Origin of the sequence: Bacillus timonensis, from assembly GCF_004799755.1 — a bacterium.
Lineage (GTDB): Bacteria > Bacillota > Bacilli > Bacillales > Bacillaceae_L > Ferdinandcohnia > Ferdinandcohnia timonensis_A.
Genome location: NZ_SLUB01000023.1, coordinates 1 through 57,671, shown reverse-complemented (window position 1 = coordinate 57,671; position 57,671 = coordinate 1). Strand labels below are relative to the sequence as shown.

General features: G+C 36.7%; 45 protein-coding genes, 16 tRNA genes, 2 rRNA genes and 1 pseudogene (1 of these 64 running past the window's edge). 9 read left to right on the top strand and 55 right to left on the bottom strand.

The genetic code is table 11. The annotated features are described in order from the left end of the window. Positions 1-1,326, bottom strand: the 5' end (the start) of a protein-coding gene (locus E1I69_RS13500; RefSeq protein WP_136380105.1) for a hypothetical protein. Its footprint begins 1,464 nt before the window's first position; 1,326 of the gene's 2,790 nt are visible here — the first part of the coding sequence; it begins with the start codon at positions 1,324-1,326; the stop codon falls past the left edge of the window. Between the two features lie 713 nt (positions 1,327-2,039). Between E1I69_RS13500 and E1I69_RS13495 the strand changes: the two genes are divergently transcribed. After that, on the top strand, positions 2,040-2,927 hold the full coding sequence (locus E1I69_RS13495; protein WP_278186164.1) for a DUF3427 domain-containing protein: 888 nt from the start codon (positions 2,040-2,042) through the stop codon (positions 2,925-2,927). 725 nt (positions 2,928-3,652) lie between these two features. Here E1I69_RS13495 and E1I69_RS13490 read toward each other — a convergent pair. Next, entirely contained in the window at positions 3,653-3,967 is a 315-nt protein-coding gene (locus tag E1I69_RS13490; protein ID WP_161974899.1) for a type I restriction endonuclease, read from the bottom strand. Between the two features lie 393 nt (positions 3,968-4,360). Between E1I69_RS13490 and E1I69_RS13485 the strand changes: the two genes are divergently transcribed. Then, positions 4,361-5,500 (top strand): DNA cytosine methyltransferase, encoded by a 1,140-nt coding sequence (locus E1I69_RS13485; protein WP_136380103.1) that lies wholly within the window; start codon positions 4,361-4,363, stop codon positions 5,498-5,500. Between the two features lie 45 nt (positions 5,501-5,545). Further along, positions 5,546-6,298, top strand: coding sequence for a PmeII family type II restriction endonuclease (locus E1I69_RS13480; protein WP_161974898.1), 753 nt, complete (start codon positions 5,546-5,548; stop codon positions 6,296-6,298). Between the two features lie 150 nt (positions 6,299-6,448). Here the strand turns inward: E1I69_RS13480 and istB are convergent, their stop codons facing one another. Together istB and istA are read right to left on the bottom strand one after the other, a co-directional pair. Then, complete coding sequence (gene istB / locus E1I69_RS13475; protein WP_136380101.1) at positions 6,449-7,174, bottom strand: IS21-like element helper ATPase IstB; 726 nt, start codon at positions 7,172-7,174, stop codon at positions 6,449-6,451. Further along, the gene (gene istA, locus E1I69_RS13470) at positions 7,174-8,583 is read right to left on the bottom strand and encodes an IS21 family transposase (RefSeq protein WP_136380100.1); all 1,410 of its coding nucleotides are present in this window, start codon (positions 8,581-8,583) and stop codon (positions 7,174-7,176) included. Before istA ends, istB begins: the two co-directional genes overlap by 1 nt. Positions 8,584-8,640: 57 nt before the next feature. On the opposite strand from istA, the gene E1I69_RS13465 reads away from it, so the two are divergent. Beyond that, a complete protein-coding gene (locus E1I69_RS13465; RefSeq protein WP_161974897.1) occupies positions 8,641-9,291 on the top strand; it encodes a hypothetical protein in 651 nt (216 codons plus the stop codon). Positions 9,292-10,719: 1,428 nt separating this feature from the next. Here E1I69_RS13465 and E1I69_RS13450 read toward each other — a convergent pair. The 7 genes from E1I69_RS13450 to E1I69_RS13420 all read right to left on the bottom strand — a co-directional run bounded on the left by E1I69_RS13450 (position 10,720) and on the right by E1I69_RS13420 (position 16,776). After that, positions 10,720-11,127: a hypothetical protein gene (locus tag E1I69_RS13450; RefSeq protein WP_136380098.1), complete on the bottom strand. Its 408-nt coding sequence runs from the start codon at positions 11,125-11,127 to the stop codon at positions 10,720-10,722. A 77-nt stretch (positions 11,128-11,204) separates the two neighbouring features. After that, complete coding sequence (locus tag E1I69_RS13445; protein ID WP_136380097.1) at positions 11,205-11,690, bottom strand: GyrI-like domain-containing protein; 486 nt, start codon at positions 11,688-11,690, stop codon at positions 11,205-11,207. A 299-nt stretch (positions 11,691-11,989) separates the two neighbouring features. Continuing rightward, entirely contained in the window at positions 11,990-12,361 is a 372-nt protein-coding gene (locus E1I69_RS13440) for a nucleotide excision repair endonuclease (RefSeq protein ID WP_136380096.1), read from the bottom strand. A 70-nt stretch (positions 12,362-12,431) separates the two neighbouring features. Next, positions 12,432-13,043 carry a branched-chain amino acid aminotransferase gene (locus tag E1I69_RS13435; RefSeq protein WP_136380095.1) on the bottom strand — a complete coding sequence of 204 codons (612 nt, stop codon included), beginning with the start codon at positions 13,041-13,043 and terminating at the stop codon, positions 12,432-12,434. An 89-nt stretch (positions 13,044-13,132) separates the two neighbouring features. After that, positions 13,133-14,410, bottom strand: a complete 1,278-nt coding sequence (locus E1I69_RS13430; protein ID WP_136380094.1) for a DEAD/DEAH box helicase — start codon at positions 14,408-14,410, stop codon at positions 13,133-13,135. 339 nt (positions 14,411-14,749) lie between these two features. Further along, positions 14,750-15,355, bottom strand: coding sequence for a YdcF family protein (locus E1I69_RS13425; protein ID WP_136380093.1), 606 nt, complete (start codon positions 15,353-15,355; stop codon positions 14,750-14,752). A gap of 224 nt (positions 15,356-15,579) precedes the next feature. Continuing rightward, on the bottom strand, positions 15,580-16,776 hold the full coding sequence (locus E1I69_RS13420) for an MFS transporter (protein ID WP_136380092.1): 1,197 nt from the start codon (positions 16,774-16,776) through the stop codon (positions 15,580-15,582). Positions 16,777-17,234: 458 nt separating this feature from the next. On the opposite strand from E1I69_RS13420, the gene E1I69_RS13415 reads away from it, so the two are divergent. Continuing rightward, positions 17,235-17,540, top strand: a complete 306-nt coding sequence (locus E1I69_RS13415; RefSeq protein WP_136380091.1) for a hypothetical protein — start codon at positions 17,235-17,237, stop codon at positions 17,538-17,540. Positions 17,541-17,822: 282 nt separating this feature from the next. Next, complete coding sequence (locus tag E1I69_RS13410) at positions 17,823-18,221, top strand: hypothetical protein (protein WP_242634597.1); 399 nt, start codon at positions 17,823-17,825, stop codon at positions 18,219-18,221. Positions 18,222-18,513: 292 nt separating this feature from the next. Here E1I69_RS13410 and E1I69_RS24980 read toward each other — a convergent pair whose 3' ends face one another. The 7 genes from E1I69_RS24980 to E1I69_RS13375 form a co-directional block, all read right to left on the bottom strand. After that, on the bottom strand, positions 18,514-19,623 hold the full coding sequence (locus E1I69_RS24980) for a DUF6946 family protein (RefSeq protein ID WP_242634596.1): 1,110 nt from the start codon (positions 19,621-19,623) through the stop codon (positions 18,514-18,516). Between the two features lie 156 nt (positions 19,624-19,779). Beyond that, on the bottom strand, positions 19,780-20,262 hold the full coding sequence (locus tag E1I69_RS13400) for a hypothetical protein (protein ID WP_136380090.1): 483 nt from the start codon (positions 20,260-20,262) through the stop codon (positions 19,780-19,782). Between the two features lie 60 nt (positions 20,263-20,322). Then, positions 20,323-21,360: a hypothetical protein gene (locus E1I69_RS13395; RefSeq protein ID WP_136380089.1), complete on the bottom strand. Its 1,038-nt coding sequence runs from the start codon at positions 21,358-21,360 to the stop codon at positions 20,323-20,325. A 16-nt stretch (positions 21,361-21,376) separates the two neighbouring features. Further along, entirely contained in the window at positions 21,377-21,664 is a 288-nt protein-coding gene (locus E1I69_RS13390; protein ID WP_136380088.1) for a hypothetical protein, read from the bottom strand. A gap of 74 nt (positions 21,665-21,738) precedes the next feature. Then, positions 21,739-23,223, bottom strand: a complete 1,485-nt coding sequence (locus E1I69_RS13385) for an amidase family protein (protein WP_136380087.1) — start codon at positions 23,221-23,223, stop codon at positions 21,739-21,741. Between the two features lie 295 nt (positions 23,224-23,518). Beyond that, a complete protein-coding gene (locus E1I69_RS13380; RefSeq protein WP_136380086.1) occupies positions 23,519-23,752 on the bottom strand; it encodes a hypothetical protein in 234 nt (77 codons plus the stop codon). A 347-nt stretch (positions 23,753-24,099) separates the two neighbouring features. Then, complete coding sequence (locus E1I69_RS13375; protein WP_136380085.1) at positions 24,100-24,567, bottom strand: hypothetical protein; 468 nt, start codon at positions 24,565-24,567, stop codon at positions 24,100-24,102. 472 nt (positions 24,568-25,039) lie between these two features. On the opposite strand from E1I69_RS13375, the gene E1I69_RS13370 reads away from it, so the two are divergent. Further along, positions 25,040-25,882: an aldo/keto reductase gene (locus E1I69_RS13370; RefSeq protein WP_136380084.1), complete on the top strand. Its 843-nt coding sequence runs from the start codon at positions 25,040-25,042 to the stop codon at positions 25,880-25,882. Positions 25,883-26,108: 226 nt separating this feature from the next. Here the strand turns inward: E1I69_RS13370 and E1I69_RS13365 are convergent, their stop codons facing one another. From E1I69_RS13365 to fdhA, 3 genes are all read right to left on the bottom strand, one after another. Next, positions 26,109-27,029 (bottom strand): hypothetical protein, encoded by a 921-nt coding sequence (locus E1I69_RS13365; RefSeq protein WP_136380083.1) that lies wholly within the window; start codon positions 27,027-27,029, stop codon positions 26,109-26,111. 153 nt (positions 27,030-27,182) lie between these two features. Then, positions 27,183-27,947, bottom strand: coding sequence for an MIP/aquaporin family protein (locus tag E1I69_RS13360; RefSeq protein ID WP_136380082.1), 765 nt, complete (start codon positions 27,945-27,947; stop codon positions 27,183-27,185). A 12-nt stretch (positions 27,948-27,959) separates the two neighbouring features. Beyond that, complete coding sequence (fdhA, locus tag E1I69_RS13355; RefSeq protein ID WP_136380081.1) at positions 27,960-29,174, bottom strand: formaldehyde dehydrogenase, glutathione-independent; 1,215 nt, start codon at positions 29,172-29,174, stop codon at positions 27,960-27,962. A 269-nt stretch (positions 29,175-29,443) separates the two neighbouring features. On the opposite strand from fdhA, the gene E1I69_RS13350 reads away from it, so the two are divergent. Continuing rightward, positions 29,444-31,213 carry a sigma-54-dependent Fis family transcriptional regulator gene (locus tag E1I69_RS13350; protein WP_136380080.1) on the top strand — a complete coding sequence of 590 codons (1,770 nt, stop codon included), beginning with the start codon at positions 29,444-29,446 and terminating at the stop codon, positions 31,211-31,213. A gap of 446 nt (positions 31,214-31,659) precedes the next feature. On the opposite strand, the gene E1I69_RS13340 is transcribed toward E1I69_RS13350, so the two are convergent. The 6 genes from E1I69_RS13340 to E1I69_RS13315 all read right to left on the bottom strand — a co-directional run bounded on the left by E1I69_RS13340 (position 31,660) and on the right by E1I69_RS13315 (position 38,109). Further along, positions 31,660-32,205, bottom strand: a complete 546-nt coding sequence (locus E1I69_RS13340; protein WP_161974896.1) for a hypothetical protein — start codon at positions 32,203-32,205, stop codon at positions 31,660-31,662. 889 nt (positions 32,206-33,094) lie between these two features. After that, a complete protein-coding gene (locus tag E1I69_RS13335) occupies positions 33,095-33,856 on the bottom strand; it encodes an aspartate/glutamate racemase family protein (protein WP_136380077.1) in 762 nt (253 codons plus the stop codon). A 93-nt stretch (positions 33,857-33,949) separates the two neighbouring features. Continuing rightward, positions 33,950-34,537 (bottom strand): hypothetical protein, encoded by a 588-nt coding sequence (locus E1I69_RS13330; protein WP_136380076.1) that lies wholly within the window; start codon positions 34,535-34,537, stop codon positions 33,950-33,952. Positions 34,538-34,541: 4 nt separating this feature from the next. Beyond that, a complete protein-coding gene (locus tag E1I69_RS13325) occupies positions 34,542-36,062 on the bottom strand; it encodes a sodium:solute symporter family transporter (RefSeq protein ID WP_136380075.1) in 1,521 nt (506 codons plus the stop codon). 18 nt (positions 36,063-36,080) lie between these two features. After that, positions 36,081-36,269, bottom strand: a complete 189-nt coding sequence (locus E1I69_RS13320; protein WP_136380074.1) for a hypothetical protein — start codon at positions 36,267-36,269, stop codon at positions 36,081-36,083. 79 nt (positions 36,270-36,348) lie between these two features. Then, complete coding sequence (locus tag E1I69_RS13315; protein ID WP_136380073.1) at positions 36,349-38,109, bottom strand: M28 family peptidase; 1,761 nt, start codon at positions 38,107-38,109, stop codon at positions 36,349-36,351. Positions 38,110-38,359: 250 nt separating this feature from the next. Here E1I69_RS13315 and E1I69_RS13310 point away from each other — a divergent pair, with 250 nt between their 5' ends. Then, the gene (locus tag E1I69_RS13310) at positions 38,360-39,124 is read left to right on the top strand and encodes an IclR family transcriptional regulator (protein ID WP_136380072.1); all 765 of its coding nucleotides are present in this window, start codon (positions 38,360-38,362) and stop codon (positions 39,122-39,124) included. Positions 39,125-39,520: 396 nt separating this feature from the next. On the opposite strand, the pseudogene E1I69_RS25500 reads toward E1I69_RS13310, so the two are convergent. The 28 genes and pseudogenes from E1I69_RS25500 to E1I69_RS13155 all read right to left on the bottom strand — a co-directional run. Then, positions 39,521-40,805: pseudogene (locus tag E1I69_RS25500) on the bottom strand (IS91 family transposase). 686 nt (positions 40,806-41,491) lie between these two features. Beyond that, positions 41,492-42,487, bottom strand: coding sequence for a LacI family DNA-binding transcriptional regulator (locus E1I69_RS13285; protein WP_136380068.1), 996 nt, complete (start codon positions 42,485-42,487; stop codon positions 41,492-41,494). A gap of 641 nt (positions 42,488-43,128) precedes the next feature. After that, positions 43,129-45,444 (bottom strand): hypothetical protein, encoded by a 2,316-nt coding sequence (locus E1I69_RS13280; protein WP_136380067.1) that lies wholly within the window; start codon positions 45,442-45,444, stop codon positions 43,129-43,131. A gap of 280 nt (positions 45,445-45,724) precedes the next feature. Beyond that, positions 45,725-47,221: a glycoside hydrolase family 43 protein gene (locus E1I69_RS13275; RefSeq protein WP_136380066.1), complete on the bottom strand. Its 1,497-nt coding sequence runs from the start codon at positions 47,219-47,221 to the stop codon at positions 45,725-45,727. Between the two features lie 146 nt (positions 47,222-47,367). Beyond that, a complete protein-coding gene (locus tag E1I69_RS13270; RefSeq protein WP_136380065.1) occupies positions 47,368-48,198 on the bottom strand; it encodes a carbohydrate ABC transporter permease in 831 nt (276 codons plus the stop codon). Then, positions 48,195-49,103, bottom strand: a complete 909-nt coding sequence (locus E1I69_RS13265; RefSeq protein ID WP_136380064.1) for a carbohydrate ABC transporter permease — start codon at positions 49,101-49,103, stop codon at positions 48,195-48,197. Before E1I69_RS13265 ends, E1I69_RS13270 begins: the two co-directional genes overlap by 4 nt. Positions 49,104-49,195: 92 nt before the next feature. After that, positions 49,196-50,512 (bottom strand): ABC transporter substrate-binding protein, encoded by a 1,317-nt coding sequence (locus tag E1I69_RS13260; protein WP_136380063.1) that lies wholly within the window; start codon positions 50,510-50,512, stop codon positions 49,196-49,198. Between the two features lie 81 nt (positions 50,513-50,593). After that, positions 50,594-52,909 (bottom strand): hypothetical protein, encoded by a 2,316-nt coding sequence (locus E1I69_RS13255; protein WP_136380062.1) that lies wholly within the window; start codon positions 52,907-52,909, stop codon positions 50,594-50,596. A gap of 83 nt (positions 52,910-52,992) precedes the next feature. Next, positions 52,993-54,312: a xylose isomerase gene (gene xylA / locus E1I69_RS13250; RefSeq protein ID WP_136380061.1), complete on the bottom strand. Its 1,320-nt coding sequence runs from the start codon at positions 54,310-54,312 to the stop codon at positions 52,993-52,995. Positions 54,313-54,978: 666 nt separating this feature from the next. Beyond that, on the bottom strand, positions 54,979-55,263 hold the full coding sequence (locus E1I69_RS25495; RefSeq protein WP_431731884.1) for a 5-methylcytosine restriction system specificity protein McrC: 285 nt from the start codon (positions 55,261-55,263) through the stop codon (positions 54,979-54,981). 310 nt (positions 55,264-55,573) lie between these two features. Next, positions 55,574-55,655: transfer RNA gene (locus E1I69_RS13240), tRNA-Leu, on the bottom strand. A gap of 30 nt (positions 55,656-55,685) precedes the next feature. Beyond that, positions 55,686-55,771: transfer RNA gene (locus tag E1I69_RS13235), tRNA-Leu, on the bottom strand. A gap of 37 nt (positions 55,772-55,808) precedes the next feature. After that, positions 55,809-55,882 (bottom strand) — tRNA-Cys (locus E1I69_RS13230). Positions 55,883-55,884: 2 nt separating this feature from the next. Further along, positions 55,885-55,959: transfer RNA gene (locus tag E1I69_RS13225), tRNA-Gly, on the bottom strand. 31 nt (positions 55,960-55,990) lie between these two features. Further along, positions 55,991-56,065: transfer RNA gene (locus E1I69_RS13220), tRNA-Gln, on the bottom strand. A 44-nt stretch (positions 56,066-56,109) separates the two neighbouring features. Next, positions 56,110-56,182: transfer RNA gene (locus tag E1I69_RS13215), tRNA-His, on the bottom strand. 11 nt (positions 56,183-56,193) lie between these two features. After that, positions 56,194-56,267, bottom strand: a tRNA-Trp gene (locus tag E1I69_RS13210). Positions 56,268-56,297: 30 nt separating this feature from the next. Further along, a tRNA-Tyr gene (locus E1I69_RS13205) sits at positions 56,298-56,382 on the bottom strand. A 14-nt stretch (positions 56,383-56,396) separates the two neighbouring features. Next, positions 56,397-56,472: transfer RNA gene (locus tag E1I69_RS13200), tRNA-Thr, on the bottom strand. Between the two features lie 7 nt (positions 56,473-56,479). After that, a tRNA-Phe gene (locus tag E1I69_RS13195) sits at positions 56,480-56,555 on the bottom strand. Between the two features lie 15 nt (positions 56,556-56,570). Beyond that, positions 56,571-56,646: transfer RNA gene (locus E1I69_RS13190), tRNA-Asp, on the bottom strand. A 90-nt stretch (positions 56,647-56,736) separates the two neighbouring features. Beyond that, a tRNA-Met gene (locus tag E1I69_RS13185) sits at positions 56,737-56,813 on the bottom strand. A 15-nt stretch (positions 56,814-56,828) separates the two neighbouring features. Further along, positions 56,829-56,904, bottom strand: a tRNA-Val gene (locus tag E1I69_RS13180). Positions 56,905-56,907: 3 nt separating this feature from the next. Beyond that, positions 56,908-56,982, bottom strand: a tRNA-Glu gene (locus tag E1I69_RS13175). A gap of 34 nt (positions 56,983-57,016) precedes the next feature. Next, positions 57,017-57,108, bottom strand: a tRNA-Ser gene (locus tag E1I69_RS13170). Positions 57,109-57,111: 3 nt separating this feature from the next. Continuing rightward, positions 57,112-57,186, bottom strand: a tRNA-Asn gene (locus tag E1I69_RS13165). Positions 57,187-57,196: 10 nt separating this feature from the next. Then, positions 57,197-57,312 (bottom strand): 5S ribosomal RNA (gene rrf / locus E1I69_RS13160). A 105-nt stretch (positions 57,313-57,417) separates the two neighbouring features. Continuing rightward, a 23S ribosomal RNA gene (locus E1I69_RS13155) occupies positions 57,418-57,671 on the bottom strand; the annotation flags it as partial.

The following is a 57,671-nucleotide window of genomic DNA, read 5'->3' as shown; positions in this document are numbered from 1 at the left end:
AATTTCCTTTTCATGGATTTTAATTATTAAACATTTCCAAAAAGAAGATAGGTTTGAAATTGAGATTTCCTTATTTAAGAATCCATTTAAATCAACCCAACTTCTTATTTCTTTTTCAACCTCAGAGCTAAATAATACAAGGTGATCTTTCCCCTTTACTACGCTCTCCCTGTTAATCCAGGCATTTATACCTATATCAGTTCCTCGATTAAAGAAAAACAGATTTCCTCCTTTAAAAACAAATTCAAGTTGGCTATTAAAAAGTGAATATGAATGCTTGTCAGCTATTATATGGTTCTGATTTGAATTAACCTCCTTATAAAAAGTGTTATTATTATACATAAATCCCTCTAGTTCTTTCTTTTCGATACTTTCTTCTAAAACAGTGTCCTCATCGACAATAGCAAAAAAGCCTAATTTTAACTTTGGATTAAAAAAGTTAGATTGCTTATCTTCATCTATACGTAAAAATAAATTATACTTTTTTGGTTTATTTTTTTCGTGTTTTTCGACTAAACTCCCTTGTGGCTCAACGTTATTATTAGTTCCATTCCAGTTTTGATATTCAAATAGTAATGCCTGTATTATTCCTTCTTGTATTCCTTTATTCTTGTTAAAAAATAGTCTTGAAAGTCGGTTGACTTTTGTTGAAAGGAATAATTCCAGTTGCTCTTTTATTGCATTAGCTTGTACTTTTAGTCCCGGTCTAAGCCCCGCCCAATAGAAAAACTCATAAAGTATTTGTCTATCAGCATCTTTAATCAAACACTGTGACATGGGGTAACCAATATATGCTTGGCCATATCGAAATACGTTTGTGAAACCAAATCTCCCTTTATTCTCTTTTTGCCATTGAGTAAGGTAAAACCATAAAGTCTTAGTTTTCTCAAAGTATAACGGTTTTCCCTCACCATTTAGTTCTAAGAGATTTCTTAATCTGAGATAATAATTTCCCGCGCCTATTCCAATTTTCCTATTCCCCTTCATTTTAGTTGCTGCTAATACAGTTAAGGCTAATACTCCTATAAATGGCGGAAAACCTATTTGACCTTGGTTATACCACTTTCTTCCCCATATAAAAGCCTTGTCGAATACCATATCAGGTTCATTTCTACCATATGAACGTACACTTTTACAAAACGAAGGCATCGCCTGATTTTCATTTAATCCTAATTTATATCCTAACCTTTTTACGAGATTCTCATTAACATATAAATAAACTATGTTATTCTCATTATTCTTTCCAAAGAAATGTTCGCATAAAACTTGATTCCAACTATCATAGTTGATTAGGGAATTCTCGTTAGTCGTTATTTTAGTTCCCACTTTACCCTCCCCTTCTCTATAATTTTATAACCCAATATGTAAATCTTTTATTTCTTTGAATTCGTTTACAATTAAATTCAATAAATATGAAAATTTCTTAAAAACAAGAGTTATTATTTCATCAGATTGTATAAAGTGTATAGGGAAAAATTACTATACCTAAATTTTATTTCTATTGTTAATGTATTACAAGCTATATTTCTAATTTAATCCGGTTTCTAACAATAAAATTCCAATTTCATAGCCTTATCTAATAAAAAATTATTTATTATTTGTCAGTTGAAATTATTTTATTAAAATAGTTTAAAAAAAGAGTAAAAACTGCACTTACTAATACTTTCAAAGAGTTTTTTGACCACAGTAGCGTCCAACCATTGCATCTTTATGATAAAACTCTCCACAATTATCACAACGAGCTTGGTAAAAAAATATCATCCATTTCTTTTTAACTCCTTTCTTTATTTATTTAGTAAATTCATGAGTTTTAAATTTAAATCTAAAATTTTTATTAATATTGAAAAATATACCTCCGCTGTAATTGGCATATGAAGTACTGAATCATCTTTTTCAATAATAACTGCCCACCATTTTGGATTATTTACATGTCTATAAATTTGTACCTGTCCTATTAATGCTATTTCTATAAAGTAAAATGCAAAAATCTTTCCACAAAACATATCACATCAATCGATAAAGAATGTTTTAATTAAAAAGTGAGCGACATTCCAGCGTTTACAGCAATAATATTTGTTTCTCAAAGAAATATAAGTAATAATATTAATGAAATTACCAGTAGGTTGCGTTACAAAAATAAATTAAACTATTTTATGGGGGTTATCATGAAGTATAAATTTGTAATAGGACAGAAATACAGCCGGAAGGATGTTAAATCATTCATAGGTCATCCAGAGCCAAATAGTGTAGGTGGTATATGGGGAACTGGTTATGCTTCATATGAAGGCTGTTACTTTATATTTGCCAATTTAGGCACAGCGGGTAGAACAGGACATAACTACCCTAACAATCTTACACCAGACAACTTATACTGGTTTAGCAAAGGGACAGAAACAATACATACTCCTTCCATGCAGCAAATGATGAACGGTGTGAATGAGGTATACATTTTTACTAGAGATGACAATACAAATGTTGATTTTGTATTTCAGGGTCTTGGCTATGTTAAGGATTTCGAGGATACTAAACCGGCACATGTGGTATGGGGCTTTACAACCGATTTGACAAATGTACCAGAAAAGTTCAGAGGTGAGAGACGCAGACGTTTTATAGAGGGTGCTAGAAAGGAGGTAACATTAAATAAGTACGAGCGCAACCCTTCTGCAAGACAAGCCTGTTTGGATTTCTATGGGTATGATTGCGTTATATGCAACATTAACTTTGAAAAGGTATATGGGGAAATCGGAATGAACTTTATACATGTTCACCATGAAATTGAAATCAGTACGATTGGAGAAGAATATGCTGTGAATCCAATTGAAGATCTTAAACCGGTCTGTCCAAATTGTCATGCAATGCTGCATAAACGTAAACCTGCATATAACATAGAAGAATTAAAAGAAATAATAAGGAACGATTCGTTATAAGGAGTTATGTTATCTTATATAGCATAAAAGGTTCTGTGTTTTAGATTGTAATAGAAGTAAGCCTAGGAACATCTCCTAGGCGTTTTACTATTTTGGTTCAGGAAATACTATTCTAATAGGAATTCTATCAATACCAGCAATTTCTTTCCTATCCGACGGTTTGACCAGCTTGATCAAGTAAATCCTTCGCTGCTTTAATCTTATCGCTATGGGCTTACTTCGGAAGCGTTCAATATGTCAATAAGAGAAAAATTGAAGCTAGGTGATTAGTGGGAAGTCGAAGATCGCCTTTTACTGTTTAGTGCTGAACCTGGCAAACCAATGCATCCATCTATTTAGAATCCTTAAATGCACTATCTGCTTGGCGACCAAGCGCAGACCTATCAACAATGAATAATACACGTGTAAAACGATTGTGTTTTATTAGACGATAAATTAATCCATTATAGCCATTCTGCTTTTACCAGCGCTGGTAGCCATCGCGAATAAAATTTCTTTTTCCCTTTGATAATGCATTCTCAACGGATTTAATTGCAGTTTCTTGGTATGGGCGTAAGTTTAAAAATCAAGCGCTTCATCTTATAATTGCTCCGTAGCTTTCTCTAAGTCCTGTTTTAATAATTCTTTCAAACCACTAGGTGAATACCATGCCTTTAAGGGACGTGGATATTTTGTAGGCTTTCTTGCGTCTAAAAACCATATGCCAGACTTCTCTTCCAGCTGTTTTAAAAAAGTCCTACCATTAGTAGCAAATAAGAACGGTACAAAATAATCACCATAAGTTTTACAAAAATCTCATCATCATGTTGAACAACTAACCGTGCATAATTTTCCGCTTGTTCAATATCTGATAATATGTTCTTACTTTTCCTTTTTGCTTCAATTATTGCTACTAATTCTAGCCCAATAAACAAAGCATAATCTGCAAATCCTTTCTTTAAAGGCCACTCAGGAATTGCAATATTTCTACCCTTTTCTAGTCTTATACCTTTACCATACCGAAGTTTCTTTGTATCGCTGAAAAGAGGATTATTATTCATCTCGTACAATTCGTCACTAATAAGCTCGTATTTTATTGTATCCAATTCATCATGACGTAATTGATAGTAATGAAGATTATTAGATAAATACTGCTTTTTCAAATCATAAGAATAGAATACCATAGGGTAATCTTTAAGGATATTCCAAGTAAAAATGGAAATGTGAAACCATTCCCTTTCTACAAGTTTTGAAAAGTCATTGTTTTCAAGTTTTCTTACTTGTACATTGTTCCTAATGCAATGTTACCAGAAAGAACGTCCTTGGATCCCCCAACAAGGAACCTAATTTGGAACCTATCCTTTTAGATGGAAAATTAAATTACTGGACCGACTTGGAGATAAATGATATAATAAACCTATGAAAATAGTACAAGCATTAGTAGGTGTAAAAAAATGAAGAAAAAAGCTATATCATTATTTGCAGGTGCAGGTGGATTAGATATTGGTATAAAAAAAGCTGGATTTGACGTGAAACTTGCTGTTGAGATTGAACCAACTTATTGTGAAACTCTCCAAACCAATTTTCCTTACCTTACAGTAAAACAAGGAAATGTCATGGATTATTGTCGTGAACGTTTATACGAAGAAGCTGGTCTATCAGAAGACGAAGAATTAGACTTATTTATTGGTGGAAGTCCTTGTCAATCATTCTCCACTGCTGGGAAAAGACAAGCATTTGAAGACCCTAGAGGACAAGCCATGATAAAGTTTGCCGATCTAGTTCAAGAAGTTCAGCCAAAAGTTTTCTTACTTGAAAATGTTAGAGGACTGCTTTCATCAGCATTAAAGCACGTTCCAATAAACGAAAGAGGAAAAAGGCCGCTAGAACCTGACGAGCAACAAGGGAGTGCATTTCGTCACATACTAGAACATTTCGGTAACTATAAAGTGAGTGTTGAATTGTTAAATGCTGCGAATTATGGAGTGGCTCAAACCCGTGAACGTGTGTTTATTGTTGGAGTAAGAAATGATTTAAATACTGAATTTAAGTTTCCAGAGCCGACACATGATAAAAATGGTTCTGACGGAAAAAAACTATGGAGAACTGTCGGTGACGTGTTAAGTGAATTACAAATTGAAAAACATACTCATGTAAATTATTCAGCTGATCGGTTAAAATGGATGAAAATGATACCACAAGGTGGAGGAAATTGGAGAGATCTTCGCCAATTTGGTGAAGAAATTGTAAAAGAAGCTATGGGCGGGGCTTACAAGTCTGGGGGAGGTAAAGTAGGGTTTTTTAGACGTATCGACGTAAAAAAACCTGCACCAACCCTCCTTACTTCTCCAGCTCAAAAGAGTACAAATCTGGGACATCCCTATGAAGACCGTCCATTAAGTATCCAAGAATATCTGGCAATTCAAGAATTCCCAGAGGACTACTATGTTGCCGGAACTCTTACTCAACAATATACACAAATAGGAAATGCAGTTCCAACTCGTTTGGCTCAAGTATTAGGAGAGTCCATTCACGAAATGTTAGATAACATTGAAACTTCTGAACGAGAAATTGTAAAAGATATGGTAATATAGGATATGGGACATTTTTCCCGTATCTTATTTTTTTTGGAGGAAGACATGTACGGCGATAGTAGTATTAGAAAAATAGACGGTACAGATATCACACCCGAAATCCATGATATCATGATAAAGTATTTAAACAACGTATTTAAAAATTTACGAAATCTACACTTGGACGACTTGACTCCAAATCCCATCTTAATGAAATTGGTGGGGACGGCTGCTGAATTAAATTCGGCAAGTGAATTAGTTGAATATATGCTAAATGCACGGATTGAACGTTCAACTAGCACTGGATTTGGAAATACCATGCAAAAAATAGCTACTGCTTTTTGTGAAACAACTGGGGTAGGTGGAGCCGACATTTCAATAGTGAAGGAAAATGAATTTGGAGTACCTGTGCGTTGGTACATACAAATGAAATCTGGCCCAAATACGGTTAATAAAGATATTTGTGTTCAAATTAGTAGTGAATTACAATCGGCAATAAGACGAGCACCTGGTTCAGCTGGACTTTTGGGCATTGGATATGGCAAACCTGGTCGTGTAAGTGGAATCACTCAACAATATTTAAGTTTTGATTTTGAAGCTGGTCGTGATTTTTGGGAGTTTATTTCCAATGACTCTGAATGTTACAGAAAACTTTGGTCTCTAACCATTTTCATTGCTAATAATTTCGAAGATCGTGGAGGCCTTACTTTAAAGGAATTAATAGAAAAGAAACGTGAAGAACTTACTGCCCAGTTCATTGCAAAATATGGTCAGTCTGGCGAAAGAATGTGGAGTAACTTTTTAGAAGAAAATATGTAATTTCACTTTAGAAAAAAAACTAAAAGGAGTGAATATATGGCAAAGGATCAGGGGCAAATGTTTGACATTCAGGGGCATTGTATTTTGCAAGAAAAAAGTGCATAGTTGCGCAATAAATTTTGCAGAGTTTTGCCACCCAATTTTTTCAACTTATCTTGCCCGTGATAAAGCGTTCGATAATCTATAACTTCCACCATTAAAAGTTAATACGTGGGCATGATGAATTAAACGATCCACTAATGCAGCCGTTAGTCTAGAATCAATAAAAATCCGATTCCATTGACTAAATTCAAGATTAGAAGTGATTATCAGGCTTTTCTGTTCATACCAGTCAGCGATAAGCTGAAATAGTAGTTCTGAGCCTTCCTTGCTAAAAGGTAGATAACCCATTTCATCAAGAATGATTAATTCTACCTTTTCAAATTTCTTCCTAAAGGAAGGCAATTTATCCTGTTTCAGTGCTTGTTCCAATTGCTCGATAAGTGTGGATACACGATAGAACCTAACCTCATATCCCAATTCACATGCTTTTCTTCCTAATCCGGTTGCTAAATGTGATTTCCCAGTCCCAGGAGCCCCAATTAAAACTACATTTTGTTTCAGTTTGATAAAATCAAGGCTCATTAAACCATCCTTATCAATCTGTGTTGGAAATCTAATCCTCTCAGTCCATTCGTAATTACTTAAACTCTTCGAGTCTAAAAACCTGGCATTTTTAATTAAGCGTTGCACCTTTGCTTTTTCACGTAGTCTAAACTCTTCCTTAAATAATGCCTCTAAAAATTGGGAAGGAGATTCGAAAGGAATCGAATCATAAATTTCAGACACATAAGCGAGTCTTAAAGACTTACACATAGAACGGATTTGATCGCTCATCATTGCTCACCTCCGGTAGGAGCCAATGCATCATACTCATTCCAATCTAACCCGAAGGGATTTTCGTTGTTACCGGAAATCAAATCATAAAATTCCTCATTTATTCTTTTTATATCATGTGTAACCAGTAAGTTTACTATTTCTATTAATCTTTCTTTCCTGACGACTAGATCTTCAACCATAAGATACTCATTAATGCGGCCTGGTAAGTATTTTTGATATCTTGAGTAAGAAACCGCTCTTGGTTTTCGAATCCAATCCTTGAAAATAGATAGCCATGGAATAGCTCTCTTCTTGTTCATATATGGCCTAAAATCTTCAAAAAGAATTTCTCCATCGGGTGATACAGCTTTATACTTATCCCAAGTCACTACAAAGTATATGAAAGGGTAATTTGATGCTTTCGGGATATGTATTAATGTATTATCTAGCTTTGCTTCATTATATTTATTAACTTTTGCTTCAATCTCTTTAAAAACTGGATAGTCCTCCTCAGGTAACTCAAGCAAATAGTTCCTCTCATCATTCCAAAGATCTTCGATCAAAACTTCTTTCTCATAGTGAAGTCTTTGGCGGTCTTTTTCCAATTGAACACGAAGTGTTTCTGTAAAATCCTCATAACTATTCATAACTGGTGATGTTGTAAAGAAGTTGTATCGAATATATCCTACCTTATTTTCAACGCTTCCTTTTTCATTACCTTTACGTGGATTACAAACTTGCACTTCAAATCCATAATGATTTTGGAATTGGATAAAGGCATCCGTTAGCTGAGCCTCTTCGGTTTTGGATCTGACCTTCTTAACGGCTGGAGTTAAATTGTCAATCCGAATTTTTCTAGGAACTCCTCCTGATTGCTTAAATAAAAGTTTCAACCCTTCAAGAAAGCATTCCTGATTCTCAGATGGCAATGGTACAGCAAATCCAGCATTACTGTAAGGATACGACATTACTAACACATGAGTATCCACAAACTCACCATCTTTAACAACTTCCATTACACCAAAATCTACTTGAGCTTCACTTGGGGGATGTTCTAATCGTTCATGTCCTTTATCGAGCTCCTCATTATGACTATTCTCCCAATCTGTTATGAAGTAACATACTGTTCTATATGAACCTTCAAATCCAAGCTCCTGAAGATCTTTAAATATCTGCTTTTTTGTTCTTCGTAATTTTTTCTTTAATTTACTATCTTCAAAAAGCCAATCTGAAACGATTTCCCCCCATTTTTCAGAATGCATCATACCTTTAGATTTCTTTATCTTTGATTTAGGTAATTGAACTTCGTCAGCATACTTCTTAGCTGTCCTCCAATTAATCCCTAAAGTTTCCTTGATTTTTGTTATTGATAATCCTTTTTTGTTACGTAAGTGTTTGATACAATTAATATCAGACATTGCTAGCATCCTTTCTACCTCCACTACAATAAATTGCTCGACACAATTAATGTAGTGTGACTTGGGGTGACTGGCAAGTCTTTTTTTATGCACTCATTAAATAAAGTGCAGCACTCTGCATTTTTCTGTTGCAAAGCTCTGCACTTTTATTTTGCAATAAACAGGCATTTAATAACAAAAATTGATTTACAGAATAAAGGTACTTGGTGTACTCATGGAGAAGATAAAGAAAAAGTTTTTGTTGATAAATATGGTCACCAGTTAGGGTTAATTATTAATCCTAAAAAGGAAACTAATAAATATGCTCCAGACCTATCTAATTTTTTAGAATCAGAATTAGCAGATTTAAAAACCCAAAACACACCTTTTTTTAGTGCTCAATGGAAATATGGATATAATCCGCAGTATACCGTAACTTTCAACAAGAATGATGCGGATAGATATAGGGAATATTATCCTGATTTAGTCATTTATTTTTGGGTTGATTGGGTAGCGATTAGATACTTTAAGAAAAGTAAATCACAGCGGTATCCTGATACCAATATAAAAGTTGTACCTATGACAGGAGTATGGAAAGTTGCCTTTAAAGATTTAGATGAAATCATTAAAAATTCTCCACTCCATGAGTATGAGGAAAGGGTGGGCGACGACCAAGGAAATGCAAAGGAAAGCTATTTAATAGACTTAAATAATAGCAAAATAACAAAAGTAATTTAATTCTTCTTTTGTATAATACAACTAAGGACGTTTTCAATTATGGTAACGTCCTTACTTTTTTTATAGAAGTTCACAAGGAATTCATTACTTTCTTAAAGGGTGTTAAATACATTTGTCCAATAGTTCAATGTAAAGGGGGGTACGTAAATGATAACAAAGAACGGTCGCCCTCATAAAAGAAGCTTACGGTATTTTTTATAAAATTGAAAACCGTATGAGGTTATTTGCAAGGAACCAAATAGAAAAAGAATATGGTGAACATTGGCAATTTATTATTTCAACTAAGATTAGAAGTTCTTATACTACAACTAAGTTTGAACAATTACACTATCACCAATTATTAAGTTTTTATAAGGTTTTCCTAACTTTGACCACTTCAATTCCCTCAAATCTATATCCTCGTCTTTTTCAATTAACCCCAACAAGAAATAATATAGCTCACAACCATTTAATTTTCGAAAAATAAACTACTGAAATGATTGAAAAGGTCTTAAAAATTACATAAGAAAATAACCGAAAAAAATCAATCTAATTCTGATCAATCTTCCTAACCTTATTTATCTTTTTACCGAAATCATAAGGTTGGCTGTATATAACTTTACCACATGAAAGACACACCACGTCACAAAGACGGTCGTAGTTGATTTTATCTTTCAGGTTTTCTGGGTATTTTTCAATTCTAATCACTGACAATACCCCACCACATTCACATAACATAATTATCACCTATCTTTAACGATTAATAGTTCCAAAAAGGAGCAGTTACTGATCTTGTTAAAGTATACCTATCCCCTTTAGATTTATTACATTTCACACACAATAATTGGAAAGCATCATTAGTTCTATATAAATTCAGTGGAATGATATGGTCAAAGTTTTTTGTGTTTTGTGTCTTTAAGATATTAGAAAGGTCACAACGGTAATCCTTATTTGACTGTCCCCATATCTCTATAAGTTATTGCATTTTTAGCCAAGTTGGAAAATAGTTCTTTTTATACGGTACTTTTTAGTCACATAACTAGGATAGGCTTCCTTTATTTCGTCCATGTACTCCTCAAAAAATTCAGCAAGTTCTAGGAATTTATGGTCTGAACCCATGCACAGTAATGATTTAATGCACTGAGGCTTAGGCCCTCATCTTTGTACTTATGTGTCACTGGTCTCATATGTATCTATTGTATATCAAACTGTTATGTTTCTCATCTCTCACTGGTTCAACCAGTAATTAAACTAAAAACCCGTTCATACGCATCATATATTTTATTTGCCTCTTCAGGTTGTTTGAACTCTTCTTGATATTGACCGACAAACAAATCTAATTCACGAAAATCAATAAGTATATTAACCAAAACTTTTGGAATTTCTTCCCACGAATAAATCTTATCGATAATATCGGATAATTCCTGATAGATTTTTTCAAATTGGTGTTCATCCAGTCCCTTGCCATTTTGAAATTTTTTCGAAAAAATTTCCGTTTTCGTTAATTTTCTCAATCAACCTGGCAATCACTATGGCTTTTTTGGGTTCTATTTCACCCTTCTCTTTCGTACATCTTTGAATCAGCTTTTTGGTATTTTCGGCTGCTTGCTTTATCCGGACTGATTCTTCATCACCATAAATCAATGAAAAGTTGTACAGTTCATCGTATAGTCCAACTAAAGTATGGACGACTTCTCCCGGAATACTTGTACGACTCTCCCATTCATCCGCACAGACGGTGAGTGCCTTCACTAACTTTTCATATTCTTTTTCTTGGAAACCTTTTCCCATTCGTAGCTCTACGAGTAAATTTATTTCTGACTGTTCAAAGACGTCTATGATCTCTTTGTCTTTCACAATCTCACTCTCCTCTGAAAAAGTCTTGGAAAAACGAGGGGGCGGTTACCGCGTTTCAAGGTGATCGTTGAGTCGATTTACTTTTTAACAATCGGTATAAAAATATCAAAGTGTGGATCACTAGGGTCGCGTTCCAATGGATAATGTTCATGTTTTATTGGCATATATGGATCATAGTAAACTACATCTGGTTCCCTATATGCGGTATAATCACTATCAAATAACCATTCATGTAGATCCGTATAAGTCTTTTGTATATCCTCCCCTTTGTGATGTGTTGTCTTCACATAAGTCAATTGAGGAACCTTTATTTCAACCATCCCATCAGGAATTTCCTGACTATCACTTACTTCATATACTGCATAATGCGCGAATCCATTTTCAATTACATGATAAGATAATCCTAATTGAACATGAGGGTTCAGCTTGTCATCTAACTCATCGGCACGTTCTTCCATTTTCCGAATCACGTTTTTTAAATTCGGTACAATCTCTGAGAATGTCCCCTCCCACTTTAATCCTACTGCCCGATAGCCAGGTAATGTAATAATTTCATAGCTCACATTATTTCCTCCATCTCATTAAAAGTGTCGTAGTTTCCTAGTTTGCAGTTTTCATTAACTTTGGTGCCCATCTACAAATTATTTTATCATCTTCCATAACCCAATACACATTGAAAAATGGGGGTACAATTCAGCATTTTAAGGTGAAACGTTGGAGCCATTCCTCTGTTCTTCAAAAGACTTAATTTCCGTCACAGCGACCACTCGAAGATTGTCGAATTTTAAATTTTTTACCTAACAAAAGAACCAGACCCCAAACGGTAAATGACTACCGCACTGGGGACTGGCACCTATATTTTTTAATAAAACACTTTATCCACGTTGTATTTGGATCGGAGTTTATTTATGATGTAAGTTTCATAAATTTCGCGTTCCATTGGGTCTTCTACGATGCAAATATCGATTTTATACACTTCGTCTCTGTGCATTTTAATCGGAGATACCGTATCTTCAAAATGCTTTTTAATTCTTTGACGCAGTTTCCGCGCTTTCCCAACAAAAAGAAGCTCATCATTTTTATTGAAAAATAAGAAAATACCACCTTTATCTCTCGGTATTAGATGGAAGTCAATAAATCCATGAATATCCTTGATTACTGGTTCATTTTCTTTTGGAATTTGTTTCCGTTCTGTAATTGTAAGATCTGGAGTAGGTATGCTAATTTTTATCATGTTCAATCACGTCCCTTTTCTGTATAGAGGTAAATGGTATCATATATAGGATGGAATTGCGATTTTACAGTTAACTTACGTCCATGCTTCTTTCTTCCGTTCTCTCTACCAATTTAAATAAGAATCGATAAATTAGCCGATATGCTTCCTCTAATGACATCTCCTCTTTGAACCCCTCCACATAATTCAAAGCGAAATTCAAGTCCCATAAGCCATCACCTTGATTAAACATCAATTCAAATTTTGCTTCATCTCCAAGTAACTCTTTTCTTAGGTTTTCTTTAAGAGTAGCCTCAAACTTTTTCTTTAGCTTCAATCCTACCATGACGTCGTATGTTCCAAATACATCATTCACTTCAAACGCAATTGCATCAACGCCGATTAGTTCCAACCAATTTGATTCCAAGTATAGAAATTCATTCTTGTGTTTTTGAAGGTAGTCAATCGGGTGTTCTAAAAATGAGAATGATTCTTTAGAGAGTGTTTCTTCTGTTTCTTTATCACATCTTTCAATGTAAGCTTCAAGGAAACGTGTAGTCGGATCTTTTTCTATTAAGGTAACGTCATCTGAGATCAATTTATATTTTTCAATGTACTCTTTTTCTTCTTGATATAATGCGATTTGTTGCTCTTTACTCATCAACTCTGATGAAATGAATTTTTTCATTTGTTTATGTAACATGGGTGTAGCCTCCTGAATTTGGTGCCTTTCCCCGGTAGACTAGAGCGTCATTCCAGAGGTAAGGAAGTCCATTATGTATCAATTCCTCTTTATCGAGAACGTCTTTTACCTTTTGTTGAAGTGATTGAATTTCTTTTTGTTTGACTATTTGACGACCCTTTGCTTTTGTCTTTTCGATTTCCTTCAGGGCGCTTTGTTTTTTTTATTTGCTCGCTTCTTTCTTTCTGATAGTCCTCCCGATCAGGGATACTTACTCCTTTAATCACTTGTATTTCGAATTTTTGATGGATCCCTTTTTCAATCATTCGGAGGAACTCCAGATCCTTAGGTGCCACTAACGTAATGGCAACCCCATCGCCACCTGCACGGCCAGTTCGTCCAATCCGGTGAACATAGCTTTCAACATCCTGTGGAATATCATAGTTATAGACATGTGTTACCCCTTCTACATCAAGTCCCCGTGCAGCAACGTCTGTTGCAACTAAGAACTGCGTTTTCGCTTCACGAAATCGTTTCATCGCTTTTTCACGTTTGGACTGTGGTAAATCACCATGCAGTTCATCTGATTCATACCCGTTGGCAACCAATGCATCATGAAGCTTTTTAGCTCGTATTTTTGTTCGACAGAAGATAATCGCTAAAAAGGGACGATGCTCTTCGATTAAATGCAATAAAGTGGCCTGTTTTCTGCGGTCCGTTGTTTCAATCACAACTTGTTTAATTTCTTCGACCGTGACTTTTTTTGCTTTCACTTCTATGAACTCTGGCTCTACCATATATCTTTTGGCAAGAGATTGAATTTCTTTCGGCATTGTTGCAGAGAACAGCATAGTTTGTCTAGAAGGGAATGTTTCATGAATGATGTCATCTACCTCTGGAAGAAACCCCATAAGTAACATTTGGTCAGCTTCATCTATTACAAGCCTCTCAATCGTTGAAAGATCAATTGTTCCACGGCGAATATGATCGAGTAACCGACCAGGTGTTGCAACGACAATATGTTGAGCTCCTTTTAATTTTTTTAATTGATGCTCCACATCCTGACCACCATATACAGCTAACACATTGACCCCTTCTAGGTTCTCCATCATTTTCTTAATCTCTTTTGTGATTTGCTGAGCCAATTCTCTTGTTGGTGTTAAAATCAGGGCTTGAACATCGGGTTTGTGCACATCAATTTTTTCAAGAATGGGAAGAACAAAAGCCAATGTCTTTCCTGTTCCAGTTTGTGCTTTTGCAATTACATCCTTCCCCTCAAGCACGGATGGTATCGTCCGTTCTTGTATGGGAGTCGGTTCCACAATACCTAATGACTTTAATGTATGGTTAATCTCTTTTCGAATACCGAGTTGTAAAAAATTTAGCAATGCTCATCACTTCTCTTTTCTTATCGGAATGCCAGTTTGTTTGTTCGTAGGCTTATTTACTATAGCATATTGGTTAGTATTTACAGAGTGATTTGGAATATGTCACAGTGACGCCCCGAATTTTGTCGATGGGTCAGAGGGACAGGTTCCTTTACCCACCATAAATACCACTAAACTTTTCAAATATCGCCTGCTCTAGCTCAATACTTCCTTTTCCCTACTTATGCATAATCCTTTTCGCTGTACTTATAAAGTTTGTGGTATTTCCTCATAATAAAGGGAACTTCCAATTATTAAAGTTCCCCTTGCTTCTATTCTATACCTTTTATGTGTGCGATTTTACAAATCTACTTTCATGTCACGCAATGCACCTTGTTTAACGTATTTTATTAGTTTTGCAGACTCATCTCGAACACGTTTTCTTCCTAATTCGGTTAAAAACCAGTTATCCTTACTGGTGAAAGTATCATCAGCAGGACATAACGTGTAGGTGATCCAACTAGGCATATATGTTTGTAATGTCAGATGTAATCGTTTCATATGGTAAGATGTCGTTACTACCAAAATTCGTTTTATCCTATATAGGTGAAATTCTCTGTTTAATACGAATAGAGAGGCTAATACATTTTCTAGTGTGTGCAATGACTGATCCTCTATAAGTATATCTTTTTCGGAAACACCTAACACTATGGCTTCTTTTTTCATCGAATCTGCTTCTGAGTCATCACTTCCCTTCCACTTCACACCACCTGAAAACAATATTTTACTGGCTCTGCCTTGCTTATAGAATTCTACTGCTTTTGGTACACGATATTTAACGGCCTTACTGCTACCTGCCACCAATATACAATCTCCGTTCGCGAGATCATCTTCAATATCCGAAAATAAAAGCTTGGTCAGTTGAGCGTCTGAGAGTTTTTCAACTTCTAACTCAGACAGATACATTTAAATGTTTCCCCCCTTTACATATTTATCCTTTCTAAAATATACCACATTTTGGAAGTTTGACAGTATGTACAAATGTATCAAAAAAAGCAATCCCATTAAATAGACTACTTCCATTTTTAAGTATCAAATAAAAAGTGCCTGACCCCCAACACAGTAAAGCATTACCGGGCTGAGGGTCAGGCACCAGAATTAGGTAGAACAGCCGAACCGTCCGTGTTTTACTAACTAGCCTTTGTATACGATTTTTGATTGGCCGCTTTATTCCCATGCAGAGAAAAATATAAAAAGATACACAAAAAAAGGATAATGGCTAATGCTAAATACAATCCACGAAAACCTAACATTGGAACAATGGCACCTAACAAGAATGGGCCAATGCCAACCCCAAAATCACAAAAAATTAGAAAAGTAGATGTTGCGAGTCCTACCCGGTGCTTTGGCGATTCTTTAATGGCAATGGCTTGAAAGCAAGACTGCATCGTTCCAAAGCCAAGTGCAATGAACACACTTGATACGAGAAAGGTGAAGCTATTGTTTGATTGACTTAGAATCAATAAACCCATTGCGTATGAAATGATGGATGGATATACTACTAAGTTATCTCCTTTTTTATCTAGTAATTTACCAGTGAGTGGCCTTGAGATCAAAAGAACGATTGAATAGACTAAAAAGAAGAAACTTGCTGCTTCTAGTAAGTTGATTTCAGTTGCATAAGGAGTCATAAAAGTTAAGATTCCTGAATAAACAAATCCCATAATTGCAATCATTAATGACATCGGGACGGCCTTTTTTTCAAAGAAATTTGATAGTTTAAACCCCTTCAAGGAATTACGCTGCTCCTCCGTCATGACTGACCGTGGGATCCTTAAAAATAATGGGATGACTAAGCTCACAATTGACATAAGGGTACATACAATAAAAATCATAGTGAAGCCTGCGTGTTGGTTAATAAATAGGCCAAGGAACGGGCCAATCGATGTGGCTAATGTATGGTTCAAGAAAAAGTAACCAATTCCTTCCCCTCGGCGTTCTTTTGGGATAATATCGATTACGATAGTGGCTAATGCTGTTGTAGATATTCCGAATGCCACTCCATGAATGAAGCGAACCAACAGTAATAGATACATATTTGTGATGTTAAAATAGAGCAGAGTGGGTACAAAAAACAAAAGAACCCCTACTAATAGTACTTTTTTTCGACCAATTGTATCGAGATACCTCCCCGTAAAAACCCGAGAAAGGACAGCTCCAATGACAAAGATACTAGCAGCAAGACCAGCCATACTTTCTGAAGCATTAAATTGTTGAATGGCATAAACAGCCATGGTTGTTACTAATAAGAAATAGACCAATGCAATGAAAAAGGACGTGAAAAACATAATGATAAAGTCTTTCGTCCAAAGTTTTGATTGTTTCAACCTTCCTGCCTCCGAATCTGCGATATGTTCATGATAGATGCAATAATGGTACCAGACTTCTTTCTCCTTTTTTAATTACTAATGTTCACATAAACGATCTACTATTTGCCTCTAAATAAACCTTTTAAAATAAGTATATATGAAAAAACCAAATTAGTAATCGTTTTATACTATCTCACAGCTTACTAAACTGTGGCGCAACCATTACGACTTCACTTTTTTGTAGTTTTTCAGACACAAGGAATTTCTGCTCCTTATCTCCCTGATGCACATAAATCTTGGGGCTAAGGTCACCCCCAATAAAATATCGTGAATTTTGGTATTTAAATAAAAAAACTTTCATTCTCCATATTGATAAGCATAATTTCGATGTTCGTGCCCAATAGTCCAACCCTAGATTTCACCTTCCATTATTCAATATTCTCGTTTATACTCTTTTTAAGAGGGAGGTGAGTAATATGGAACAAGAAACAATCCTTAAAGAAATATTACAAGCATTTAAATTTTATTCTGAGAAAATCGATAGTAAGTTGGATATGATGAAGAATGATTTAGAATCCAAGATGGACAATATGAAGATAGAGTTGGAGTCTAACACAGACTCAGGTTTTGCCCACGTGGAAGAACGACTAGATAGATTGGAAAAGAAGCAAGACGGAATGCGAGTCGAGTTAAAAGAAAACAAAGAAACAACAGACTTTCTATTAAACAAAACTGCTCAACATAAGAGAAAACTTCATCAACTAATTAATCAGCAACTATAAAGTCCTCACAAGTTGCTATACTCCCAATACAATTCTATTTCTATAAATTCAATAAATAAAAAGGGCCTGACCCCCAACAAAGTAAAGCATTACCGCGCTGGGGGTCTGGCACCAGGAGAATGCAGTGTATCAGGGTGAAACGTTGGAACCGTCCCTCTGTTCTTACTCTGTTCTTAGTTGCTTTTTAGGTAAATATCCCTTTTCATGGATAGTCGCCCAATAACTTTCATGGGTAGTTGCATATGCTGTAGGGACAAAGATTTCATGAAAAGAGGAAAAGATATGAATTATCTATGGTATCAAACGAATCCAATGCCTTTTCCGTACCAACAGGATTATGGATATACGGAAATTATGCGTGAGTATAAGCATGGACATGGCGGTGATCATCATGGGCATCACGGTAAACCTGGAAATGGCGGTGGCCACGGTAAGCCAGGACATGGTGGCGGCCACGGTACACCAGTGTATGGTTCACATGGAGGTTTTCAAGGTGGGCTCCCACTTTTAGGTGGATTGGCAGGTGGGTTACTAGCAGGGGCATTGCTCAATTCCCCTAACGCCTATCCGTTTTCCCCATATCCTAACTATGGATACTATCCGGCGTACCCGCCAACACCATACCCACCTTACCAAAATTACCCGGGTTACCAGTACCCTCCGTACGGTGGAATCTACTAAAATATCCTTAAATCATCAACTGCAACAGAAGCTATTACAAGAAGGAACTTGTAATGGCTTTTTCTGTTTGTCTTGAAAACTGAGGGCAGCCCCAAATAAAAAGAGCCTGACCCCCAACAAAGTAAAGCATTACCGCGCTGGGGTGCAGACACAAGTATTCCGAATCAAAGAAAAAAGGTGTTGATCAGTTAGAATCTCCTGAACAACACCATTAACCTTTATAGGTACACCTTACATTATAAAATTTGTTCCTATAAACTTCACAACGAACATTAGAACCATCTCTCTGTTTTTACTTTTGCAGTCTCAACGCATAGGCTGTATCTATAAATCTAGTTATCTGCTCTAAACAATCTACCCACTCTAACCTTATGTACACCTCACCAGGAGTCAATCTACTTGAATCAGTATTTTCATACACATGGCCAAGTAATTCATCGACTTCCTGCTGCATCTTCTTTGCTGTTTCAGTGTGAAGTTTTTTTCCTAGATGAAGGACAAAGCATACTTTACGTGCTTCGGTTAATGTTGCAAATTTATAGGAACCTTTTTTACTTACATAACCTATACAATCTGTCCGAACCCCATTTTTATATTGCTGATGATAATCTTCAACATCGTCTTTATATGGGCTATTTAGATAAATATAATCATCGATTTCCTTTGCTAACACTCTAGCTTTTTCTGTTTTGAACATGCTAAAGAAGTACTCTTTTGTCTTCAAAACAGCCTCACCAGTTACCCATCCAAAAAATAGATTTATTCCGCTTATTTGGACTGGTCCAACAACCAAGTCTTTCTTCGGTAATAAGTTAAACAGTCCTACAAACTCGGCGTAGTCTTCATACCATTTTCCGGTCTCACTAAACGAATGAACAAGCATAAGAGCATTTTTCGCATTCACATTTTTAGCTTCAAGTATTGCGGAAGCAGCCCTATGTATTAATTGGTATCTCATATTTAGTACACTATCTTCATGTAAATCTAAAGCAGTAAGTAGGTATTTCAATCTTTTTCTCTTACCGTTACTTGGATTGTCTCCCAACCAAGACTTCACTGTTTGTCCAAAGGGTTCTGAAACCTTTCCTTCCACCATAATTGGCAGAAGTTCATTTTCATTATTTGCCTTTGCAAGCACATAAAGATCATTTTGCGAACTTGTACCTCCTCCTGGTAAAGGTACCTTATACTCCGGAAACCCATACAACACTTCTACATTGTTAAAAAGAGGCAATTGACTTTGCATAAACACCTCTTTAACACTAGGTGGTAAATTGTTAGCATCCTCCCAACAATTCGCCAATTCGTATGCAGAATACCCTTTTTTCCACTGTTTCTCTGGATCAGCAAGCAATTCTTTCCACGAGATTGCACCCTTAGAAGGAACAAAATATCTTCCCATTACACCACTCCTATATAAACTCTTTATTTTTTTCAAGCTTGATTTGTTTTTGGAGTAAATATTTCCCCAAAGTAAGTTTCGGTGTCTTAAAGGTTGTGTTACTTTTGTATCTATAAAGCGTATGCCTAAAAAATAAGTGAATTTTTATAAACTATTTTAGCCCCTGTTTAAACATTGTTTTAAAAGGAAGTCTGTATCTGTATTCGATAGTCTTCTATGCGACCTAGTAGAATTAGATATAACCTGCAGTTCCGTAAGATTCCCTTTAAATCTATCCTCGGCTATTTTTAAAGAAGTTAACTGTCCTGCTAGTGTCCGGTCAAAAGGAAGTGGAGATGTAAGTATTTTTGAGCGCTCTCTGCTTCCAAGAATGATAACATCGTCTACTTTAGAATCAGTGTTAAGTGTTCTAATTTCTGCAGAATTATCATTCTTATTTAAAATTTTCTCTACATAAAAATATGCCGTTATATATGCTTTCCTGTCAAAGGATGTATGAAAAAACACATAAGAACCAGGCTCCACAGTGTTTGAAATCTGACTTGCTCTACTTCCGCTATCTCCATATGTAAGAAATGTAAAATTTGGATCTACGTGATTATCTCCTCTAGAAATATATTTTATCAGCAAATTCTTCATAGTTTTCCCTCCCTTAATATGGCTATAAATACTACGTACACATAAAATAGTTTGCATCTGTTAGTTACTCAAAAAATACCTCACAACCCTCGTGGAACTCTTGCCACTCGGTGTATCTTTTATAATAGAATATTGATAGATTCCTAATGATTCCATTGCACCACAAACTGAAGGTAATCTATCTTTCAAGCCCATTGCTTTATGGATGTCCCCAGAACGTAAATCTAAGTAGTCTGCACCATTTTCATGCGCTTTATTTAATATAGTAATAATGTACCTACGGATTTCATCCGTTAAGCCCTTTTTCATTATTTTTAGCTCAGTAATAGTTTGGTAGATTTTATTATCCATGTATTCGTTTTTTTCTACGGCTTTATATTCTGCTGCAAATTCAGTTATTTTCTTTAATTCATCAATATTTTTATCAAGATTGTCCCTCATAAAGCCAACCTGCCAAAAGAACATGTCTATCAGCTTCATTGGCGTATAATCAATTCCGTCATTGCTAAAAATTGCTTTACTTGCTTCAAATTCCTCGATATTGTGATTATAAAAATCGATTAGTTCTCGTAATCCCGATTGATTAAATTGTATTCTAATACCAAACATCGCTAATGCTTCTTTAAAATATCTGTCATAAGCAGGAACATTACCATATACTCCAAGTAATATTTTTGATGCTAAAGTGTCCGTTACATTAATTATTGTTCGTTCCCCATTTATTTCGTATATATTATCTTGATAAGCGTTTTTTGTATCTCTTATTAATTCATCTATACCTTCAACAAGTGTTTGGTCTAATAATTTTGGAGAATTCGTATCAAAGTAAGGAAGAGTGTCTGCATTCATAACTACATTTCTTAAAAAGTATGAGTGAACTTTGTAATCCTTTTGTAGTAAAAATGAACTTCCCCTTAACATTCCCCAGCTTGCTAGATAAAAAGCGAGGTGTAAACAAGCATGGTCAAACACCTTTTCATCTTTTAGATTTTGATAATTTTGTGAGAAAAAGCTATAACAGTGTTCCCAAGATTTAAATCTATGATTCTTATCATTTTTAGAGAGTTCATGATACTTAGCAAGTGTTTCATAAATCATTACTCTATCTCCTTTTTTAATTTTGCGCCCCAAATTCATACCCGTATTTCTTGTTAATCTTTTCTGCAATGGTCTTTAAGAATGCTTCTACCGTCATACTTTCTACATCCCTTGTATACCAAGCTAGTTTTGCATCTTTATGCTGTCCATCATAGTTGACCTCTAATGGCCAGAATGTTTTCGTGGCATGTGTGTAGTCAAAATGAATATAAAGTTCCTTGCCTTGTGGGCATTCCAGAATAACCTTATATACCGGGTTTTTACCTTCTGTGTTTAACTTAACTTTTCTGATTTTTGCTAGCATCCTACTGCCCTCCCTTATCACCTTTACTCTTGTAAATCTCATTCGCCTTTTCTATAAATCTAATGATTTGCTTTTTAAAAACCAGGATTCTCTTTCACCTGAACCCAAGAATCTGTCTGTTCAAGTTGTCCTGCAAGCTGTAACAGAAGATCTTCACAGCCTCGTCTTGCCATAACTTGAACACCGCATGGGAGACCATCCTTTGTAAGATGCATAGGTAGTGTCATTGCGGGTTGACCAGTTAAGTTCGCAAGCTGGGTAAATGGGGTTCTCTCAAGGCTTTTGTTTGCCAATTGTTCAACAAAACCCGACTTTTTCAACATTCCTCCTAACCTTAGACCTCCTACAATTTTGATCAGTCCTTTTTCAAATGAAGTTTGATCAAGCTCACCTATCCTTGACGGGGGGTGAGCCGTAGTTGGTGTCAGGTAAAGGTCATAGTCGTCGTGAAAGTTTTCCATTTGGATAGCTGCCTCGTCCCAAAACTTCAGGCTTGCTAAAAATTCTTCGACTGATACCGCTTTTCCAAGCAAATTCAGCATCCAAGTTGCTGGTTCTACATCATTAAATGTGACCTTCCGTCCAATCCTGTCCTCTAGCGCAGTTAAGGTTGTCGCCACTTCTGCAAAATACAACATGAAATAGCTATTCGCTACTCTTTTTCCGTCTACTGGCGCTGCTATTTCAACAACGCTATGACCCATCTCTTCTAAGAGCTTTATCGCTTTATGTACTGCCTCCTTACACTCCTGATCAACCGTGGTTCCTATTGGAGAGTCTGTCGTAAATGCTATTTTTAGCGGAGTTGTTATAGGAGTTATCGATGCTTCTAAATAAGAACCATTAAAAAGGGGCGCCATAAACGCATTGGCCCGGTCCATTTGATAGTGGTCTAACATGGCCGCACTATCCCTAACAGACCGACTTAAAATATGATCGACTGATGCGCCCTGCCAGACCCGGCCTCGACCAGGACCAACTGGTGTGCGACCACGAGTTGGTTTTAAACCAAATAATCCACAAAAAGCACCAGGAATCCGAATCGAACCGCCTCCGTCATTTGCACCTGCAATTGGAACCATACCCGATGCCACTGCTGCTGCTGAACCTCCACTTGACCCACCTGGTGTATAATCCGGATTCCACGGATTTCTCGAAGGTCCATAATAAGCAGGCTCTGTGATTCCCATTAACGCAAACTCCGGAACATTTGTCTGTCCTAAAATCGTGACACCCGTATTCCGAATTTGACGAACAAATTCACTATCTTGATCTGCAAGAATGTTTTCCAAGAGTTTAGTACCACTTTTGAGTGGACGACCTTTTACTTCCTGATTAATACTCTTCGTTAAGAAAGGAACACCCGCAAAATTTCCTGTTGATTCGGCTTGAGCAACGTCCTCTGGATCATTGTAAAATGTATCAATAACAGCATTAAGTACACCATTTTTATTTTCAATTTCACGAATCGCTGCCTCCCGTACTTCTTCGGCCTTCACTTCTTTCTTTTGAATTAACTCGGCTAACCCCAACCCGTCATATTGCTTGTAATCAAACACCAACCATCGCCCCCTTTTGTTTTGCAAACGTTTTATATTTTTCTCACAGGTGTCCTAAAATTTCGGTACAACACTACCAAGTTCCCACTATTTACCTATTATCTTATCATTTTATCGTCTACAATTTTACGAAATCTTTTATGGATGTTAAAAAGAGCCAAAATACGCAAGTGGTGGTTAACAACCTGCGTCATTTTGGCTCTTTTCGTATGGTTGGAAAACACGGGAACGGTTCTGAGTTTCAAGGCGTAATGTTGGAACCGTTCCTCTGTTCTTATTCTTTGAGTATCAATACTTATCTCCCTTGTTTATGTAAATCCGATAATGTACGGCCAAATGCACCATATACACCAATAGCATCTGAAATCTCAAGAGCACTACGCTTTTTCTTTTTCCTTTGGACCTCTACTTCAGATCTGACTCGTTTTACTTTTTTTTCTGAATTTGATTGTGGCAAAGTAATCAAATGTACCACCTCTTCAGTATTTTTTGTATTTCTATCGTATCGCTTATTTCTATACTTGTCCAAAATTCTCCTCCTTTTTATGGAAAATGTTTAGAATTGTATTCCCGCTTTTCTACACTTTAAAATTATGAATGATTTAGGTAAATATGATGATTATCATTCATTGTTACCGAAAGTCATGTTTTTTATAAGATTGGCATAGTCTTCTCACTTTGCTTTAGCAGTGTAGCAAGTCTAAAAACCATCCATAGAAATCAAATGGAGGAGAAAATGGATGTAAGAAATTCATCTGTTCCTAAAAAAGCAAATGAAAAAAGAAAAAAAAATTTTCTCCGTTTCGTTACAGATTAAAACTAAATTGCTCTTCACTCCACACTTAATTAGAGTGGAGTCATCCAATATGTTTGCGCTCAATAATATCTCTTTATTTTCTCGTACAAGTACTGAACTCCGTATAATAAGTATGCTTTATAGTGTATGTAGATAAAAAATTGAAATCGACTTAACCGATTGAGGCTTATAATTTTAAGCTTTTTAAGAATATCCATGCCAAGAAAGGCAAAGATTCCATCTGCAATAACATTAAGGAGCACAAACTTTTTAAAGTTACCGTACGAAAATTTCAGTAACCACATGGAAAGTGGCATATAAGGCCCCACACTAAAAGGAAGTTCATCCTTTATAAATGATTTTGGTTTATCGAAAAACTTCCACCATTTCTTCTTGTGTCCATACAGATGATTAAGAATCTCAAAAAGAACAATAAAAACACCTGATACAGAATAACGTTTAAAATTTTGTTTTCCGATGAACAACAATGTTAACCACGGAATCATTATGACTAAGAAATTAAAGATTCGATGCCTTCTTGATGCCATTAGCCCATCCACCTTTTCGTCTTTTTCTACTACTTCAGGTTCGGTTCGCCCTAAGTTTTTCGTTATCCGTTTCTTTTCTCCTCACCGCTATTCCTAGCGCTAATTATGGAAGTACATACACGTCGGAAGTAAAACTGACCCTAAAAATACCCCAAACAGCTGAAATTGCTGAAGATGGGGCACTATGGGGCACATCTCATAATTGATAAATTCAATTCGTTAGGAATAATATTCCTCAAATATCCAGAATTTATGATTTGCATTTTCTAAATTCAATTGTGTAATTCCATAAGGAGTATTAAAGACGTATAATTTTCCTGATTGCAATGCCCACTTACTTTGTTTTAAAAACAAAGGAGAAGATATCATAATGAAACATTAATAGTGGCCCCCCCTCTTTTCCCAACCTCCAAAATAGAGGAATTTTCAAGATTGTGATAAAATTGCGATATTAATGGAGGGAGAGTGTTTTATGGAGATTAGAATTCCTGAGGTTACGTTAAATGATGGCTTACGTATTCCTGCGATCGGCTTTGGTACATACCCGCTTAAAGGAAATGATGGAGTAAATGCCATCGTCAGTGCGATTCATAATGGCTATCGTCTGATTGACTCAGCTTATAATTACGAAAACGAAGGAGCGGTAGGAGAAGCTGTTCGCCGTAGTTCTGTACCGAGACAAGAATTGCTTATTACGTCCAAACTTCCTGGTCGATATCACAATTACGACAAAGCAAAGGCAACTATTCAAGAATCGCTTTATCGAGCGAATCTTGATTATTATGATCTATACCTCATTCATTGGCCGAACCCTAGCAAAGATACATATGTAGAAGCTTGGCAGGCTCTGATTGATGCTAAAAAATGGGGACTGATTCGTTCAATTGGGGTTTGTAATTTCTTACCTGAACACTTAGACCGACTGGAAAAAGAGACCGGAGTCAAACCAAGCATTAACCAAATTGAGTTACATCCATTCTTTAACCAAGCGGAACAAAGAAAATATCATGAAGAAAAAAATATTGCAACAGAATCTTGGAGCCCATTCACTCGTGGAATTAAAGACTTAGAAAACGAAACACTTCGAACGATTGCTGCACATCATAAGAAGACGATTCCACAAATCGTTTTACGTTGGCATTATCAACTTGGAGCGATTTCAATTCCTAAGTCAGCCTCACCAGTTCGCCAAGTAGAGAACCTTTCTATTTTTGACTTTTCACTGGATGATGCAGAAATGGCTATGATTTCATCCTTAAGCCAGCCAGATGGAAGGATTGCCAATCAAGATCCTGCGGTTTATGAGGAATTTTAATTCGATTTCTCCTTCCTTGATGGAGGGTACCGTAGTTGGAGTTAGGTAAAGGTCATAGGCATCGAGAAAGCTTTCCGTTTGGATAGCTGCCTTGTCCCAAACTTTGGCTGTTATAGATTTTTCAAGTATATTTAGGAGTCTGGCCACCGTTGATAGTCACCTGTCTAATAACGGTAGCCTTACCCTAAATGCATACCGTGATGTTACTTTTTATTAGCCTCCCGAATTAAGATTTACGAAGTTCTTCAATTTCGCGGAGTGATAATCCTGTTATATCCTCAACTGCTTCAGCATCCAAACCTTTTATTAGGAGTTTCTTTGCAATTGCTATCTTTTCTTCCTTTTTGCCTTCTTGCTTTCCTACTTGTCTTCCTTTTTCGATCCCTTTTTCAATTCCTTTTTCGATCCCTTTTTCAATTCCTTTTTCAAATCCTCGGTCCTCAAATTTTTTATAAAGTTCTTCGAATGGCCTTGCCATTTCCAACACCTCCAATATTCTTTTCTTTTCTAGCTCTTCAATTCCGTTATAATTGACCGCAACCATTCCAATCAAATAAAATGCTATGTATTCATCATGATATGTCTGTAGAGTATGTGTAAGTTCATATGCTCTTTTTGAGGTTGTTGACGTCCTCGTTTTCATCATTGGTAATAGAATGATTTGTAGTTTTTCAATGTTTGAAAATGCTTCGTTTTTAATTATACTTTCCTTTATTTTACTAAAAATTTCATCTCCATCAAAGTCGTGCTCAAGAAAAAGACATTCATGTTTTTGAATGACACTTCCAATATCAAGGTGTTGTTTCGTTGTTTCTGGTACTCCAGCTGAGAAAATGATGATGCGGCGAATTTTTTGTTGACGTTGGTGATAAAGTTGGAGATCGTAGTGGCCAAATCGTATGAGGTCATTAATGTTGAGGGTGTCTGATTCGAATTCTATATGAGCGATTGTGTTATCCTCAAGTAGAAAATTAAGGTCCATTCCTCTGTCTTTCATTTGAATGGTAGGAACATTGGTTTCAATAACATCCTTCACCTTTGGAAGTTGCATTCCTGTAAAGGGAAGAAATTCATCTTTGAACATGACAGCGAGCGAACGTAACCCAATGTCCTTATGGTTCCGAGGTATATTATAGTCTTTTGCCAAATAATATCTTCCTTTCTTTTTTCTTTTGCATGTAAATATATATTTCGACAAAAAACTAGATAATCCTTCATATTAATCTCTATAAAAACCAAAAAGGTGATAGTCCCCTCCCAAAAAGTGGATTACGTCAGAACCTATCACCTCTATACAACTCTATTTACCTACTTCATGTTGAGAAGCTTCATTTGATAACGGTAGCTTTTTCGAGCTTGTCATATACGTATAAGTGACCGCGGCCGCAATGGCACCAATGATTGGACCAATGACATAAACCGGGAATTGGATCCAGTTTATATTGCCACCTAATAGACTATCTACAAGATAGGGGCCGAAGGTTCGTGCAGGATTAAAGGATGCTCCCGTAGCACCGGCAGTCATCATGATAATCCCGCCGACCGTTAAGCCTATAACAAGTCCTCCCCAATCCTTCGGAGCCTTGGAGTCTACGGCAACTCCCATAATAACGAACATCAGAATAAACGCTGCAATGGCTTCGATAACAATTCCCTGTAAATACCCGGTAGTTGGGGCAAGTACAGTAGCCCCTAAATTACCTAACACTACTCCGTCCATACCTAAAACCGTTACAATCCCAAACGCCCCAATCGTACCGCCCACACATTGTGCAAGGAGATATGGTCCTACTTCTTTCCATGAGAAATGACTAGTCGAGGCTAATGCGATTGTTACAGCTGGGTTAATGTGACAACCAGTTAATCTTCCTATGGAATAGATCATTGCCATCACAATAATGGCAAAGGCAAAACTAATAACTCCAATATCTGCTAATGTTGTAGACTCGTTGTTATTCGCCGTAATAATTCCATTAAATGCAGCTGTTCCAGGACCAATAAGTACTAATAAAGCAGTCCCGATCCCTTCAGCAAAACACCGTTTGAACAGGCTGGGTGTCTCCATCAGCAGCCACCATTACTTCACAAGTCCATGAGGGTCAATTACATATTTTCTTGAAGCACCTTTATCAAATTCCGCATATCCCTGTGGCGCTTGGTCTAATGAAATAACAGTTGCATTAACCGCTTTTGCAATCTGTGCTCTACCACTTAAGATCGCTTGCATTAAGTCACGGTGGTATCTCATGACTGGTGTTTGTCCGGTTACGAACGTATGCGCTTTTGCCCATCCTAATCCTAGACGAACTCTCAATGTTCCAATTTTCGCATCTTCGTCAACTCCACCTGGATCTCCAGTTACATAAAGACCTGGAATCCCAAGACGTCCCCCAGCACGTGTGACTTGCATAATGCTATTTAAAACCGTTGCTGGTGCTTCGATCGCATTCGCACCATGAGCAGATGCTTCAAAGCCAACGCAATCGACCGCACAGTCAACTTCAGGAACACCTAAAATTTGGTCAATTTGTTCTCCTAAATCAGGGTGTTTACGCAGATTTACGGTTTCACATCCAAAGCTTCTTGCTTGGGCAAGTCTTTCTTCATTTAAGTCTCCTACAATAACGACGGAAGCCCCTAAAAGTTGTGCCGAATGTGCAGCAGCTAGCCCAACAGGACCTGCTCCAGCAATATAAACTGTTGAGCCTGGTTTAACACCTGCGCTCACTGCCCCATGATAACCTGTTGGAAAAATGTCAGAGAGCATCGTTAAATCTTTAATTTTTTCCATCGCTTGATCTTTATCAGGAAATTTCAATAATTGGAAGTCAGCATAAGGGACCATCACATATTCAGACTGACCTCCTACCCATCCCCCCATGTCTACATACCCATAGGCGGAACCAGGCCGATCAGGATTTACATTTTCACAAATATGTGTGTTTTGCTCTTTACAGCTCCGGCATCGTCCACACGCAATATTAAATGGGACTGACACTAGGTCACCTTTTTTAATAAATTCCACATCACGACCAACTTCAATGACTTCTCCCGTTATTTCATGCCCAAGCACTAGTCCTTCAGGAGCCGTTGTTCTCCCTCTCACCATATGCTGGTCACTTCCACAAATATTGGTTGTCACTACCTTCAAAATAACCCCGTGTTCACATTTACGTCCTACATTAAGAGGATTTACTCCAGGTCCATCTCTTAACACTAAATCTGGATAACCAATATCCATTACCTCTACTCTGCCAGGTCCCATATAAGCTACCGCTCTGTTTCCTACCATCTTTTTCCCCTCCATTAAATGAATATGAGTCAGACAACTATATACTTGCAAGTACTGTGCCAAGCATAATTCCTTTTAAAATGGACCTTTTTAAAGGATGGATAATAAAAAGAGTGTTCAAAATTTGAGCAGCATGTGTCCTATTTTAGTACACGTCGGACAAAATATTCATTACTTTCAAAAAAATGAAATAATAGTATAATAGATGTAAAATATGATTTTCTCACATAAATGGGCAAGGAAAGTAATTAAGGGGGATAGGTATATTCATGTCATCCGTCGATCTTTTCAATCAAAGAAACATTATTGATCTTTCTTGGAAACGATGTCAAAGGTTTGGGCTTTCACCCACTGGTCCAATCAAGGATATCAAATTTACCGGCAAGAAATTACAAGAGGTTCTATCAGAGAATGCGAATTTGATTAACCATACGACTGCCATTTTAGAAAAACTTTATCCTTCCATTCATTCAAGTGGAATAGTGACAGTAATCGCTGACGGTAATGGAACAATCATACATAAAATAGGTAATCTCGATATCGATGAATCTATTGACTATTTTTCAATTGGCTCAAACTGGTCAGAGGAAGTGAAAGGGACAAACGCCATTGGACTTGCCATTTATGAGAAAAAAAACATCATCACCCACGCCGAACATCATTTCCATGTGAAGAATCACTTTCTCACCTGTGCGGCAAGCCCCATTTTTTCTCCAAGCGGTCAATTTATCGGAGCAGTTAATATAAGTGCAAGGAAAGAATTATTTCATCCCTCGATGGTTTCTTTAGCGAGTATGATTGTAGAAGCTGTGCAAAATCGATTGCTCATGGATCATGTCAACCGTGAAAAGCTACTGGTCTTAAAAGAATTGGATGTTACTGCGAATTTATCCTCAACTCCAAACCTTACACTGGATCATGAAAGAAGAATTATTCGTGCAAACAAACCTGCTCAGCAATTATTAGGAAATAATTGTATTGGACAGGAGTTTCATATGAAATGGGGTTCATCAGTCGATATTTTAGACGATTATTCAAATACAGTATTTCGTTCTGTTGTTTCCTTACATGGAAATAGCACTAAATCCTCCCAGGACAAAAAGCTTTATACCATCTCTGATATAATTGGCTCCTGTGCAAAAATAGCAAATGTAAGGAAAATTGTTAAAAAAGCTGCCTTATTTGAGTACCCAATCATCATTTATGGAGAAAGTGGAACAGGAAAGGAATTAGTCGCGCAATCTTTACATACATCGGGTACAAGGAAAACAAAACCATTTATTGCGGTTAATTGCAGTGCCATCCCTGATAGTTTGATTGAGAGTGAATTATTTGGATACGAACGGGGTGCTTTTACAGGTGCTAGGCGAGAAGGAGCTCCTGGTAAATTTGAACTTGCTGACGGTGGAACAATCTTCTTAGATGAAATTGGGGATATGTCATTGAAGGCACAAGCGGCCTTACTACGCGTATTACAAGAAAAAACGGTAACCCGAATTGGCGGAGATGCTGTTAAAGTCATTGATACGAGAGTTATCGCTGCAACCAATAAAAATTTGCGCGAGGAAGTCCTAGCAGGGAGATTTAGAGAGGATTTATACTTTCGGTTGAGAGGGATTTTTATTACACTACCGCCTCTACGAAATCGAACTGATATTATCGAGATAGCCGAACATTTAATTACAAAACTAGATTCCCCCTCTATTACTTTATCGAAGGATGCGAAGCAAAAACTAGTTTCCTACCATTGGCCAGGTAATGTGCGGGAGCTCAAAAGTGTGCTTATGCAGGCCTCGTTTTTTGCAGAAGAACATATCATTCACGGTGAGGATTTACATTTTGAAGATGAATTTGAGCATCAACCTAGTCGTGAAAATTACGAAGCAAACACTTCCCTTTCACTGACAAACACTGAAAAAATGGCGATCCTACATACATTACATTCTGTAAATTGGAATATTACCAAAGCTGCAAGCATCCTACAAATCAGTCGAAATACACTGTATCTAAAAATAAAGAAGTATAAATTGGAGAGATAGATAGGTTTAGGGTCTGCCCCCAAGTAAGATAATGATTTCTTATACTGGGGGCGGGCTTGTTTATCTTTAGTACTTCCCACTGATTGATATGATGGTTTAGCGAATGATACTATCCTTGTTTCGTATAATCAATAAAATCTAACACATACTTTGCTTTTCGCACTGGTTTAGAGAATATGCAAACAAACTGGTAGATTGCCCTAGCTCTTTAGGTAATGGCTCATTGGCATTTGAGAAATTTTCCACAACTGAAATAAACAACTCATTAGCATATATATTTAGTAGATACAATCGATTAAACATGTCAGTGGTCCGCCATGGAATATAACTCGCTGAAAGGGTCTCTTCGGATTCATTAAGTACCTCTATTACTTTATGCTTGGCTTCTGTGAATTTAGTAGTTCCAACAGAATCCACCAGTTCCGCTAATTGCAAATAAACTCTTGTCACAACATCAGTTTCTGGACCGTGGGGGTTGAAAAACCCACGATCATGCCAATCATCCATGATAAACAACCACTAAGAAAAACTAATCCTGCTCGTAGGAATGCTTCATCAGGATTGAGTGGCATGCCCGATGTCATCGCAAAAACCAATACAAAAAAGATGGCGGAAGGGCCGGCTATTTTTAAGGCACCGAACACAAAAATGACTACTGCTGTAATGATTCCCATCAGAACAGCAACTGCTAGCGGATATGGTGCACTAATCGTTCCCAAATAGGTAACAAACGCCAACCCGAGAACGACCGAAAAGATTTTCTTTGCTCGCTGCGCATATGGAATATTAAACACATACAAAAAGGTAAAGCCACCCAATCCAGCAATTAATCCATATTTCAAATGGCCAAGGGCTAATCCTATCATAACCGGCAAAGCAGCAGCTACCCCCGCGCTAACAGCTTTTAACCAAGGAAATGGTTTCTTATTAACTTGTAGTGCTTGCTTAATCATAGAAGGGGCTAATGCTTTTGATTGTTTGGTATTCATCATAAACCCTCTTTACTATCGTTTACTATCATTATTCTCTTTGAGCACCTAAAAATTCTGAAATTCAGTACCTGACCCCCAGTCGGATAAAGCTTTGACCATATTTTATAGCCGCATACAAAAAAACACCCAAAAAAGTTGAAAATCAACATTTTCGGGTGTTATCGTAATGAATAGTAACTTAATTTTACAAAATGATACCGGTGTCAGGACTCATATAAATTAATAATTCCTTAGTTTAAAAGGTCTTGATAATGATGTGAAAATTTGTGTAAAACGATAAGGTTGTACAATCTGCTAAAATCAGGTGGATGTTTTTCACCTGATTTTTTCATTCATATCATTAATACAATTTTGTCTAAATATTATTCATTAGAATGAGGCTGATTACTTTCAACTAATTCAGAAAGTTTTTCCAATTTTTGAATACATTCTGCTGGGCTATCTTTTGTACAACTATTTACAATTTAAAAAAATAATAATTCCGCCCATTCATCACCCTATTAAATAGAAAGAAAACAAATAGAAAAGGACAAGTTTAATATACTATTTATAATATTAGACATAATAATTTGAAATACGTTAGAATTTTTTTGCAGACAATTCTTCAAAAAGTATCCATTATCTTCTCTCTTAATAAACAATAATGAATATTTAAATCCTTGATACATAAAAATTTAGACCCTTTTTATTTGTTTCCTCTGTACTGGATAGTGGGTCAACAACGTTCCGTATTCAAGTAATAAGAAGCCAGATTCAAATACAAATCTAGGTCTTAAATCATGCACCCACCTCACTAAAAGATACCTATGAGGTAGGAGCTGTTATATCTGTAATTTTCATTCCATTTTCAGATAATATTATCTTTCTCTTTATATCACATATAACGCGATTACTTACTATTGACTCTTACGTAAAGTTCATCTATTGACTGAACTTTGCATTGTGCTAATTTTGGAGGTTGCAAAAATGCTTTATTTGAATGTGATAATCCACTTTTAACCAGAAACTCCGATGCCATCAATGAGGTTTTTACAGGATTGATAACTGGAATACCAAGAGCATCTTGCAAATCTTCTGCTAAATGTAAAAAGCCCATCGACATACATTTCAAAACAATGGAATCAGCACCATCTTCACTAATGGCACGTTCAGTTATCCTTCTCAACTTTTCTAAAGTGGCTGTACGATCATTTGATAGTTCTAATACTGGTATATTTAGTGGCCTAATAGATGCAAGTTTTTCGATCAAACCCGCCTTACGCACAAGTTCGTAGCTATTGGGTATAGTACTTAATGATGCATTTAATATTGAAAATCTATAACCTAACATGGCGGCAGCGTGAACACTTGACATTCCTGGTCCCACTACTAACATTCTTGTTGTAATCTCTCTATATGCCTCAATCCCTGGATCTCCAGCACAGCCTATTATAGCTGCATCATAACCCTGTTGTTCCAATTCATATATCTTCTTAGCAGTTGCAGGAATACTTAAAAATTCCTCATACATAGATTCAATAGAAGCAGGTCCTTCCTCTACCCGAACAATATCAATTTCCACATCCGAAGATATCCATTCACACAAAATCTCTCCACGTCTTTCTAATTCCTTCTTATCGATAGGACCTGGGACTACATAAACCAGTTTCACAGTATAATCACCCCTACTATTCATCTTGATAAGTGAAGAAACGAATTCGCATAAGCCTTCAATAGATTTTATCCGAATAACATTTAAAACATATTAATTGAATTCCAGCTTTTTTTGTATTAAACAAATTTTATCCTGCTCAAATAATAGTTTTTGATAATTGATATCCAGAGAATAATTTCTTTGTCCAGATTCTGTATCAATGGCTTTGTAAAATGTTTTTCTACCATTACTCATACAAAATATCATCTGTGGCTTGAATAATTTATCAACTTGAACAATTTTGAATGAAGGTAATTTTTTATGCTTGAAAATAAGATTGTTAGTTAATTGATTACTTGCTTTCTCTTTTGCTTCATCAACGTTTACCAAACATCGAACAATCTTACTCTCGGATACTTCTACATTTTGCACAATTGGAAATCCTTGTCCAAAACTTGCTAAACCTTTAAATCCGTCTACAACCATGAACATAGACTGTGTTTTTTTGGGGAAATCAACATTGAAATGAATAATCCAGTATGGATAATAAACACAGTCAGAGTCTATAATTGTTTCCTGGAGCTTTTTATCTCTTTTAAAAAAAGATAAAATTTTATCTACTATACCCAAACGGTTTTTTTTAACAATTTCTAATGCCTCTTCATTAGAAATTATAGTCATAGTGGATGATATGTTCATAGTTTTATCCTTTCTGAGCATTAACAACTTCGTTAGCTAATGGTTTATCTATTAAAATATCATCAAAGAATGTATCAATAACCTCTTGTGGCGCAGGTTTTGTTAAATAACTTACTACAGTGACTAAAACTAATGAAACCATACTTCCGAATACAGCCGGCCATATACCACCAATCCAAATAGAAAAAGATTGGTATTCAATGTAGCCTAAAATGTACCAGACGATACAACTTACAACGCCGCCAATAATTCCTGCTATTCCGCCTTCTTTTGTTGCACGTGGCCACCAAATACCTAATAAAAGTGGAAATGTAAAAGCAGACGCCATGATACTAAAGGACATCGTTACAACCCAAAAAATAGCAGCTGGAGGATCAATCGCAATCAAAATAGCTAATAACCCAATAACTAGAGTTGAGATTTTACCAATCTTTAGTCGTTTTGATGTATCTAGTTGTTTTTTTGTAATCTTTGGAACTATATTAACAGTCACTAAAGAACCTGCTAAAAGTAATATAGAGTCTATTGTTGACATCATAGCTCCTAGAACTGCTGCAAGTACAATGCCCCCAAAAACCGGATGTAAATATTCAAAAATCAGGGTCGGAACCAACATATCAGCTTTTTCTAAGTTTGGAAGAATTACAGCTCCACCGATTGCAATAATAGCTGCACAAATATACATTAGCGATTGAAAACTAATTGAATATATCAATGCCTTTTTTAGTGTTTTATCATCTTTAGGTATTAAAAACCGCGTAACCGATGCTGGAGCTCCTCCAATCTGAAAGAATCCCCATACAATAAATGAAGATATTACCCATAAAGGTGACATTGCACCTATTAAAGCCATACCTTCCGGATTAATTTCCCCATATTTTATATTCATTTCAGAAAAACCACCTGTTGCATATAGAACGATTGGAGCTAAAATCATGAACCCAATGATCATCAATATTCCCTGTATTAAATCTGTCCATGCAACTGCAAGCATCCCTCCAACGGTTGTGTAAAGAATAACAACAATGCCGAAAATAAATAATCCTACTAAATATGGGACACCAAGAATTACTTCAAAAGCAACAGCAGCTGCCTGGAACTGGGCTGAAATCATAGGAATAAAAGCACAAAGCATAATGATACAAGTTACTATGCCTACAAATTTACTGTAATATCTAGCTTCGAATATATCTGATATCGTAACACTTTTTAATCTGTCAGATAATTTTCTAATTCGCTCTCCTAATAGTACATAAGTAAACCATGGAGCAGACGCTGAAGCAATCCCTGCTGGCATCAAGCTATATCCTATAACACTTTTCTGACCAACTGATCCCATAAATGTACTTCCACTCATTTGAGTTGCGGAGTAGGAAAATCCAATCACTGCCGCTCCTAATTTATCTTTGGCAATAAAATAATCCTTCTCTGAATGTGCTTTCTTATTAAACCAAAAACCCAATACCAGCATTCCAACGAAATAAACAAATAGCACTATCAAATATTGAATAACGTTGCTTTCCATTTTAGTCCCCCCTTATATTTATTTCCCCATTTTGTAATATATTAGAGTGGCAATAACAAGGTATAGATACCCCATATACGAAATCACCATAACATCCCAGTCAATATTACCCGGTCCTGGAGCCATAGGGACGAGAATAATAACAATGCCTCCAATTAAATAGATGGCCATTAATAAAATTGATAATTTTGGTAATTTAACTTTCATCTCATAACCTCACTTTTGAAATTTTCTATATTCATAAAAAGACAAAAAAATTTCTGAGGTGCCTTATTAAAGTGTGAAGTTAACCTATTATTTCCTGTGCTTGTTGGAGTGTCCAAACCAACCTATTTTGTCCACGTAGTAAATGATTCAATGTAATATTATATCTGTGAGATCCTACGGGAAGGTTTTTTAAAGATTTAGCCGGTTCAATATCCGGAAGTGGTGGAACTTCTAATGCTGGATCATGTCGAAACTTTCCTGTTCGAGTATAATTCACTGGAATAAGAACCCTCCCAAGTTTTAAGATTTTTTCATTTGCCTCTTTAACAACAGGGTCTGTTACTTGTCTTTCTTTTATCTCGCTTAATTGATCATAAAAATCAAGCAAAGCTAACCGCAGCTTTATTGCTTGCTCTAAAGCGAGATCTAATCGAAAGTGATCCGAAGCTTCTTCCTGATATTGTTTAATTGTTGCAATGATTTCATCAGCGGTTTTGACAAAGTTAATAGGATGAATAGTTTCATTTGAAATACGGAAAACCGATGTCAAATAAACACGTATATCCTTTTTTAAGATATCCATATCTGCCACATACAACAGATCATCTTCCGTATGCCACTCAATATTTCCACCGCAACCACCGACAGGATAATAATTTTTTTCTTTTATCAGTTCATCTGGAATAGTTGAGGAAAGCTTATAGAAAGATGTGATTCCAATATTGTTAAAAGAATAATCTCCAGAGCGTCTGGGTCTTGAACCTGATGCTTCTTGTCCGGTAGCATCCTTTATTGCTTGCTTACAAAATGCTTCCACTTCGCTCATCCAATTAATATTTTCATACGATGTTGCCCAACGACAACCAGGTGAGTCACAATTTACTTGAGCAATACAATTTTTATCCAAGTCTAAACCATTTTGATCAGCAAACCACGTAGAACCTGCATATCTTCCTGTCGAGTGTCCTGGCCAAATTGCTATGCGAATACTTCTTTTTAATTTATCACGATGTTTGTATAAAATCCTCGCAATTTCTAGCAATGCTGCATCGCCTGTAGCATTGTCTCCAATTCCCACAGTCCAAGAGTCTAAATGTCCGTGTAGCAGCACATACTTTTCAGGCTCTTCAGTACCTTCTATAAAAATGTCGATTAACGGACATGGATACCAGCCATTATCCAAATTTGTTTGGAACTTGATTTTAACTTTTCCTTTACCACATAAGGACTTTATCTCCTCACCAGATTCCTTGTTCACTGCTAGAACTGGAATTTTTGGTTCATTATCGATTGAATCAAGATCTGGCGTTCCCCAAATGGATGTACAAATCCCATCATGGATATTGTCCCCAGGACTGATAAAAATGGCACCTACCACATGTTTATCATTAAATTCCTTAACTTTCCCAGACATTGGATAACCCTCTGTTATTACAATTTTGCCTGTTAAATCACCATAATCTTTTTCTATTAAACTAGCACTAAAAATGTCACTAATTTTTGAAGCATGTTTTGAAGGGATATATACCACTTCCCCACTCACCCATTCTTCCGCCGTCGAAACTGAAAAAGAGGGTGTCTTTGCATTAATAACTTTAGAGATAGGATGGATTATTTCTAGGTTAGCTTTTTTAGGGATGCTTAAATAGAGGTTTGGATAATGAACTTGGTGTGTGACTCCCCATTCTTCAAGAAAATTTGCAAGGAAATGAGCAGATATTTTTTCATCTTCACTCCCAGATTCACGTACTAGAGTACTGAATTTTTTTAATATTTTTTCCGGGACCTCCATACTAATCTCATCAATTAGTAGGGTTTCTGCATTTTTTTCAGTTTTCATTTAAAATCCTCTCCTTTAATCTATTTGTTACTATACCTGTGTTTTCGCTTAAATTTTACATACTTATCTCACCTCCTTATTTTTTAGAAATTTGAATCATGTTTGTATATAACAAATCATTAATTCTAATTTCTTTTGGGTAAAAAATCTAAAACATTTCATATATATGAAATAAACTTTACATATATGTAATTATAGTTTATAATAGTATTAAAATTCCAATTTGTCAAACTATTTAGAGGTGTTTATCATGTCAAAAAATCAAGTCCCGTCTGTACATAAGGCAATAAATATTTTAGAACTATTAAAAGAACATGATTTTCTTACTTTAAAAGACATCAGTAATTCCTTAAAATTACCTACTAGTACCTGCTACAATATTTTAACTACACTAGAAAATAGAGGTTTCATCCAACGAAATACTGAAACTGGACAATATATTCTTGGATTGACACTAATGCACTTAGGATTGTCTATTTATAATAAGATTGATTTAAAAAAAGTAGGAACCATTCATTTAAGTGAACTATCAGAGGATTTCGGGGAAACTGCATATTTAACTGTTCTTGATCGATCTCATTTCAAGGGAATTGTTGTTGAAAGATTACAAAGCAAAAGAACGGGGTTAGTTTATTCACGAAATATCGGTGACACCTTTCCAATTTACGCCTCAGGAACAGGCAAATCACTTTTATCAGGATTAAATGATGAAGAAATTAACTACTTTTTCGAGAAAACAGAAATGATTTCTTATACGTCTAAAACCATTACTAACGAAGAGAAGCTCAGAGATGAGATACAAGATATTAGAAGGAAGGGATATGCTATTTCAAATTCTGCATTTGAGGAGAATGTCATAAGTGTGAGTTCCCCCATTAAGGATTCGTTTGGAAAAGTAATAGCTGCTGTTAGCTTGGTGGGTCCAGTAAACCGCATATCGCCAATAATAGAAGCAGTTATAGAATCGGTTAAAAGAACAGCCTTCGAAATATCTAAAGCAATGGGGTATAAATAGAGTATAAACTCTTAACTATATCTAAAACAATGTTAGAACGAAGCGAACTGAAAGGCACAGCTTATATTGTACCTTCTTCTGCTTAAATAGATTCAACTACTAAACTCATTCTGATTTTATATAAAGAAAAACACCCACATACATTGATTTAACAACATTTTGAGTGTTTTAATATGACCAAAATCGCTAACGCGACTTAATCACGTCCCAAGTGTAGATTATTCACTTGGGATTTTTTCTCGCTTCACGCATAGTGCCTTCACAAAAAGGACAGACTACCTCCACCACTTCTCCCTTCTTTAAATCGAAGCCAAACTCTTCTACAACAAAATCAGGGACTTCGTCCTCTTTTCCACAATCAATTCACTTAAATATGATAAACACATCTTACTTCATTTAATCCGAATGGTCTTCTTCGTCTAACCACTTTAAGACTTCCTCATTTTCATCCTGTTTTTTGTTTTTGACACTCTTCTTCCACCCCTTCGCAAACTCCATGTCTTCCATATAATGATATATGAATCCGTAGTCGGCATGATAGATCTCAACTAAATCCATTTCCCTTTTATAGTATGGACAAATAAAGGGGTCATTATCAAATGCCTCTTTCATACGTTGACGATATGATTTTTTCTTCTTTTTTGTTTCGAGTAATAAAGTTAATTGTTTGGTTCTCATAAAAGAATATAAAGAAAGTACATCTTTTGCCCTTTTATACGAACGTCTACTGTATAAACCATATCGCCCAACCATTCGAAAATGCATAGGTGGGATGTGTTGTAATAGTTTAATAAGAAATTGAAATACAGGGAGTTTTACATCTATCCTTCTTCCTGTTTGATGATTTTCATTCCAAAACTCAACGTTTTTACCGTCATAATTAGTAATTCTATATTCTGCAATAGCTGGTCTAGCTAGGTATTTTCCAATATACTTAGCTGCACCTTTTGCATCCTTCATCTTTCTCTGCGTTCGCATAAAAGCCATTAGGGTACCGTTGGTACAAATCAGAAATCATTTCTTGAACTTTTTGATTTGATGGATACCACTTTTTAAGCATATCTAACAACCTTTTGCCACGATTTACGCAAAAAGTTGTAAGGAATAAACTCTGTTGGTACCCATTCGTTGCGGTTATCGATTTCACCTTCTGTAACTAATGCATGAACGTGTGGGTTAAACTTCATATCTCTTCCAAATGTATGAATAACAGTAATCACACCTACTTGAAGGTTTCTTTTTTTACTTTTTCTTTGGAATTAGAATTGGAAAACTTGAGCAACTTCTTTACTAAGTTCATTAAGCTTTTGCTTTTTCCTATCTTCAAAGAAGATTTGCCTTATTTCTTTTGGAATAGTAAATACCATGTGACGATGAGGAACATCGAATATTATTCCTGTTGTTTTTCAGACCGGTCATCTGTGTACTTCTTTCCACACTTATGATAAAAACGACTTTTACAAGTAAAGCAAACAAATACGGGTTTGGAATTATATTCACAGCCAAGGCATTCGTACTTAGCTAAACCTAAGTCAACCGTTCCACATCTGATTGCCTTCTAAACAGCTTCTTTTATATCATCCCGATAAGACACAGAGTATGTATTAGAAAACATCTTCCAGTAACCATCGAAATGTTCTTTAAGTATTTGTTTAATGACCCCACTATTCCTTTTCATCATCCAACTCGTACCTTTCAATTCAACTACAAACATTATACCGAACAGTTATCCACAAATCGATTATTTTATAATTTCCTAAACAACAAAAAAGCTATAGACTGGTAAAAGGTTATAACAGTCTATAGCTTTATATTATTTTTTAAATAATTTTATCTACTTTTAATCCAACAATTTTTGAAGCTGACCCATTCCGACTTAGGTTTAACATCAGTGAGGAAAACCTTAGTATGTTAGAATTTACATAATCATCTCAAGATCGCATCTCTTCTATAAAATGAAATGAATACAATGTTGATACATACAATTCCAATTCCATCTTGTTTGTGATAAACTGTTGTCATTAGACATCTGCCTTATCTCCTCTCGATACTTAGAGTTAGGATTGCGACCAAATTCTATTAAATCGAGAATAGTTTTCTGTTACCATTCTACCACTCTTATTCATCTATGCAGAGCCTATGGTATTAAGAGACGCAACAGAATTTCTGGCGATGCAGTAATAAGAACCAGTTAAATATGACCATTCAATACTCTAACAATACAAAAAAGACAGACTGATATAGCAAGCAGAAGATTTATTTAACAATCTAACTCCATTTTTTCACTTGGTAATTACATGATTTTTGTTGAAAGTTTCTTGATTTTTACTACAATACCGCCAACGAATAACTTTCATTTCAGTCTGTTTATTTTTTTCTAGTTGAATTACGTATAACAAGCTTAGATTCCAATAATAATTGACTCTTTGGCAATGGCTGATCGTTAAGTAGACTAATTAACAATTCCATTGCTGTTTCACCTATTTTTTGTTGGGGCTGTGCAACAGTTGTTAATGACGGATTAAACACGGAAGCAATTTCATTGTCATTAAATCCGACAACTGATAGATCTTCCGGTACTCTCAATCCATTAGATTTAATAGCATTAATGGCTCCTATTGCCATTTCATCTGTAGCTGCAAATATTGCATCAGGAGGATTTTCTAAACACAAGAGTTTTTGAGTTAGCACAAATCCTGTTTCATAAGAATAATCTCCTTCCCCAACTTGTATCAATTGGGGATCGTATTGTTGATATTCTTGTACAACCTGTCGATAGCCAGAGATACGATCAAGGCTGTTTTTCAAGTATAACCTTCCTGTAATATGTGCAATCCTATTATGACCTAGTTGTATTAAATATTCCGTAGCTTTACGTGCACTTCCTATATCATCAATCGATACGGTAGGTATATTAGATCCTTCAAAATAATCTCCCGCTAATACAACGGAATATTGATCTGCTAACCCTTCGATAAATTCCTTATCAGTATGAGAAGTAAATAAAATCATTCCATCCGATTTTTTTTGTCTAAGGTAATTATAGTATTCATATTCTCTCTCAGCATTAAATTGTGTGTTTCCAATCAAAACCTGATAACCATGTTTAATAGCAATATTTTCTATACCATTTAGGACGCTATGAAAATAATTTGATATTTCAGGAATAACAACAAAGATTGTTTTTGTTTTATTTGTACGAAGATAGCGCCCCAATAAGTTTGGTTGATAATTTAGTTCTTTCATTGCTTCTAAGACTTTGGTTCTACTTTCTTCTTTAACACTATCAAAATTTCTCAAGACGCGGGATACAGTCGCTGTAGATACGTTGGCACGTTTAGCAACATCTTTCATCGTAACCATGATGGTAGAACTCACAACCTTTATTAATAAATTAGTGTATTAATTATAACGATATTCAAGTTACAAATCTACAATTACTCAATAGCAAACAACTATGTGCCACACCTCTATTTTTATCAATACCTATTTATATGAATGAATTTCATAATTCTAAAAGCTTGTGACTCAAGTGGTTCAAGACATAAAAAATGGAGTACCACCCCAAATCTTGTATAATGGTTAGTAACGAATCTAAACCAAAAGACTGAGGGACTCCCTATCTCCATTATACGAAAAAATCCCGATTGGCACACCTGATAAGCTTAATTACGCTGCGTTAATGACCTCAATTTCAAATTGAATTGCGGATTTAGTGTTTCAGACACTATCCCGTCTCAAGCTTCATACTCTATGCTTATTACAATATTATGTTTTAAATGTCGTATCGCTGTTGAACGGGCTAATGCATATCTAAAGATATTATTTCCACTTAACAATGTTCGTTATCGTACTGGGAAGGTGCCAAGTTTAACTTTGGCATGGCATCTTTTAATTACAATGCTTCAAACAACTCAACAATAAACTTTATATAAAATTTAAATTCTACAGTACTTATTATTTTTTAAAATTAGCAATTTATTAAATTGATTCATATATATTTTTTAAGTTAATACTTGCTTGATGATCGAATCAAAATCCAATGTCCCATACCTTTGGTTCAAGCAGTCAAGGTTGTATAGAGCTTGACCATTAACGAAACCGTTCGTGGTATCATTGTCATCGCCCTTATTCTTTGCCACTGCTCCAGAAAAGTTTTTATAAGTTGTATCCGAAAGCCAAAGAGAAGTCATATACCCCTCACACTGAATCCCTGGCATAGCATACCCATACATATTTTGTGGCATTGAAAGACCATGGTGCATGCCTCTTGTCACGATTTTTGCCAGCACAGCTAATTTTTCATCCTTGCAATATTCTGCGATTCGTAATAAATCTGGCACAAACTCTGGAAATACACATTCTACATAACTACCTGCAGGGATGACATCACAGCCAGCCCAGCCAGTCGTCTTAAAACCATGTTTTCCTAGTAACGTGTTATTATCAAATGGTATATCCCAAAGGTATACCCAGGTTCCTAAGATTTTAGCTGCATCGTGTGCCCCTACTAACAATTCCGGATCCTTCGTCTGCTCATATACCACTAGCATCGTTCTCATAGCAAACATCACACCGGTAGCATCGATCTTCACGGATTTTTTATGGGTGGTATCATTTAAGCCTCCCATATACTTAACTTCCTCCACATAACTTCTTCTTACGAAATCGGCTGCCCGTCTTGCAGCTTCCATGTATTTGTTATCACCCGTGTACTTGTACAACTCTACAAGTACCTCTGCCGGGAAAATGGCACCGGATCCTTGCTCCAGTTCATTGGCACCGAACCATTCCGGCGGATTAGTGAGAGGCTCTCCATCCATGGAATACCCTCTGTTCCAGGACCCATTTTCATTCTGGATAGCAATCATTTTGTCACAGAATTTCACCACTGCCTTTAGCCAATCTTTGTGCTCGTATCCCTCTTCTTTCTCCTGAAGATAACACAATAACAAATAATGCATCGTATCTACCATGGAACGACAATAGTTCCCCTTCACCATTTTCAGTTCAGACGCTATTTCCATAAGGGCATTTACTACTTGATCCCCCAAATACTCTTCGAGTACCTCTCTACTTTCTGAGTATTGGAACGGGAAAAGAATTCCTGTCATCCAATAAACAAATTCTTCCTTATCAACATTATAAATCCCCTCAGGAAGACCAGATGGGGCAATGCAATGATTGACTAAGAAATCAATGGTTTTTAGGGCTCTCTCTCTATATTCTGTTGACTGAACCTCAATAGCAGCTTGTAACATATCATAACTAAGCATGGTTTGTTGGCCGCAAAATCCATATTCCAATAAGTTTTGGCTTCCATAAAGCTCCCTCGGAGAGAAATGAATGAAATACCCTGCGGGTGCACCTTTTTTATCCTTAAATTCTTTAAAACTATGATGGACTAATTCTCTTCTATACTTCTTCGCCTCTTCGAGTGAAAATGGCAATCTTACCTCATCATTCAAAATACGATCCATTTGTAGCATGGTGGTACTCCATGCAGCATCTGTAAGTGATGTTGCTTCGCCAATTTGTAAGATATAAGAAGCATGAAACGTCATACCTTCCTCGACAGCTTTGTAAGCTGCCCATTCACTTCCATCCACATTTAAGCAAAACGTGTTGCGCTCATAAAAGGGATAGTCACATCGTAAAATAAACTCTCTTGTGTCGTATTCCGATGGAGCTAAACCTAACGACCCAATATCGGTGTCATGTATAAAATGTCTTTGCTCAATCTGTTCTCTGGTGATGGACTCATCTTTGGTCGGGACATCCGCTCGTATTAACGAAATAAATACATTCGATGGTTTACTGAAACTCGTAACCGACAAGGAAGGATTTCGATCATCTTTATAATCCTGCAAAAAGGTCCCTAAATAATCATCGATCCCATCATTATCTGTATCATTTTTATTATACAATGAAGATGGAACAACAAACTGGTAATCATCAAAAGAGGAAGCATTAGCATCCTTACATCTAAAATCGGTAGTAATTCGCACAGAAGAACCTGGTTTCACTTTCTCACAAACTATGGTTCTATCAATCGAAATGAAGGCAGTGTCTACTTTCCACTTATCGGAGATCGTATATATATTCCCTTGCTGGGTATCGAGGGTTACTCTTCCAATATATCCCCCATCCACTTCTTCAATCGAGTTATATCGCAACTTCCATTTCCTTCCATTTAGATGTTGTAAGACAACCGGGTATTCTGCAACAATCTTTAAGGTTTCTTCCTTATTTTTGTTACAAAGCGATATATTTACCACATGGTGTTCATCTTGTTTAGGGAAATTTATATTGGCATACATGTTCATTCCTCCTATTATTTTTATTAAAATAGACTGCATATAGAATATTTAAAATACTTCCAGGTTGATTGATGATCTAGTGAAATATGATACTTGAATCTTCTTGTCTATCAGAAAAGGGGAGCTCTAGTTTGACAAGTATTGCACCATGACCAATTTTTCAAGCATCCTTTAATCACAAAAGGATTAAACTAATATTATCCCAAAATTTAATAGAAATTTGCCAATACTCCTATGATTTTTGGATAACCTGCATCATAATAAACTATTGTTAAACTAACTAGCTTCGATATTGGAACCAATCATAATAAGCTACCGTTCTATTTGTAGAGTAGTTATACATCCCGAAAAATACTCCTGTAAAACCACCAGCTACTTCAGTTGAGAGAAATTGCGTTTCACCTTCACCGATATACTGCCATCTTTGATTACTATTGCAATAAGAGAAAATATATTTTTCAGGTGTAGCTTGAATTCTCAACTCTACAATTAGATCTTTTATAGGGCACGAATGTTCCACAACTGTCATACTTCCAACCTGCTTTCGAAATAGAATGACATAGTTGTTTTCTACCTTTGTGAGCCCAATTGTATAGTGATATCCTTCATTCATAAAAACAGCAAGTCCTGCTTCATCTCCTTCTTGAGGATCGAATTCCATTTTCGTGGAGACATCACATTGAAAATGCTGTTGTCTACAACCGATGAATGCAGGTGTTCCAGAATCAATCAACCTAACCTCAGAGCCACTGAAAGCCAACCAACCATCCCGTTTCTTTAGAGACCAATCGACATTGTACGAATTACGGATAAAGTTCCACTTCAACCCAAGTTTAGGCTGATCGAAATGATCCACTTCTGGTTCTTCTTCCCATAAAGCAAAAGGTAATGTTTCTGCATCCATCTCCAATTCTACGACACCATTATTACCAATAATCGGCCAATCGTCATCCGTCCAACTGACAGGAGCTAAGAATGTCTCTCTGCCAAGATGATGACGATAAGGAAATCTTATAGGTCTAATTCCCAGGAAAACCGCCCACCAGGTACCATCCTGTGCTTCAATTAAATCAGCATGTCCTGTTGCATGTACTTTGTGATTTAGACTTCGATGTGACAGTATCGGATTGCCAGGATAGGATTCAAATGGACCGTATGGTGTTTTACTTCTTGCGATGGTTACCATATGCCCATATTCCGTTCCGCCTTCTGCACACATTAAATAATAGTAACCATTTATTTTATACAAATGAGGCCCTTCGGGAAAAGCCCCACCAGTACCTTCCCATATCATTTGTGTATCACTCAGCTTTTGACCTGTTTCAATATCAATCTCACATTGATAAATTGCTTTACTCTGCAAGTCACTAGTGCTAGTAAAAAAAACTTTTCCATCGTCATCAAAGAACAAAGAAGGATCAATACCTGGCTGATCCACATATATTGGGTCTGACCATTCTTCAGCCGGATTGTTCGCCCATACGTAAAAGTGTCCTCCTTGATCAATATTCGTTGTTACCATAAAAAATCGCCCATTATAAAAACGAAGGGTTGGCGCAAAAATACCGCCAGAAATAGCCGAATTGTTCAATTGCAACTGACTTTTACGAGTCAAGCAATATCCAATTTGTCTCCAATGCACTAAGTCCTTACTATGCCATATTGGCACTCCTGGAACATAAGCAAATGAACTGTTCACCAAATAATAATCTTCTCCAACCCTACATATGCTCGGATCCGGATAAAATCCCGGAATAACTGGATTTTTATATTTCATTACTCAGCACTCCTCCACCAAATAGTGTATCTTATTTGTGCGCGTCTCTTTTCTATATAACTAACTTTTAAGACAATCCTTTTGATAACTTTTTAAATACTATCGATTCATACTTGGCACTGCTTTAAAAAGCATCTCCCGCTTTTTCACCCTTTTGATGCACCAGCTGTTAAACCTTTAATGAGTCCTCTCTGAATAAATATTGTAATCAGAAGGACTGGGATAATAAAGAGAATATCGGTAGCTGCCATTTTACCCCAAAAATTAGAAAATGTGGTAACATAACCTGCTATTCCAACGGGCATTGTTTGAGAAACCTCTGTACGTGTAAGAGTCAAGGCGAAAAGGAACTCGTTCCATGCTTGCAGAAAGCTGAATATGGTAGCAACTACAATGGATGGTAGTGAAAGTGGAAGAGCAATACGAATAAATTTCCCAACACTGCCTAAGCCATCAATCTCACCAGCCTCTTCGATCTCATGGGGCAACTCCCGAAAAAATCCTTCCATGATCCAGATAATCAGTGTCAATTGTAAAGGCAAATAAGTTATGATCAAACCTAGTTTTGAATCGATCAAACCAAGTTGAATCATCATTAAGAAATATGGCACCCCCAACACGATTGGTGGAAACATTCGAACAGCTATGATCGAACCAAATAAAATGCCACTTAAACGATAGCGATACTTTGCAAATCCATAAGCGCCTGGTATTCCAATAGCAAGTGAAATCAAGGTACTTGATATTGAAACAATTAAACTATTTTTCATGAAAGCTTGGAACTGACCTTCTCTCAATACATCCGCATAATGATCAAATGTAACTGGATTTGGTATCCATTGAGGTGGTACTGAAAATATGTTTGCCTCTGTTTTCAATGAAGTAAGCACAGTCCAAAAAAACGGAAGCAGAACGAACAATGCCATAAGGAAGAGGATCACATAAGAACCTATATTACTAATTCGAAACGCTCTCATTTATTTGGCACCTCCTTTGGTCTTAATATTTTGAATAAAATGAAGCAAATGACCATAATTAAGATCATCACTAAGAAAGAAGCTGCAGCTCCCGTCCCAAAATTAAGATTTGTAAACGTATTCTTATAAATAAAGGTACTTAATACTTCTGTTGAACCCCCAGGTCCCCCATTAGTCATGATGTACACCAAATCGAACAACCTAAAGGAATCAGATAGTCGAAGTACCAATATTAGTAAAATGGTGGGTTTTAACAACGGAAGAGTAATTCTCCAAAACATTTGGAATGAGTTTGCTCCATCCAGACGTGCAGCCTCATATAAATCATCTGACAAAGCAGCCAGAGCAGCGAGTAAAACTAATATTGAAAAAGGAGCAGCTAGCCAAACATTGGCCAAAAGAACGGAAGCCCTAGCTCCCCAGACACTACCTAACCATAATGGACCTTCTATCCCAAAGCTACCTATAATATTGTTGATTACACCATATTGATCAGCAAACAGCCATCTCCATTGGAGTCCAGCAACAATCATTGAAATCATCAGTGGTAATGTGAATAGGATTCGAAATAACTTTGACCCTGGCAGGTTTCGATTCAGCACTAATGCGATTGCGAATCCTAGAACTAGCTCTATGAAAATAGTAGCTGCAACAAATCCAATCGTTTGCCATAGAGCTTCTTGAAATAATTTGGATTTCAATACATAAATATAATTTTCTAGCCCTACGAAAGGACCGGAGGTCATCATACCCTTAGATTCGAATAAGCTTATTTTAAAAGACCATATAATCGGATATAACACCGTAGCAGCCATGGTAATTAAAGCGGGGAGAGTAAACCATAAGCCGATTCTTCGCTCTGCTCGATATCGCTTGGTCGTAGACTTAATTAAGGAATCTTTCATGCCACATTTCCTCCTCAATGCGATTAATTAGCTAATTATGAATAATAATAGGATTGTCGCTACATCAAGCAGCGACAATTCTCTTTTGATATTTAATCGTTAACTATATCCTGAACATCAGCATCAGTTAATTCTAATTCTTCTTCTGGAGTACTTTGTTGGGTCATAACCCTCGATAAAGTAAACATTAGACGCTGTTGAATTTGTGGGAATTTTGGATGTGTAGTAACGTTCTGACCAAATTCAACTGCTTTAGACATGGTCTCAATTGCTTTCCTGTCTTCTTCTTCTAAGCTCTCATCACGATTCAATTCTTCAATGGCTGAGTTTCTTGAAATAGGATTAATAAATTCCTTACCAAATTCCACCATAATTTCTTTACTTGTCGACCACTTTAACCATTCAATTGCTGCTTCCTTGTTTTTAGAACTCGAAGATATTCCAAAGCCCCAACTCAATGCAGCACTTGCCTGCTTTTTACCTTTAGGCAGAGCAGCAACCTCAAATTTTCCTGCTACTTTAGATTGTGACGGATCATTTGCCATTGAGTACATGTACGGCCAGTTTATCGCCATAGCGACTTTTCCCTGTAAAAACAAATTGTGAACATCAGCATTATCATAACTTACTGCTCCTTTAGGGCTCGATTCGTCTTCGTGTTGAAGTGTTAACATGTAATTTAGCGCTTCTCTATTTTCTGGGCTATCGATAATCACTTCATCCCCTTCCATCAATCCACCACCAAACTGCAAAAAATAGTCCATTAGATGGATGGTTGGTTCCGTAGCTTGTTTACCTTCCACAACCGTCCCAAACACTTCATTAGTTGGATCATTAAGCTCCTTAGCATATTCACGGAACTCCTCCAAAGTTTCAGGTACTCCGCTTAAGCCAGCTTCTTCGAATAGGTCTGTTCTGTAGTATAAAACTGGAGTATGAACTAGGTACGGCAGAGCATAAATTTTATCATTATACTGTACAGTCTCAAGTGCCGACGGGATGAAGTCTTCAATATCTTCTTCAGCAAGCATGTCATCTAGAGGTTCTAAGAAACCTTTTTCCGCAAATTCAGAGATCCAAGGCTGGTCTGTAGTAAATATATCAATTGCACCAGTTCCGGATGCCGCCTCTGTTAAAAAGCGTGTATGCATGTTGTCAAGTGGAATATCTATGAACTCAACTTCGATACCGGTTTTTTCAATAAACTGCGGTGCAATCTCTTTATACCAATTTGCGTAAAGACTACCAGATTCTACACCAATTTTGATGACAGTGACATTTGATTTTCCACCTTCATTTTCGGAAGAGCTTCCGCTTTTACTTGAACAACCTGTAATCAAACCTCCAAAAATTAACACTGTAAATACTAGTAAAAATAATTTATGATTCAACGATAGAGTTTTAAACACGGTAAATCACCCCTCAAAATTTTTTAGTTCTTTTTTTTCCAAGGTTTTTCATAAACGTTTCATTATCGAGGATACAATATTTTATGCTAGTACTTGCTTGATGATGGAATCAAAATCAAATGTCCCATATCTCTGTTTCAAACTGTCAAGATTGTATAGCGCTTGGCCGTTAACAAGACCGTTCGTAGTATCATTATCATCACCCTTATTCTTTGCCACTGCCCCAGAAAAGTTTTTATGAGTTGTATCCGAAAGCCAGAGAGAAGTCATATACCCCTCACACTGAATCCCTGGCATAGCATATCCATACATATTTTGTGGCATCGAAAGACCATGGTGCATGCCTCTCGTCACGATTTTTGCCAGCACAGCTAATCTTTCATCCTTGCAATATTCGGCGATTCGTAATAGATCTGGCACAAACTCTGCAAATTCGCAATCTACATAACTTCCTGCAGGGATGACATCACATCCTGCCCATCCGGTCGACTTAAATCCGTGCTTTCCAAGTAAGGTGGACTCATCAATAGGAATGTCCCAAAGATAGGTCCAGGTTCCTAAAATTTTAGCTGCTTGATGTGCCCCTGCTAATAATTCCGGCTCTTTCGTCTGTTCATATACGACAAGCATGGTTCTCATCGCAAACATCACACCTACGGCGTCAATCTTCACAGACTTTTTATGAGTAGTGTCATTTAAGCCACCTAAATACTTTACTTCCTCTACATAACTTCTTTTTACGAACTCAGCTGCTCTTCTCGCTGCTTCCAGATACTTACTATCCCCCGTATACTTGTATAACTCTACGAGTACCTCTGATGGGAAAATGGCACCGGATCCTTGCTCCAGTTCATTGGCACCGAACCATTCTGGCGGATTAGTGAGAGGCTCTCCACTCATGGAATACCCTCTATTCCAGGACCCATTTTCATTCTGTATAGCAATCATTTTGTCACAGAATTTCACCACTGCTTGTAGCCAATCTTTGTGCTCGTATCCTTCTTCTTTCTCCTGAAGATAACACAATAACAAATAATGCATCGTATCTACCATGGAGCGACAATAGTTCCCCTCCACTTTTTTCAATTCTGAAGCCACTTCCATTAGGGCACTTACCACTTGCTCCCCCAAAAACTCTTCGAGTTCCTCTCTATTCTCTGAATACTGGAACGGATAAAGAATTCCTGTCATCCAATACACAAATTCTTCCTTATCGACATTATACATTCCCTCAGGAAGACCAGATGGGGCAATGCAATGATTGACTAAGAAATCAATGGTTTTTAGAGCTCTCTCTCTATATTCTGTTGACTGAACCTCTTTAGCAGCTTGTAACATATCATAACTAAGCATGGTTTGTTGACCACAAAATCCATATTCCAATAAGTTTTGGCTTCCATAATGCTCCCTCGGAGAGAAGTGAATGAAATACCCTGCTGGTGTTCCTTTCTTATCCTTGAATTCTCTAAAACTATGATGCACTAATTCTCTTCTATACTTTTTCGCCTCTTCGAGAGAAAATGGCAATTTTACCTCATCATTCAAAATACGATCCATTTGTAAAAGGGTTGTATTCCATGCTGCATCTGTCAGCGATGCCGCCTCGCCAATTTGAATGATATAAGAGGCGTGAATCGTGGTGCCTTTCTCTACTGCTTTGTAAGCCGCCCATTCACTCCGATCAACATTCAAGCAAAATGTATTGCGCTCATAAAAGGGATAGTCACATCGTAAAATAAACTCTTTTGTGTCGTATTCCGATGGTGCTAAACCTAGCGATCCTATATCGGTATCATGAATAAAATGTCTTTGCTCAATCTGTTCTCTAGTGATAGACTCATCTTTGGTCGGAACATCAGCTCGGATCAAAGAAACAAATTTATTTGATTGTTTACTAAAACTTGTAATTGACAAAGAAGGATTTCGATCATCCTTATAATCTTGTATAAAGGTCCCTAAATAATCATCCACTCCATCATTATCCGTATCATTTTTATTATACAAAGAGGCCGGAACAACAAATTGGTAATCATCAAACGAGGAAGCATTAGAATCTTTACATCTAAAATCCGTATTAAAACGCACAGCGGAATGAGGTTTCGCTTCTTCACAAACTATGTTTCTATCAATAGAGATGATGGTAGCGTTTACTTTCCACTTATCGGTGATCGTATATATATTCCCCTGCTGCGTATCGAGGGCTGTTCGTCCAATATATCCTCCATCCACTTCTTCTATCGATTTATATCGCACCTTCCACTTCCTGCCATTCAGATGTTGTAAGACAATCGGATAATCCGCAACAATCTTTAAGGCTTCTTCCTTATTTTTGATACAAAGCGATATACTTACTCCATAATGTTCATCCTGTTTAGGAAACTCAATATTGATATCCATCTCAAATCCTCCTTATATTTTGATTAATTGAATAAATAGACTGTATATAAGCTCATTGAAATAATGTCTGGTAAGTTTGTTTATTATTTAAACAAGATGCTATTAATAATACCTTCTAAATACTCTTGTTTACCAGAGCCAGGAAATTCTGGTTTACCCAGCCGCGCAGCATATTCTGACAATTCTTCTAGCGTGGTTTCACCACGGCGCACTTTTGCTCCAAGTCCTACTTCAAAAGAACTGTAACGTTCTTTAACAAATGAGTCAATACGACCATCTTCAATTATTTCAGCTGCTTTAATTAAACCAAGTGCAAAAGTATCCATTCCTAGTATATAACCCATAAACATATCTTCAAATGTGTAACTTGCCCGACGGTTTTTTGCATCGAAATTAATACCACCATATTTTAGGCCACCAGCTTTAAGTAATTCGTACATGCACATGGTAGTTTCATATACGTTGGATGGAAAATGATCAGTATCCCACCCTACTAAATAATCCCCTTGATTAGCATCAATGGTACCAAGCATCCCATTTATTGCGCTAACGCGTAATTCATGTTGGAACGTATGCCCAGCGAGCGTTGCATGATTAGCTTCAATGTTTAATTTGAAATCTTTATCTAGTCCATGCTGACGAAGAAAGTTAATTGCCGTATTTGCATCATAATCATACAAATGTTTCATCGGTTCCTGTGGCTTAGGTTCTATAAAAAAATCACCATTAAAACCAATGCTCCTGCCATATTTGACAGCCATTTTCATCAACTGCGCGATATTTTCTTGTTCAAATTTAATATCTGTATTAAGCAATGTATCGTAGCCTTCTCGACCACCCCAGAACACATAACCAGTTCCACCCAGCTTAACAGTTAATTCCAATGCTTTTTTAACCTGCGCTGCCGCAAAACTATATACATCCAAAGAGTTTGTACTTCCTGCACCGTTCATAAAGCGTGGGTTTTTGAACATATTTGCAGTACCCCACAGACACTTTATTCCAGTTTGCTTCATTTTTTCTTTGATATAATCTGTAACTTCATCTAGTCTTTTATTAGTTTCAACAATATTTTCCGATTCTGGTACAAGATCCACATCATGAAAACAAAAATAGCGTATACCAAGCTTGTCCATAAATTCAAACCCAGCGTCAACTTTAGCTTTTGCATGTTCCATTGTTTCAGGGGTAGATTGAAAAGACTTGTCTGCAGTACCAACACCAAACATATCAGCACCTGTACCACAAAGATTATGCCACCAGGCCATAGAAAACTTCAGATGTTCTCGCATTGGTTTCCCAAGGACAATGCGCTCAGAATCATAATAACGAAATGCAAACATATTTTTCGTACTGCTTCCCTCAAACTTAATCTCAGGGATATTCTTAAAAATTTCAGTCATCTATTATTCATCCTTTCATTTTTTAGCCTCAAATATAAGTAATCGATTACTTTTTTTATGTAGAGAATCATTTTATATAATTAATTTATCAAGGGTTAGTCCACCAAATCCTACCTAATAAAGTAATCGATTACTTTTTATGACAATCCTCCTTAACATTTGAAGCTTGTTAAATATTTATTTATAGATATATTAACCTATTAAAGGAATTTCTGTCAATAGTGTTTATGTAATCGTTTTCTATTTTTTTAATACTATTAATAACTTGCTGAAACCATTGATATTATTGAAGATGCATAACCATAGAAAATACGTTTACTGAAATTAGAAGAAATAGTAGTTCTAGATATCTATTGTGATGATAGAACTAATTTTGACAAAATATAGTACATAAACTTTCATCATATTTTCCTTTGTGTTTGAACCGTTGGAAAAAGATGAATGCGATGGTTAAGTATTCGGTGTTTTCTAGTACCTGTTTTACTTCGTTAATTTGCATATTGTTCTCCTATCCCCTTTTCATTTATATAAAATAGAGGAACAACACTAACCTACTGTTCCGCTCCCATAATCCAATCAAATTCCCCTTTTAAGACGATATCAGGTATCAACCGAAACTTTTTAGGCTGTTCAAATAAATAATGTGATTTATCCTGTGTTTTTACGTTATAGGTAGAACCTTATTCCTTTTTTTATGTACGTAGCAATATACGCCGCTTCAAATACCTTTTCCTTTGGGAACAGTTTTCCTACAAATATAGTAAAGCTTTCATTTAACAGAAACAATTTACAGCATTTCAGAATCAATTTATACTCTATCATGCTTCGATCCATTTTGATACTTTCAAAATCCCTTTGGTAATTAAAGAGTTGAATTTTTTGTACACGATAGTCATGAACCTTACTCGTTCTTTGATTACATTTGGGACACCGGTGTACTTTTCCTTCCATTTCAACATTGGTAAGGATAGCCCCTTTTAATCCAGGAAAAATCATGGTAAAATCATGGTAAAATCCATATTGCACGCAACTCCATTCTTTACACTTGTTTCTAGTCAATTCAAGTATAAAAGAATGAAGAGTTTGCGTGTATTTTTATGCACACAAATTTTTTCTAAACCCCAACAAATATTATAGAGCCAAATTTTTACTAATCCCCAACAAATATTATTGAGCCAAGAAAAAAGCTCATAAACCCTTACAAATCAAGGTTTACGAGCTTATCAATTATTATCTATCGTAACTAAAATTAACTTAATGATACCGGTGGTCGGGGTCGAACCGACACTCCAGAAGGAACACGATTTTGAGTCGTGCGCGTCTGCCAATTCCGCCACACCGGCATATATAGAAAGAAAAAAGACATCTGAAGATGCCGAGGACCGGAATCGAACCGGTACGGTAGTCACCTACCGCAGGATTTTAAGTCCTGTGCGTCTGCCAGTTCCGCCACCCCGGCAATATATAAAAAAGCACTTACATACAGTTTAAATTAATGGAGGCGGCAACCGGATTCGAACCGGTGGTAAAGGTTTTGCAGACCTCTGCCTTACCACTTGGCTATGCCGCCACTGGAGCGGAAGACGGGATTCGAACCCGCGACCCCCACCTTGGCAAGGTGGTGTTCTACCACTGAACTACTTCCGCATATTAACATTATAAGATCTAATAAAGAAAATGGCTGGGCTAGCAGGATTCGAACCTACGAATGACGGAGTCAAAGTCCGTTGCCTTACCGCTTGGCTATAGCCCAATAAAGAAGCTACAAATCAAAAAAACTTTGTTAGAAAACAAAGGGGCGGCTGATGGGAATCGAACCCACGAATGTCGGAACCACAATCCGATGCGTTAACCACTTCGCCACAGCCGCCATAATTAAATTGGCAGGGGTAGTAGGAATCGAACCCACACCAAAGGTTTTGGAGACCTTCGTTCTACCTTTAAACTATACCCCTACACTATAAATGGTACAATTAATTTTAAAATGGTGGAGGGGGACGGATTCGAACCGCCGAACCCGGAGGGAGCGGATTTACAGTCCGCCGCGTTTAGCCACTTCGCTACCCCTCCACTAAATTAAAAAATGGTGCCGGCTAGAGGACTTGAACCCCCAACCTACTGATTACAAGTCAGTTGCTCTACCAATTGAGCTAAACCGGCATAAATATGGTGGCTCAGGACGGAATCGAACCGCCGACACAAGGATTTTCAGTCCTTTGCTCTACCGACTGAGCTACTGAGCCACATATGTATTATAATGGCGGTCCCGACCGGGATCGAACCGGCGATCTCCTGCGTGACAGGCAGGCATGTTAACCGCTACACCACGGGACCATTTATTAAATATTTCGTCTTTTGTTTCAAGACAAATATTATCTTACTATATCTTTTTAATCTAGTCAACAACTTTTTTAGTTGTTTTTTTGGTTGCGGGGGCAGGATTTGAACCTACGACCTTCGGGTTATGAGCCCGACGAGCTACCAGACTGCTCCACCCCGCGATAATCATATTCATATGGTGGAGGATGACGGGATCGAACCGCCGACCCCCTGCTTGTAAGGCAGGTGCTCTCCCAGCTGAGCTAATCCTCCAAATGGTGACCCGTACGGGATTCGAACCCGTGTTACCGCCGTGAAAGGGCGGTGTCTTAACCGCTTGACCAACGGGCCAACTTGCCTTTTTGAAACATATATTTAAAAGTAATGGCGGAGAGCAAGGGATTTGAACCCTTGAGACAGTGTTGACCGCCTACACGATTTCCAATCGTGCTCCTTCGACCACTCGGACAGCTCTCCAAATGGCTCCGCAGGTAGGATTCGAACCTACGACCGATCGGTTAACAGCCGATAGCTCTACCACTGAGCTACTGCGGAATGTTACAAAACCTAGCGACGTCCTACTCTCACAGGGACAAAGTCCCAACTACCATCGGCGCTGAGAAGCTTAACTTCCGTGTTCGGTATGGGAACGGGTGTGACCTTCTCGCCATCGTCACTAGATAAAGTAAAGACAAGTATTATTATACTATCTTTAAAAGATAATTCAAGAAGAAATTTTCATTCCTTCAAAACTAGATAACGTTTCTACATTCTTTAGAAGTAATTTTGGTTAAGTCCTCGATCGATTAGTATCAGTCAGCTGCACATGTCACCATGCTTCCACCTCTGACCTATCAACCTCGTCATCTTCGAGGGATCTTACTAGTTTAACACTATGGGAAATCTCATCTTGAGGGGGGCTTCATGCTTAGATGCTTTCAGCACTTATCCCTTCCACACATAGCTACCCAGCTATGCCCTTGGCAGGACAACTGGTACACCAGCGGTGTGTCCATCCCGGTCCTCTCGTACTAAGGACA

Excerpts from the sequence above, each read along its gene's own strand:
- E1I69_RS13275 (WP_136380066.1), bottom strand. The coding sequence starts at position 47,221 with ATGAAATATAAAAATCCAGTTATTCCGGGATTTTATCCGGATCCGAGC.
- E1I69_RS13285 (WP_136380068.1), bottom strand. The coding sequence starts at position 42,487 with ATGGTTACGATGAAAGATGTTGCTAAACGTGCCAACGTATCTACAGCG.
- E1I69_RS13265 (WP_136380064.1), bottom strand. The coding sequence starts at position 49,103 with ATGAAAGATTCCTTAATTAAGTCTACGACCAAGCGATATCGAGCAGAG.
- E1I69_RS13330 (WP_136380076.1), bottom strand. The coding sequence starts at position 34,537 with ATGAACATATCATCCACTATGACTATAATTTCTAATGAAGAGGCATTA.
- E1I69_RS24980 (WP_242634596.1), bottom strand. The coding sequence starts at position 19,623 with ATGGGAAGATATTTTGTTCCTTCTAAGGGTGCAATCTCGTGGAAAGAA.
- E1I69_RS13360 (WP_136380082.1), bottom strand. The coding sequence starts at position 27,947 with ATGGAGACACCCAGCCTGTTCAAACGGTGTTTTGCTGAAGGGATCGGG.
- E1I69_RS13485 (WP_136380103.1), top strand. The coding sequence starts at position 4,361 with ATGAAGAAAAAAGCTATATCATTATTTGCAGGTGCAGGTGGATTAGAT.
- E1I69_RS13395 (WP_136380089.1), bottom strand. The coding sequence starts at position 21,360 with ATGATTTATGAAACACTTGCTAAGTATCATGAACTCTCTAAAAATGAT.
- E1I69_RS13390 (WP_136380088.1), bottom strand. The coding sequence starts at position 21,664 with ATGCTAGCAAAAATCAGAAAAGTTAAGTTAAACACAGAAGGTAAAAAC.
- E1I69_RS13375 (WP_136380085.1), bottom strand. The coding sequence starts at position 24,567 with ATGGCATCAAGAAGGCATCGAATCTTTAATTTCTTAGTCATAATGATT.
- E1I69_RS13435 (WP_136380095.1), bottom strand. The coding sequence starts at position 13,043 with ATGTTACATAAACAAATGAAAAAATTCATTTCATCAGAGTTGATGAGT.
- E1I69_RS13415 (WP_136380091.1), top strand. The coding sequence starts at position 17,235 with ATGGAACAAGAAACAATCCTTAAAGAAATATTACAAGCATTTAAATTT.
- E1I69_RS13480 (WP_161974898.1), top strand. The coding sequence starts at position 5,546 with ATGTACGGCGATAGTAGTATTAGAAAAATAGACGGTACAGATATCACA.
- fdhA (WP_136380081.1), bottom strand. The coding sequence starts at position 29,174 with ATGGTAGGAAACAGAGCGGTAGCTTATATGGGACCTGGCAGAGTAGAG.
- E1I69_RS25495 (WP_431731884.1), bottom strand. The coding sequence starts at position 55,263 with ATGGAAGGAAAAGTACACCGGTGTCCCAAATGTAATCAAAGAACGAGT.
- E1I69_RS13370 (WP_136380084.1), top strand. The coding sequence starts at position 25,040 with ATGGAGATTAGAATTCCTGAGGTTACGTTAAATGATGGCTTACGTATT.
- xylA (WP_136380061.1), bottom strand. The coding sequence starts at position 54,312 with ATGACTGAAATTTTTAAGAATATCCCTGAGATTAAGTTTGAGGGAAGC.
- istB (WP_136380101.1), bottom strand. The coding sequence starts at position 7,174 with ATGAGCGATCAAATCCGTTCTATGTGTAAGTCTTTAAGACTCGCTTAT.
- istA (WP_136380100.1), bottom strand. The coding sequence starts at position 8,583 with ATGCTAGCAATGTCTGATATTAATTGTATCAAACACTTACGTAACAAA.
- E1I69_RS13280 (WP_136380067.1), bottom strand. The coding sequence starts at position 45,444 with ATGTATGCCAATATAAATTTCCCTAAACAAGATGAACACCATGTGGTA.
- E1I69_RS13270 (WP_136380065.1), bottom strand. The coding sequence starts at position 48,198 with ATGAGAGCGTTTCGAATTAGTAATATAGGTTCTTATGTGATCCTCTTC.
- E1I69_RS13350 (WP_136380080.1), top strand. The coding sequence starts at position 29,444 with ATGTCATCCGTCGATCTTTTCAATCAAAGAAACATTATTGATCTTTCT.
- E1I69_RS13310 (WP_136380072.1), top strand. The coding sequence starts at position 38,360 with ATGTCAAAAAATCAAGTCCCGTCTGTACATAAGGCAATAAATATTTTA.
- E1I69_RS13440 (WP_136380096.1), bottom strand. The coding sequence starts at position 12,361 with ATGATAAAAATTAGCATACCTACTCCAGATCTTACAATTACAGAACGG.
- E1I69_RS13315 (WP_136380073.1), bottom strand. The coding sequence starts at position 38,109 with ATGAAAACTGAAAAAAATGCAGAAACCCTACTAATTGATGAGATTAGT.
- E1I69_RS13320 (WP_136380074.1), bottom strand. The coding sequence starts at position 36,269 with ATGAAAGTTAAATTACCAAAATTATCAATTTTATTAATGGCCATCTAT.
- E1I69_RS13255 (WP_136380062.1), bottom strand. The coding sequence starts at position 52,909 with ATGGATATCAATATTGAGTTTCCTAAACAGGATGAACATTATGGAGTA.
- E1I69_RS13425 (WP_136380093.1), bottom strand. The coding sequence starts at position 15,355 with ATGTATCTGTCTGAGTTAGAAGTTGAAAAACTCTCAGACGCTCAACTG.
- E1I69_RS13325 (WP_136380075.1), bottom strand. The coding sequence starts at position 36,062 with ATGGAAAGCAACGTTATTCAATATTTGATAGTGCTATTTGTTTATTTC.
- E1I69_RS13340 (WP_161974896.1), bottom strand. The coding sequence starts at position 32,205 with ATGATGAATACCAAACAATCAAAAGCATTAGCCCCTTCTATGATTAAG.
- E1I69_RS13400 (WP_136380090.1), bottom strand. The coding sequence starts at position 20,262 with ATGAAGAATTTGCTGATAAAATATATTTCTAGAGGAGATAATCACGTA.
- E1I69_RS13490 (WP_161974899.1), bottom strand. The coding sequence starts at position 3,967 with ATGAATAATAATCCTCTTTTCAGCGATACAAAGAAACTTCGGTATGGT.
- E1I69_RS13410 (WP_242634597.1), top strand. The coding sequence starts at position 17,823 with ATGAATTATCTATGGTATCAAACGAATCCAATGCCTTTTCCGTACCAA.